58 protein-coding genes and 1 tRNA gene (2 of these 59 running past the window's edge) are annotated in these 55,650 nt (G+C 71.4%); 35 read left to right on the top strand and 24 right to left on the bottom strand.

All coding sequences use genetic code 11. The features are described 5' to 3' along the window. Nucleotides 1-177: the 3' portion of a metallopeptidase family protein gene (locus tag HALOF300_RS04820; RefSeq protein WP_156739973.1), read on the top strand. Its footprint begins 174 nt before the window's first position; only the last 177 of its 351 coding nucleotides appear in the window; its start codon lies off the left edge, out of view; it ends in the stop codon at nt 175-177. A 132-nt stretch (nt 178-309) separates the two neighbouring features. On the opposite strand, the gene galE is transcribed toward HALOF300_RS04820, so the two are convergent. Further along, complete coding sequence (galE, locus tag HALOF300_RS04825; protein ID WP_156739803.1) at nt 310-1,275, bottom strand: UDP-glucose 4-epimerase GalE; 966 nt, start codon at nt 1,273-1,275, stop codon at nt 310-312. Then, complete coding sequence (gene surE, locus HALOF300_RS04830; protein ID WP_156739805.1) at nt 1,272-2,051, bottom strand: 5'/3'-nucleotidase SurE; 780 nt, start codon at nt 2,049-2,051, stop codon at nt 1,272-1,274. Before surE ends, galE begins: the two co-directional genes overlap by 4 nt. Before the next feature lie 233 nt (nt 2,052-2,284). Between surE and HALOF300_RS04835 the strand changes: the two genes are divergently transcribed. From HALOF300_RS04835 to nagB, 6 genes are all read left to right on the top strand, one after another. Continuing rightward, entirely contained in the window at nt 2,285-2,944 is a 660-nt protein-coding gene (locus HALOF300_RS04835; RefSeq protein WP_156739807.1) for a DUF937 domain-containing protein, read from the top strand. A gap of 59 nt (nt 2,945-3,003) precedes the next feature. Beyond that, nucleotides 3,004-3,405 carry a peptide-methionine (R)-S-oxide reductase MsrB gene (msrB, locus tag HALOF300_RS04840; protein WP_156739808.1) on the top strand — a complete coding sequence of 134 codons (402 nt, stop codon included), beginning with the start codon at nt 3,004-3,006 and terminating at the stop codon, nt 3,403-3,405. Further along, on the top strand, nt 3,402-4,166 hold the full coding sequence (locus HALOF300_RS04845) for an endonuclease/exonuclease/phosphatase family protein (protein WP_156739810.1): 765 nt from the start codon (nt 3,402-3,404) through the stop codon (nt 4,164-4,166). Before msrB ends, HALOF300_RS04845 begins: the two co-directional genes overlap by 4 nt. Nucleotides 4,167-4,257: 91 nt before the next feature. Further along, entirely contained in the window at nt 4,258-5,136 is an 879-nt protein-coding gene (locus HALOF300_RS04850; RefSeq protein WP_156739812.1) for an EamA family transporter, read from the top strand. Between the two features lie 106 nt (nt 5,137-5,242). Beyond that, the gene (locus HALOF300_RS04855) at nt 5,243-5,527 is read left to right on the top strand and encodes a GlsB/YeaQ/YmgE family stress response membrane protein (RefSeq protein WP_156739813.1); all 285 of its coding nucleotides are present in this window, start codon (nt 5,243-5,245) and stop codon (nt 5,525-5,527) included. A 138-nt stretch (nt 5,528-5,665) separates the two neighbouring features. After that, nucleotides 5,666-6,451 carry a glucosamine-6-phosphate deaminase gene (gene nagB, locus HALOF300_RS04860; protein WP_156739815.1) on the top strand — a complete coding sequence of 262 codons (786 nt, stop codon included), beginning with the start codon at nt 5,666-5,668 and terminating at the stop codon, nt 6,449-6,451. A 46-nt stretch (nt 6,452-6,497) separates the two neighbouring features. On the opposite strand, the gene HALOF300_RS04865 is transcribed toward nagB, so the two are convergent. Continuing rightward, on the bottom strand, nt 6,498-7,265 hold the full coding sequence (locus HALOF300_RS04865; RefSeq protein ID WP_156739817.1) for a phytanoyl-CoA dioxygenase family protein: 768 nt from the start codon (nt 7,263-7,265) through the stop codon (nt 6,498-6,500). A gap of 121 nt (nt 7,266-7,386) precedes the next feature. Between HALOF300_RS04865 and HALOF300_RS04870 the strand changes: the two genes are divergently transcribed. The 3 genes from HALOF300_RS04870 to HALOF300_RS04880 are packed head-to-tail and all read left to right on the top strand — an operon-like array spanning nt 7,387 to nt 10,886. After that, nucleotides 7,387-8,187 (top strand): helix-turn-helix transcriptional regulator, encoded by an 801-nt coding sequence (locus HALOF300_RS04870; protein WP_197522313.1) that lies wholly within the window; start codon nt 7,387-7,389, stop codon nt 8,185-8,187. A 21-nt stretch (nt 8,188-8,208) separates the two neighbouring features. Further along, nucleotides 8,209-8,715, top strand: a complete 507-nt coding sequence (locus HALOF300_RS04875; RefSeq protein WP_156739821.1) for a hypothetical protein — start codon at nt 8,209-8,211, stop codon at nt 8,713-8,715. 47 nt (nt 8,716-8,762) lie between these two features. Next, nucleotides 8,763-10,886, top strand: a complete 2,124-nt coding sequence (locus HALOF300_RS04880; RefSeq protein WP_156739823.1) for an alpha-galactosidase — start codon at nt 8,763-8,765, stop codon at nt 10,884-10,886. 30 nt (nt 10,887-10,916) lie between these two features. Here the strand turns inward: HALOF300_RS04880 and HALOF300_RS04885 are convergent, their stop codons facing one another. Together HALOF300_RS04885 and HALOF300_RS04890 are read right to left on the bottom strand one after the other, a co-directional pair. Further along, a complete protein-coding gene (locus HALOF300_RS04885) occupies nt 10,917-11,615 on the bottom strand; it encodes a VOC family protein (protein WP_156739825.1) in 699 nt (232 codons plus the stop codon). An 88-nt stretch (nt 11,616-11,703) separates the two neighbouring features. Beyond that, nucleotides 11,704-12,933, bottom strand: coding sequence for a GTP-binding protein (locus tag HALOF300_RS04890; RefSeq protein WP_156739827.1), 1,230 nt, complete (start codon nt 12,931-12,933; stop codon nt 11,704-11,706). Nucleotides 12,934-13,321: 388 nt separating this feature from the next. Here HALOF300_RS04890 and HALOF300_RS04895 point away from each other — a divergent pair, with 388 nt between their 5' ends. Further along, nucleotides 13,322-15,118, top strand: coding sequence for a heparinase II/III domain-containing protein (locus tag HALOF300_RS04895; RefSeq protein WP_231955020.1), 1,797 nt, complete (start codon nt 13,322-13,324; stop codon nt 15,116-15,118). A gap of 38 nt (nt 15,119-15,156) precedes the next feature. Here the strand turns inward: HALOF300_RS04895 and HALOF300_RS04900 are convergent, their stop codons facing one another. From HALOF300_RS04900 to HALOF300_RS04940, 9 genes are all read right to left on the bottom strand, one after another. After that, nucleotides 15,157-16,656, bottom strand: coding sequence for a glycoside hydrolase family 3 N-terminal domain-containing protein (locus tag HALOF300_RS04900; RefSeq protein ID WP_156739830.1), 1,500 nt, complete (start codon nt 16,654-16,656; stop codon nt 15,157-15,159). Next, nucleotides 16,653-17,180: a hypothetical protein gene (locus HALOF300_RS04905; RefSeq protein WP_231955021.1), complete on the bottom strand. Its 528-nt coding sequence runs from the start codon at nt 17,178-17,180 to the stop codon at nt 16,653-16,655. The genes HALOF300_RS04900 and HALOF300_RS04905 overlap by 4 nt, the downstream gene beginning before the upstream one ends. 36 nt (nt 17,181-17,216) lie before the next feature. Continuing rightward, on the bottom strand, nt 17,217-18,056 hold the full coding sequence (locus HALOF300_RS04910; RefSeq protein ID WP_156739831.1) for a siderophore-interacting protein: 840 nt from the start codon (nt 18,054-18,056) through the stop codon (nt 17,217-17,219). A 93-nt stretch (nt 18,057-18,149) separates the two neighbouring features. Beyond that, nucleotides 18,150-19,145, bottom strand: a complete 996-nt coding sequence (gene gap, locus HALOF300_RS04915; RefSeq protein ID WP_156739832.1) for a type I glyceraldehyde-3-phosphate dehydrogenase — start codon at nt 19,143-19,145, stop codon at nt 18,150-18,152. 22 nt (nt 19,146-19,167) lie between these two features. Beyond that, a complete protein-coding gene (locus tag HALOF300_RS04920) occupies nt 19,168-19,743 on the bottom strand; it encodes a TetR/AcrR family transcriptional regulator (RefSeq protein WP_156739833.1) in 576 nt (191 codons plus the stop codon). A 147-nt stretch (nt 19,744-19,890) separates the two neighbouring features. Further along, nucleotides 19,891-19,966 (bottom strand) — tRNA-Lys (locus tag HALOF300_RS04925). A 62-nt stretch (nt 19,967-20,028) separates the two neighbouring features. Then, nucleotides 20,029-20,544, bottom strand: coding sequence for a TM2 domain-containing protein (locus tag HALOF300_RS04930; protein ID WP_156739834.1), 516 nt, complete (start codon nt 20,542-20,544; stop codon nt 20,029-20,031). 117 nt (nt 20,545-20,661) lie between these two features. Further along, nucleotides 20,662-21,495 carry a transglutaminase-like domain-containing protein gene (locus HALOF300_RS04935; RefSeq protein WP_156739835.1) on the bottom strand — a complete coding sequence of 278 codons (834 nt, stop codon included), beginning with the start codon at nt 21,493-21,495 and terminating at the stop codon, nt 20,662-20,664. 42 nt (nt 21,496-21,537) lie between these two features. Continuing rightward, entirely contained in the window at nt 21,538-22,878 is a 1,341-nt protein-coding gene (locus tag HALOF300_RS04940) for a D-arabinono-1,4-lactone oxidase (protein ID WP_156739836.1), read from the bottom strand. Nucleotides 22,879-22,924: 46 nt separating this feature from the next. Between HALOF300_RS04940 and HALOF300_RS04945 the strand changes: the two genes are divergently transcribed. The 9 genes from HALOF300_RS04945 to pstB all read left to right on the top strand — a co-directional run bounded on the left by HALOF300_RS04945 (nt 22,925) and on the right by pstB (nt 33,453). After that, entirely contained in the window at nt 22,925-24,130 is a 1,206-nt protein-coding gene (locus HALOF300_RS04945; RefSeq protein ID WP_156739837.1) for an alanine racemase, read from the top strand. Nucleotides 24,131-24,226: 96 nt separating this feature from the next. Further along, complete coding sequence (locus HALOF300_RS04950) at nt 24,227-24,859, top strand: hypothetical protein (RefSeq protein ID WP_408636742.1); 633 nt, start codon at nt 24,227-24,229, stop codon at nt 24,857-24,859. Further along, nucleotides 24,859-25,863: a mycothiol synthase gene (gene mshD / locus HALOF300_RS04955; RefSeq protein WP_156739838.1), complete on the top strand. Its 1,005-nt coding sequence runs from the start codon at nt 24,859-24,861 to the stop codon at nt 25,861-25,863. Before HALOF300_RS04950 ends, mshD begins: the two co-directional genes overlap by 1 nt. Nucleotides 25,864-25,889: 26 nt before the next feature. Further along, nucleotides 25,890-28,097 (top strand): RNA degradosome polyphosphate kinase, encoded by a 2,208-nt coding sequence (locus HALOF300_RS04960; protein WP_156739839.1) that lies wholly within the window; start codon nt 25,890-25,892, stop codon nt 28,095-28,097. A gap of 3 nt (nt 28,098-28,100) precedes the next feature. Next, nucleotides 28,101-29,081 (top strand): NUDIX hydrolase, encoded by a 981-nt coding sequence (locus HALOF300_RS04965; protein ID WP_197522315.1) that lies wholly within the window; start codon nt 28,101-28,103, stop codon nt 29,079-29,081. A gap of 228 nt (nt 29,082-29,309) precedes the next feature. Then, the gene (gene pstS, locus HALOF300_RS04970) at nt 29,310-30,452 is read left to right on the top strand and encodes a phosphate ABC transporter substrate-binding protein PstS (RefSeq protein WP_156739840.1); all 1,143 of its coding nucleotides are present in this window, start codon (nt 29,310-29,312) and stop codon (nt 30,450-30,452) included. A gap of 104 nt (nt 30,453-30,556) precedes the next feature. Further along, complete coding sequence (pstC, locus tag HALOF300_RS04975) at nt 30,557-31,564, top strand: phosphate ABC transporter permease subunit PstC (RefSeq protein ID WP_197522316.1); 1,008 nt, start codon at nt 30,557-30,559, stop codon at nt 31,562-31,564. Beyond that, entirely contained in the window at nt 31,564-32,613 is a 1,050-nt protein-coding gene (gene pstA / locus HALOF300_RS04980; RefSeq protein ID WP_156739841.1) for a phosphate ABC transporter permease PstA, read from the top strand. The genes pstC and pstA overlap by 1 nt, the downstream gene beginning before the upstream one ends. A gap of 60 nt (nt 32,614-32,673) precedes the next feature. Then, nucleotides 32,674-33,453, top strand: a complete 780-nt coding sequence (gene pstB, locus HALOF300_RS04985) for a phosphate ABC transporter ATP-binding protein PstB (RefSeq protein WP_156739842.1) — start codon at nt 32,674-32,676, stop codon at nt 33,451-33,453. A gap of 10 nt (nt 33,454-33,463) precedes the next feature. Here pstB and HALOF300_RS04990 read toward each other — a convergent pair whose 3' ends face one another. The 5 genes from HALOF300_RS04990 to HALOF300_RS05010 all read right to left on the bottom strand — a co-directional run bounded on the left by HALOF300_RS04990 (nt 33,464) and on the right by HALOF300_RS05010 (nt 37,388). Beyond that, the gene (locus HALOF300_RS04990) at nt 33,464-34,084 is read right to left on the bottom strand and encodes a septum formation family protein (RefSeq protein WP_156739843.1); all 621 of its coding nucleotides are present in this window, start codon (nt 34,082-34,084) and stop codon (nt 33,464-33,466) included. A gap of 141 nt (nt 34,085-34,225) precedes the next feature. Next, nucleotides 34,226-34,669, bottom strand: a complete 444-nt coding sequence (locus HALOF300_RS04995; protein WP_156739844.1) for a septum formation family protein — start codon at nt 34,667-34,669, stop codon at nt 34,226-34,228. 123 nt (nt 34,670-34,792) lie between these two features. Continuing rightward, nucleotides 34,793-35,785 carry an inorganic phosphate transporter gene (locus HALOF300_RS05000; RefSeq protein WP_156739845.1) on the bottom strand — a complete coding sequence of 331 codons (993 nt, stop codon included), beginning with the start codon at nt 35,783-35,785 and terminating at the stop codon, nt 34,793-34,795. Between the two features lie 4 nt (nt 35,786-35,789). Further along, the gene (locus tag HALOF300_RS05005; protein WP_331716207.1) at nt 35,790-36,437 is read right to left on the bottom strand and encodes a DUF47 domain-containing protein; all 648 of its coding nucleotides are present in this window, start codon (nt 36,435-36,437) and stop codon (nt 35,790-35,792) included. A 183-nt stretch (nt 36,438-36,620) separates the two neighbouring features. Further along, nucleotides 36,621-37,388 carry a winged helix-turn-helix transcriptional regulator gene (locus HALOF300_RS05010; RefSeq protein WP_156739846.1) on the bottom strand — a complete coding sequence of 256 codons (768 nt, stop codon included), beginning with the start codon at nt 37,386-37,388 and terminating at the stop codon, nt 36,621-36,623. Between the two features lie 106 nt (nt 37,389-37,494). Here HALOF300_RS05010 and HALOF300_RS05015 point away from each other — a divergent pair, with 106 nt between their 5' ends. From HALOF300_RS05015 to HALOF300_RS05065, 11 genes are all read left to right on the top strand, one after another. After that, on the top strand, nt 37,495-38,220 hold the full coding sequence (locus HALOF300_RS05015; protein ID WP_231955023.1) for a hypothetical protein: 726 nt from the start codon (nt 37,495-37,497) through the stop codon (nt 38,218-38,220). Between the two features lie 49 nt (nt 38,221-38,269). Further along, on the top strand, nt 38,270-38,899 hold the full coding sequence (locus HALOF300_RS05020) for an FABP family protein (RefSeq protein WP_156739848.1): 630 nt from the start codon (nt 38,270-38,272) through the stop codon (nt 38,897-38,899). A gap of 79 nt (nt 38,900-38,978) precedes the next feature. Then, the gene (ygfZ, locus tag HALOF300_RS05025) at nt 38,979-40,079 is read left to right on the top strand and encodes a CAF17-like 4Fe-4S cluster assembly/insertion protein YgfZ (protein WP_408636762.1); all 1,101 of its coding nucleotides are present in this window, start codon (nt 38,979-38,981) and stop codon (nt 40,077-40,079) included. Between the two features lie 102 nt (nt 40,080-40,181). Next, nucleotides 40,182-41,324, top strand: coding sequence for an FUSC family protein (locus HALOF300_RS05030; RefSeq protein ID WP_197522317.1), 1,143 nt, complete (start codon nt 40,182-40,184; stop codon nt 41,322-41,324). A 25-nt stretch (nt 41,325-41,349) separates the two neighbouring features. Then, nucleotides 41,350-41,688, top strand: a complete 339-nt coding sequence (locus HALOF300_RS05035) for a DUF2516 family protein (protein WP_156739851.1) — start codon at nt 41,350-41,352, stop codon at nt 41,686-41,688. Beyond that, nucleotides 41,682-42,674, top strand: coding sequence for an asparaginase (locus tag HALOF300_RS05040; RefSeq protein WP_231955025.1), 993 nt, complete (start codon nt 41,682-41,684; stop codon nt 42,672-42,674). Before HALOF300_RS05035 ends, HALOF300_RS05040 begins: the two co-directional genes overlap by 7 nt. Nucleotides 42,675-42,678: 4 nt before the next feature. Beyond that, nucleotides 42,679-43,104 (top strand): D-aminoacyl-tRNA deacylase, encoded by a 426-nt coding sequence (gene dtd, locus HALOF300_RS05045; RefSeq protein ID WP_156739852.1) that lies wholly within the window; start codon nt 42,679-42,681, stop codon nt 43,102-43,104. 145 nt (nt 43,105-43,249) lie between these two features. Continuing rightward, nucleotides 43,250-43,846: a GNAT family N-acetyltransferase gene (locus HALOF300_RS05050; protein WP_231955026.1), complete on the top strand. Its 597-nt coding sequence runs from the start codon at nt 43,250-43,252 to the stop codon at nt 43,844-43,846. Next, nucleotides 43,789-44,298, top strand: a complete 510-nt coding sequence (locus tag HALOF300_RS05055) for an O-acetyl-ADP-ribose deacetylase (RefSeq protein WP_156739853.1) — start codon at nt 43,789-43,791, stop codon at nt 44,296-44,298. Before HALOF300_RS05050 ends, HALOF300_RS05055 begins: the two co-directional genes overlap by 58 nt. Nucleotides 44,299-44,484: 186 nt before the next feature. Then, nucleotides 44,485-47,010, top strand: coding sequence for an ATP-dependent Clp protease ATP-binding subunit (locus HALOF300_RS05060; RefSeq protein ID WP_154795882.1), 2,526 nt, complete (start codon nt 44,485-44,487; stop codon nt 47,008-47,010). Nucleotides 47,011-47,178: 168 nt separating this feature from the next. After that, complete coding sequence (locus tag HALOF300_RS05065) at nt 47,179-47,682, top strand: hypothetical protein (RefSeq protein ID WP_156739854.1); 504 nt, start codon at nt 47,179-47,181, stop codon at nt 47,680-47,682. Nucleotides 47,683-47,887: 205 nt separating this feature from the next. On the opposite strand, the gene HALOF300_RS05070 is transcribed toward HALOF300_RS05065, so the two are convergent. Genes HALOF300_RS05070 through HALOF300_RS05080 form a run of 3 tightly spaced genes read right to left on the bottom strand, consistent with a single transcriptional unit; the run spans nt 47,888 to nt 50,131 of the window. Beyond that, nucleotides 47,888-48,997 carry an FAD-dependent monooxygenase gene (locus tag HALOF300_RS05070; protein WP_156739855.1) on the bottom strand — a complete coding sequence of 370 codons (1,110 nt, stop codon included), beginning with the start codon at nt 48,995-48,997 and terminating at the stop codon, nt 47,888-47,890. After that, on the bottom strand, nt 48,994-49,875 hold the full coding sequence (locus tag HALOF300_RS05075; protein ID WP_156739856.1) for a class I SAM-dependent methyltransferase: 882 nt from the start codon (nt 49,873-49,875) through the stop codon (nt 48,994-48,996). The genes HALOF300_RS05070 and HALOF300_RS05075 overlap by 4 nt, the downstream gene beginning before the upstream one ends. Before the next feature lies 1 nt (nt 49,876). Continuing rightward, nucleotides 49,877-50,131 carry a DUF4242 domain-containing protein gene (locus HALOF300_RS05080; RefSeq protein ID WP_156739857.1) on the bottom strand — a complete coding sequence of 85 codons (255 nt, stop codon included), beginning with the start codon at nt 50,129-50,131 and terminating at the stop codon, nt 49,877-49,879. Nucleotides 50,132-50,383: 252 nt separating this feature from the next. Here HALOF300_RS05080 and HALOF300_RS05085 point away from each other — a divergent pair, with 252 nt between their 5' ends. Further along, entirely contained in the window at nt 50,384-52,006 is a 1,623-nt protein-coding gene (locus tag HALOF300_RS05085) for a LuxR family transcriptional regulator (protein WP_231955066.1), read from the top strand. 34 nt (nt 52,007-52,040) lie between these two features. On the opposite strand, the gene HALOF300_RS05090 is transcribed toward HALOF300_RS05085, so the two are convergent. Further along, a complete protein-coding gene (locus tag HALOF300_RS05090; RefSeq protein ID WP_231955027.1) occupies nt 52,041-52,631 on the bottom strand; it encodes an SGNH/GDSL hydrolase family protein in 591 nt (196 codons plus the stop codon). 125 nt (nt 52,632-52,756) lie between these two features. On the opposite strand from HALOF300_RS05090, the gene HALOF300_RS05095 reads away from it, so the two are divergent. Together HALOF300_RS05095 and HALOF300_RS05100 are read left to right on the top strand one after the other, a co-directional pair. After that, nucleotides 52,757-53,515 (top strand): SDR family NAD(P)-dependent oxidoreductase, encoded by a 759-nt coding sequence (locus tag HALOF300_RS05095; protein ID WP_156739859.1) that lies wholly within the window; start codon nt 52,757-52,759, stop codon nt 53,513-53,515. Further along, nucleotides 53,512-54,504, top strand: a complete 993-nt coding sequence (locus HALOF300_RS05100; RefSeq protein WP_156739860.1) for an aldo/keto reductase — start codon at nt 53,512-53,514, stop codon at nt 54,502-54,504. The genes HALOF300_RS05095 and HALOF300_RS05100 overlap by 4 nt, the downstream gene beginning before the upstream one ends. 45 nt (nt 54,505-54,549) lie before the next feature. Here the strand turns inward: HALOF300_RS05100 and HALOF300_RS05105 are convergent, their stop codons facing one another. Further along, nucleotides 54,550-54,993 (bottom strand): hypothetical protein, encoded by a 444-nt coding sequence (locus HALOF300_RS05105; RefSeq protein WP_156739861.1) that lies wholly within the window; start codon nt 54,991-54,993, stop codon nt 54,550-54,552. Nucleotides 54,994-55,193: 200 nt separating this feature from the next. Between HALOF300_RS05105 and HALOF300_RS05110 the strand changes: the two genes are divergently transcribed. Continuing rightward, a protein-coding gene (locus HALOF300_RS05110; protein WP_156739862.1) for a DEAD/DEAH box helicase crosses the window boundary here: on the top strand, nt 55,194-55,650 show its beginning. Its footprint extends 1,223 nt past the window's final position; only the first 457 of its 1,680 coding nucleotides appear in the window; it begins with the start codon at nt 55,194-55,196; the stop codon falls past the right edge of the window.

Here is a 55,650-nt window from a genome sequence, read left to right on the forward strand (position 1 = left end):
GAGTGGTGGGCGGCCGGCTCACTGCCGGACCGGATCACGATCTTCCGCAACCCGACCCTGCGCTTCTGCGAGTCCACGGACGAGGTGGCCGAGGAGGTCGCCGTCACCGTGATCCACGAGATCGCGCACCACTTCGGGATCGACGACGACCGGCTCCACGAGCTCGGCTGGGCCTGACGCTGCGGGCCGGGCCGCCGAACGCGAGGTTGTTGGCTCCGCAACGCGCTCGGCAGCCAACAACCTCGCGCTCGACGGCGGAACTCGCCCTGGCAGACGAGGCGGCGGTCGGGTGGATGGGTGGACGGCTCCTCAGGCCTGCGCGGCCTGCCGGGCCTCCCACGCCGTGGCCACCATCTGCTCCAGCGAGTAGCTCATCCGCCAGTCGAGGTCCCGCGCGGCCGCCTCGCCGGACGCGACGATCCGCGCCGGGTCACCGGGCCGACGCGCGGCGACGGTCGGCTCGAACGGGATCTTCGTGACCGCCGCCATCGTGTCCATGATCTGCCGGACCGAGACGCCGTCGCCACTGCCGAGGTTGTACACGGGCAGCAGTTCGCGTCCCTGCGCGAGCGCCTTGGCGGCGCTGACGTGGGCGTCCGCGAGGTCCGCGACGTGGACATAGTCGCGCACGCAGGTGCCGTCCGGGGTCGGGTAGTCGATGCCGTTGATCCGCGGCGTCCTGCCCTGCGCGAGGGCCTCGAGCACCAGCGGGAACAGGTTGTGCGGGGAGGTGTCCCGCAGTTCCATCGCGCCGGAGCCGACCACGTTGAAGTACCGCAGCGAGGTGTGCCGCAGTTCGCTGGCACGGCCCTGGTCGGCGAGCAGCCACTCGCCGATGAGCTTGGACTCCCCGTACGGGGACTCCGGGTGCGTGGGGGTCGCCTCGGTGACCAGGTCCACGTGCGGGGTGCCGTAGGTGGCCGCCGAGGAGGAGAACACGATCGCCTCGACCCCGGCGCGCTGCATCGCCTCCAGCACAGACACGGTCCCCGTCACGTTCTGCGTGTACGTGTGCAGCGGCCGCTCCACCGAGACCCCCGCGTACTTGAACCCGGCCACGTGCACCACGCCGATGCAGTTGTGCTCGTCGAGGGTCCGGGCGACCACGTCGGTGTGGAGGATGGACGAGCGGACGAACGGGACGCCGTCGGGCACGAACTCCTCATGCCCGCTGGACAGGTCGTCCAGCACCACGACGCCGATCCGTGCGTCCCGGAACGCCTGCACCACGTGTGCGCCGATGTAGCCGGCCCCTCCGGTCACCAACCAGGTCATCGCCGGACCTCCTCACTCTCGGTGTCGAAACCGGGTAGCACCACGGCGCCGTCGTCGTGGGAGTGTGAACGCAGCAGCGACATCGTGGCCCACCCGCGCGCGAGGTAGCCCGCGTCGGTGTCGTCCTCGAAGTGGACGTCGTGGGAGGCGAACGGGCGGAACAGGAGTTTGTCGATCTGCTGGTTCACGACGTCGGTGTCGACGTCGAAGGTGGCCAGCCGCGCCGCCCGCAGGCCGCGCAGCTCGGCCGGTGGCACGTCCGGGATGTTCACGTTCAGGACCCGGGTGTCCTGGGTCTGGCTGGTGAACCACTCGAAGGCCCGCGTCAGCACCAGGTATGCGGTGTCCCAGTGCTTCGGGTGCTCGGCCGCGATCGAGCTGGCCAGCGCCGGGATGCCCTGGGCGGAGGCGGACAGGGCCGCGCCGACCGTGCCGGAGTGGATCACCGCGGGCCCGACGTTCGGGCCGAGATTGATACCGGACAGCAGCAGGTCGGGCCGCTGGCCGAAGGCGCCGAGGCCCGCCGCGTAGGCGATCAGGGCGGGGCTGGCGTGCACCGCGATCGACTCGATGCCCTCCCGCAGGCCGTCCGGGCGACCGGGCGAGGTCTTCACGACGCCGTTCTCGGCCTCACCGCTCAGCGCCGCGCTGTAGCCGGAGTACTGGCGGTTGGGTGCGGCGACGATCACATCGTGACCGGCGTCCGCGGCGACATGCGCCAGGGTCACCAACCCGGGTGAGTCGATGCCGTCGTCGTTCGTGATCAGGACCCGCATCGCGGTGGAACTCCCTTGAGAGGTGGCTGGTGGCCGGCCCGCGCGTGACGCGGGTTCTGCTCCCATTCTGCCCCGCTCGCTGCGATCGTGGGGCGGGCGTCCCCGTGCCCGACGGCGGTGGTCGCCTCGGGCGGGCCGTTGGCGCCTCGCGAGGGGTGTCATGCAGGGCGGGGCTCGCTACGCTCGCCGGTGGGACGCCGTCGGCGCCCACACTCGATGATGAGAGGCCCGTGATGTCGACCACCGAAGAGATCCTCGACGCCGTCCCGATGGACCAGATCGCCGCCCGGCTCGGCGTGGATCGCGCCACCGCCGAGCGCGCCACCCGTGCGGCGCTGCCCACCCTGCTCGCCGGCATGAACGCGAACGCCGCGGACCCGGACGGCGCCCGGTCCCTCGTCGGAGCCATCTCCAAGCACGATCCTGCACTTGTGGAAGGCGGCGTCGACCTCGACCAGGTGGACACCGACGACGGCGCGAAGATCGTCCGCAACGTGTTCGGACAGAACACCGACGCCGTCGTCAACACGCTCTCCAAGGCGGATTCCGGCGCGGCGGGATCCGGTGGCGGACTGGGCGACCTGTTGCCGAAGCTGCTGCCGATCCTGGCTCCGATCGTGTTGTCGTTCCTCGCGAAGAAGTTCGGGCAGGGTGGCGGAGCGGGTGCCGACGCGGAGTCGGGCGGCGGGGGCATCGGCGACCTCCTCGGCGGGCTGCTCGGCGGCGGGGCCGGTGGCGCGACCGGGTCCGGATCGGGGGGCGGCGGCGGCCTCGGCGACCTCCTCGGTGGCCTGCTCGGCGGTGGTTCCGGCTCGGGCGGGTCCGGCTCACGCGAATCCGGCGGCGGCCTCGGGGACCTGCTCGGTGGCCTGCTCGGCGGCGGGAAGCGCTGACCCGGCCCCAACCCCGCCACCCATTGGGTTCGGGGGCGATCCCGAGAGACAATGGCCGCATGTACAAGGTCACGAAGTCTGAGGACGAATGGCGTAACGAGCTCAGCCCGCAGGAGTACCAGGTGCTGCGGCAGGCCGGGACCGAGCGCCCCGGTACCGGCGAGCTCCTGAACGAGGAGCGGGTGGGCGTCTACCACTGCCGCGCCTGCGGGGCCGAGCTGTTCCGCAGCGAGACCAAGTTCGAGGCACACTGCGGCTGGCCGAGCTTCTACCAGCCGAAGGAGTCGGACGCGGTCGAGCTGATCGAGGACCGCACGCTGGGCATGGTCCGCACCGAGGTGCGCTGCGCCAACTGCGGCTCGCACCTGGGTCACGTCTTCGACGACGCCCCGCAGACCCCGACCGGGGACCGGTTCTGCATGAACTCGGTGTCGATGACGTTCGAGCCCACGCAGGGATGACCCGGCTGCGGGTCCTCTCCTTCAACATCCAGAGAGGCCTGGCATCCGCGGGCGGGGCCACCGACGAGCGCGCGCTCTCCGACGCGTTCGCCGGCATGAGCGCGGACGTGGTGGCACTGCAGGAGGTGGACCGCGACCAGCCCCGGTCGCGCCACCTCGACCAGGCGCACGTGATCGCCGATGCCCTGGGGCTCCAGCACGTGCGGTTCGCCGCCGTGCTCGGCGGCGACGTCCGCCTCGGCAAGCACGCCACCACGCGCCTCGGGGACCACCCCGGCGCCGGGTACGGGCTGGCCATCCTGTCCCGGTACCCGATCACGGCCTGGTTCGCGCGTCCGCTGCCCCGGGTCCGGATCCCGCTCCCGGGCTGGAAGGGCTCGGCGCCGTTCACCTGGCGCGACGAGCCCCGGGGCGCCCTGGCGGCCGTCCTTGCCACCCCGGACGGGCCGGTCGGGTTCTGCAGCACGCACCTGTCCCAGGCCGGCCCGATGGCGGCTCTGCAACTGCCCCGTCTGCTCCGGTCGGTCGACACCCTCCCCGGGGCGCGGATCGTCTGCGGCGACCTCAACCTGAACCACGCCACGGTGGCGCGACTCGCGCGCCGTTACGGCACTGCCCGGGCGGACACGTTCCCGGCCGATCATCCCCGCCGCCAGATCGACCACGCCCTGGTCCGCGGCGCCCGGATCGTCTCGGCGTCGGCCACCCGGCTGCCGGTCTCCGACCACCGGGCCCTCGAGGTGACGATCGACCTGGCCTGACGCTCGCCGGGGGTGGGCCGTCCCGGGCCTCGGACCGCCGGCCGCGGCCGGCCGAGTCCGCTGGCATCATGAACCGGGTGAGCGGGCAGCGATGAGACAACTGGTCGACCGGACCCCGGCACCACTGCTCTTCCTGGTCGGCGGCTTCTCGCAGTACGTCGGCGCCGCCCTCGCGGTGGGCCTGTACCCGACCATGCCCCCGCACGCCGTCGCCTGGCTACGCGCGGTGTTCGCCGCCGTCGTCCTTCTGCTCGTGGTGCGCCCCTGGCGCGCCGACTGGAACCGCCGCACGCTCGCCCAGACCGGCGTCTTCGGACTCGTCCTGCTCGGCATGAACATGCTGTTCTACGTGGCGATCGAGCACCTGCCGCTCGGCGCCGCCGTCGCCGTCGAGTTCACCGGCCCCGTGGCCGTGGCCGCGTGGGGCGGCCGGACGGCGCGGGCCCGGATCGCGATCGGGCTGGCCCTGTTCGGTGTGCTCTCGATCAGCCTGGTCGGCCTGGACTGGTCGGTGACCGGGTCGACGGCGGACCTCCTCCTCGGTCTCGGCGCCGCGCTTGCCGCCGGGGTGCTCTGGGCGGCCTACATGGTCATCGGCGGCCGGATCGTGCGGGCGCGGGACGGTCTGTCATCCCTCGCGGTGGGCCTGGCGATCGCCGCGGTCGCGTTCGCCCCGTTCTCCGCACCGTTCGCCGGCGCCGCCGTCCGACCGGAGATCCTCCTGACCGCGGCCGCCGTGGGGGTGCTCTCCAGCGTGGTGCCGTACGTGCTGGACCAGGTCACCCTCAAGCGGCTCGGCACGGCCACGTTCGCGCTCATGAACGCCCTGCTCCCGGTCTCGGCCACCATCATCGGCGTGATCGCGCTGGCCCAGCTGCCCACGGCCGGCGAGGTGATCGGCGTCCTCGCGGTCAGCGCCGCGGTATGGATCTCGGGAAGCGGGAGACGACCCGCGGTGGAGCCCGGCTGAAACGGCCGCCGAATCCGCCCAACAGGCGGGACGGGGTCGCCTGTGCCACGCTTTCGACTGCAGCCACCGCTGCGAATGTCTGTTCGAGAAGGATCGGGGTTCATCCATGGGTGAAGTCATCGGTGTCATCATCTTCGGCGCTGTCATCGGCGTCATCGCACGCCTCGTCCGGCCCGGGCCGCAGAAGATCGGCATGCTCTGGACGGTCATCATCGGGATCGTCGGCGCCCTGCTCGGCTACCTGATCTCCGGGTGGCTCGGGGTGCGGGACACGCCGGGCATCGACTGGATCCGCTGGGTCATCTCCATCGTCGCCGCCGTGGTCCTCCTCGGCGTCTATCTCGGCCTGACGGCGGGCAAGGGCTCGGGCGGCAACTCCGTCACGAAGTGATCGACGGCCTCGGTCCCGGTGGGATCGAGGTTCGCGGAGCGAGGGTCCGGTGGCCGGTCGGCCGCCGGACCCTCGCCTTGTGCGGGTACCACCCGGACGCAGGTGAGATCGGTGCCGCGATTCTGGGAGAGTGGGCCCATGGAGCTCATCATCGCGCCGGATTCCCGGGCCATCGCCACCATCGTCGCCGACGCGATCGCCGCACTGCTGGACCGCAAGCCCGATGCCGTGCTCGGCGTCGCCACCGGATCCTCCCCGCTCGCGATCTACGACGAGCTCGCCACCCGGTACGCCGCCGGCGCGATCTCGCTCGCCGGTGCACGTGCGTTCATGCTGGACGAGTACGTGGGACTGGCCGCGGACCACCCGCAGCGGTACCGGAACGTGATCGAGACGGAGTTCGCCGGCCGGGTGGACATCGACCCGGCCAACGTGCAGGGTCCCGACGGGCTCGCCGCGGACATCCCCGCGGCCTGCGCGGCCTACGAGCAGGCGATCGTGGACGCCGGCGGTGTGGACGTCCAGATCCTCGGTATCGGCACCGACGGGCACATCGCGTTCAACGAGCCGGGCTCCTCGCTCGCCTCGCGCACCAGGATCAAGACGCTCACCGTGCAGACCCGCCAGGACAACGCCCGGTTCTTCGACGGCGACCTCGAGCAGGTGCCCACCCACTGCCTCACCCAGGGCCTCGCCACCATCATGAGCGCCCGGCACCTCGTGCTCGTCGCCACCGGGCTGGCCAAGGCCGAGGCCGTGCACCACATGGTCGAGGGCAGCGTCAGCGCGATGTGGCCGGCCACGATCCTGCAGCACCACCCGCACGCGACCGTGCTCGTGGACGAGGCCGCCGCGTCCCGGCTGCAGCTCGCGAGCTACTACCGCCAGACGTACGAGTCAAAGCCGGCCTGGCAGGGCATCTGAACGGCCTGACCGTGGCCGGTCGAGCGCCCGCGCGACGGGCGGCAGCTCAGGCGATGACGGCCCCGTCGCGCAGGAACGGGTCGAACGAGCCCCAGGGCTCGGAGCCGTCCGCGGACATGATCACCTCCGCCGAGTACTGCGCCAGGTAGACCCTGCGCATCCGGTCGGTCAGGTTCGGCCCGCTCCGGTGGATCACCACGCTGGAGAACACGGCGATGGAGCCGGCCGGGACCACGACGGGCATCCCCGGGTCCGACCCGAAGTAGCAGACCTTGTCATTGACCCGCGGGTCCGGGATGTGCTTGATGTAGGAGCGGATCCCGGACCGTGAGTACGGCAGCAGGTACACCGAGCCGTTCTCCTCGGTGACGTCGTCGAGAGCGATCCAGCAGGTGAGGTACGGCTCGTGGTTCTCATGGACGTACCCGGAGTCCTGGTGCCACCCGAACGCGGTGTCCGGATCTCCCGCCTTGAGGACGTACTGCTCCCAGAACAGGTACGCGTCGTCACCGAGGGTCGCGCGGCAGATCTGCGCCATCGTGTCCCCGAACAGGAACTGCCTCAGTTCGGGCCGCTGCTGGTAGACCATCGCGGAGAAGTACCGCTTGCCCCGGGCATTGATGCCGATCCGATCCACCCCCTTGGCGTCCATCTCGGCGTCGAGCCGGTCGACGGCGAACTGGGCGCCCCCGCGCAGCAGTTCGAGTTCGGTGTCACTGAGGACGTTCTCCAGGATGAAGTACCCCTCGTCGCGGTACTGCGCACGCATCTGCTCGGTGACCAGGGGTGCGTGGGTGTGCTGGACGCTGCTCATCGGGACCTCACCATCGATCGGGATCTGACCCGTCCACGCTAGGCAGCGGGACACCCGGGCCGGAATGCTCGTGGTGGACCGTGCCATGTACGTTCTGGCGCGATCGCGGTTCAATCTCACCATGCACCAGCGCACCCGTCTGCTCGTTGCCGACGCGCCCGTGACCAGGATCGGCCGGCTCGTGCTGGCCGGTCAGGTCATCGATGACGAACCTGTGATGCCCGCGAACCTGCGGGTCATGGACCCTTACGTACTGTCCGCAGTGTTCGCCGGGCGCGGCGTCTACGAGGATGCCGAGGGCACGCAGCCGATCCGCCCGGGCACCGTCACGGTGGTCCGGCCCGGGGTGCCGCACCGGTACGCGACGGCGCCCGGCGAACGATGGACGGAGGTCTTCGCAGTGTTCGACGGTCCGCTGTTCGAGGCCCTCGACGCGGCCGGGGCGCTGCCCGAAGCCGGTCCGCAGCACCCGTCCCCGACACCGGCGATGGCAGCGCTGCAGACGGTGCTGCGGATGACCCCCTCGGGTCGGCTCGGGGCCGAGCACCAGCTCATGGCGCTCGCGGACTGGCTGCTCGACGCCGGCCGGTCCGAACCGGGGGCCTCGCTCACGGCGCCGGTCCAGTCCGCGGTGGAACGGCTCTCGGGTACCCTCGACGCGCCGGTCGACCTGCGCGCCCTGGCAGCCGAGGTGGGGCTGTCCTACGACGCGTTCCGACGGAGGTTCTCGGCCGAGGTGGGCCGCTCACCCCTGGCGTTCCGCAACGATCGACGCCTCGCCGCGGCCGCGACCCTGCTCCGGCACACGGACCTGACCAATGGGGCGGTCGCGCGGGCCCTCGGCTACGTCGACGAGTTCCATTTCTCCCGGCGGTTCCGGGCCCACCACGGCGTGCCACCCGGGCGGTACCGGCGCCGGTGACCGTCGTGACATATTGACCCCATGGATACCCCCACCCTTCTCGGGATCGGCGTGGTCGCGCTGATTCTCGTGATGTCCGTCGTCGGCACCATCCTCAAACGCAAGGCCATCGCGAAGGGCAATGAGATCGGCGCCAGGCGCTCCGCGGACCGGCAGTCCGGCAAGGCGGGCACGCTCGGCGAGACCGTGGTCATCAACGCGCCCGTCGACGTCGTCGCCGGCCTCGTGGCTCCGATCCTCACCGGCACCTGGGTGACGCAGAAGTCACCGACAGAGTGGACCCAGAAGATGTACCACGACGATGACATCACCTTCCGGATCGCGCCGGTCGCGGACGGCTCCGAGGTGTACGTGGCCGAGACCATCGAGTTCATGGGCACCGTCAACGGTGCCAAGCAGTGGCGCAGGTTCCGGGAGCGGATCGCCACGGCCGCCGCCGAGAACGGGCTGGGCAGCAGGGCCGGGCAGCGCCACCTGGTTCGCTCGCACGCCGTGCAGAACGACGACCACGTGTGGATCGCCCGGTAACGGGTCCGGTCCGCCCAGCCGATCCAGAACCCTGCCGGAGGTCAACCTTGTCCGAGCCCGTGCTCCATCACCTGCGCGCCGGCGGGGTCTCCCTCGTGCTGCGCACCATCAGCGACCGGCTGCCGGAGGTACTGCACTGGGGCGCCGACCTCGGCGACGTGCCGGGCGCCGCACTGGCTGACCTGGACCTCGCCTCGCGCCCCCAGCAGGTCACCGACCAGACGAACGACCCGGTCCAGGTGAGCCTGCTGCCGGAGTTGTCCGCGGGCTGGCTCGGCACGCCCGGGCTGAGCGGCCACTTCGCCGGCGCCCGCTCGAGCCACCGGTTCACCGTCACGGGCGCGCGCTTCGACGCCGCCCGCGCCGAGCTCGAGGCGAGCGACGCGAGCGGACTCGGCCTCGCCGTCGTCGTCGAGCTCACCCCCCAGGGCCTGGTGCGCCAGCGCGCCACGGTCACCAACCACGCGGTCGGTCCTTACACCCTGGACGCGGCCCACCTGACCCTGCCGGTGCCGGCACGGGCCACCGAGGTCCTCGACCTCACCGGCCACCACCTGCGCGAACGCTCCCCGCAGCGCGCCCCCTGGCAGGTCGGCGTGCGCAGCCATGACAGCCGGCGCGGGAGGACCGGCCTGTCCTCGACCACGCTGATGATCGCTGGGGAAGCCGGGTTCTCCTTCGGCGGCGGCGAGGTGTGGGGCGTGCACACGGCGTGGAGCGGCAACCACCGCATGTACGCCGAGCACCACAACGACGGGCGCAAGCTGCTCGGCGGCGGCGAGCTCCTCCTGCCCGGCGAGATCGTGCTCGCCCAGGGCGACGACTACACCACCCCGTGGCTCTACTACTCCTACGGCGTTGGCCTGGACGAGCTGTCCGCCCGGTTCCACCAGTGGCTGCGCGCACGGCCGGGCCGAGCCACCCGGCCTCGTCCGGTCACGCTGAACACCTGGGAGGCCGTCTACTTCGACCAGAGGCTCGAGAAGCTGACGGAGCTCGCGGACGTGGGCGCCGCCGTCGGGGTCGAGCGGTTCGTGCTCGACGACGGCTGGTTCGGCTCGCGCCGCGACGACACCTCGGGGCTGGGGGACTGGGAGGTCTCCGCCGACGTGTGGCCGGACGGGCTCGGGCCGCTCATCGAGCGCGTGCGCGGCGCCGGCATGGAGTTCGGACTGTGGGTGGAGCCGGAGATGATCAACGTCGACTCCGACCTGGCCCGCGCGCACCCGGACTGGATCCTCGCGCCGGTGGGCCGGCTGCCGATGGAGTTCCGCAGCCAGCAGGTGCTGAACCTGACCATCCCGGAGGCGTTCGCGCACATCCGTGGCCGGCTGATCGCGCTCCTGGACACCTATGACATCGCCTACCTGAAGTGGGACCACAACCGCGACCTCATCGAGGCGTGCGACCCGGTCACCGGAAAGTCGCTCGTGCACGCCCAGACCGCGGCGTTCTACCGGCTCGTGGACGACCTCAAGTCCGCGCACCCGGAGGTCGAGATCGAGAGCTGTGCCTCCGGCGGCGGGCGGGTGGACCTTGAGGTACTGGAGCGCACCGACCGGGTCTGGGCCTCGGACTGCATCGACCCGCTCGAACGCCAGCACATCCAGCGCTGGACCGGGCTGTTGCTGCCGCCTGAGCTCGTCGGTGCGCACGTCGCCTCGCCCACCTCGCACAGCACCGGACGCACCCACGACCTGTCCTTCCGCGCCGTGACCGCCATGTTCGGGCACTTCGGACTCGAGTGGGACCTGACGGCCGCCTCGGAGGTGGACCGGGCCGAGGTGGCCGAGTGGATCGCCGCGCACAAGGGCTACCGCGAGCTCCTGCACACTGGCCGCACGGTCCGCGTGGATGAGCCGGATCCGAGCCGGTTCGTGCACGGCATCGTCGCGCCGGACCGGCGGCGCGGCCTGTTCGCCGGGGTCATGCTGGCGACGTCGGTGCACCAGCCGACGCCGCCCGTCACGCTGGCCGGGCTGGACGAGGAGCTCACCTACGAGGTCACGCTGGTCGGCGTCGGGACGGGCGACGGCGGGGGCTGGGGTCGGCCGTTGCCGTGGGCCGAGCGCGGGGTGCGGTTGTCCGGGCGGATGCTGCACCGGGTGGGCCTGGTGCTGCCGCGGCTGAACCCCGAGCACGCGGTGCTGCTGGAGGTGCGGGCGAGCTGACGGAGCCCGCCAGCCGGGTCTGACGGCTGGTCAGTCCTGCGAGAGGCTGAACACGATGCCGTCGGGATCGGCCAGCGCCACAGAGCCGTCGTCGCCGCCGATCCTGCGTGCACCCAGGGAGACCAACCGGTCGACCTCTGTGGTCGGGTCGCCCTCGGCGACGAGATCGAAGCGATGGCGGTCGTGCGAGGGCCCCGCGATCGGGGGCGTGCCGCCCCAGGCGAGCTTCGTGCCGCCGTGCGGGGACTGGACGGCGGTCTCCTGGTCCCGGTCCCAGACCAGTGGCCAGCCCAGTGCCTGCGCCCAGAACAGGCCGACGTCGCGGGTCCCGGTGCAGGCGACCTCGCCGAGGAAACCGCAGCCGGCCAGGAACTTGTTGCCGGCCTCGATCACACAGAACTCGTTGCCGTCGGTATCGGCGAGCACGATGTGACCCTCCTCCGGCCGCTGGCCGATGTCGATGTGGGCGGCGCCGCGTTCGAGGGCCGCCGTGACGATCTCCTGCTGGTCCGCGGGAGTCGCGCTGGTCAGGTGGAGATGGACCCGGTTCGGACCGGCCTTCTCGGCCGCGGTGTGCGAGAACCGCAGACCGACCTGGGTCTCGGAGCCGGGCAGCAGCGGGCCGCGCGCGTCGTCGATGACGGCCCGTCCCAGCATGCCGGCCCAGAACTCCGCCGCCACGGCCGGGTCATGGGCATCGAAGGTCACGGCCAGCAGACGCAGGGGCATGTCAAGGACGGTAGGCCCGGACGCGGCGCCCGCGCACCCCAATTGTCTGCGGGTGCCGACGCGTGTGGCGCCGGCGAGCCCGCCCGGCTCAGGCCATCCCGGAAGAGGACCGGGCACCGAGGAACGGCTCAAGGTCGTCCTCCCGGTCGAGCCAGGGGGCGAGGCCCTCGGCCTGCTCGGCCGGGGTGAGCAGCGACTCCTCGAACGCCTGCGCCACCGCGGCCCGGTGCGGTCCGGCGCCGACCACCAGGAACCGGGTGTGCGGCGAGTGGTGGTTCCACCGCGAGGCGATCCCGACGCTCAGCTGCCGCCCGGCGCCCAGCACGCCGCACACGGAGTCGGGTCGGTTCGGCACCCAGAACCGGCCGCGGACCACTCGCGGGCCGTTGATGAGGGCGTCGATGTGGGTGAGCAGGCGGCTCGGATGCACGGCAGCCGGGGAGCGCAGGTCGAGGGTCCACACGCCCGACGGCGCTGCCTCGCCCGGGTGGGCACGGGCACCCTCCGCGTCGGCCCCGGGAGCGTCAGCGAGCATGCCCGGTCCGGGTGTCATGCTCAGCGGGTGCGCGCGGCGTTCGGTGGCCATCGTGGAGTGCGGGTGGCCGAGCACGCCGCTCAGCCACGGTTCGTGCGCATCGTCCCAGCGGGTGCTCTCGGGGGCACGGAGCGCCTCGAGCAGGTCCGAGCCGAGGTGGGCCCCGTGGGTGGCGTGGGAGGCCGGGCTGACACCGACCCGCTCGGGCACGGTGGTCTGCGCCGGCGTGGTGAGCAGCACCGCGTCCGCGACCGGCAGCTGGCCGAGCAGCACCTCGCCGATGGCCCGGTGATCGCCATGGGTCAGCATCAGGCCACGGTCGGCGAGGTCCTCCTCGCCGAGAAGATCCGTGGCGAGCGTGTCCGGGTTCACCAGGCTGATGGTGGCGCCGAGGCGCACCGCGCGAAGGTCACCGTCGGACCCGAGGTGCTGGGCGAGGCCCCGCACCGCCGGCAGCAGCTCGGCCGCGGCGGGCAGCGCGAGGATCATGCCGGCGTACGAACCGGTTTGCGCCAGCCGGGCCAGCACGGGTACGGCGTCCTCGCGGACCGCGCAGGCCGGGCAGACGTGGTCGAGGTCCACGAACGTGTCCCCGAGGGCGGCGCCCGCGTGCAGGATCCGACGCCGGAGCCGGTGACCCTCGAGGTCGTGGACCACCGCGACCACGTCCGGGCGGTCCACGAGGGCGCTGCCGAGCGCGATCTCCCGGTCGATCGGGTCGACGCTCGCCAGCACCGCGACGGGCAGGCGCGGTGGTCCCTGGGTCTCGGAACGCTCAGTCATAGGTGCTAAGGATAGCCTTACCTGAACGGCGGTGAACACCCCGCCCCCAAGACGAGGTGGGCTCGGCCATCACGTTTAGACGGCGGTCCGACGTGTCGTCACGCCACGGTTTGATCGAGCTCGTTGACGCGACGTTGCGTCACCGCTTACGGTGGACGCACCGATACGTCCGCACTGCTCGTCAGAGGCGACAACCAGCAGCGGGCACCGACGCCGCACGGAAGGACACCGTGACCTCGATCTCCGTTCAGCGCACCGTCTTGCTGCGCTCGTCCTGGGACACTGTCAACGTTGGCGCTGCGCACTCATCCACGGCCACAGGTCCGACGAGCGGGTGTGGCCGATGAGGTCGTCACGCGCTGGATTCAAGCCGGTCGTGCCGGAGAGCGTGATCGAGCTGGTCCGTAGCGACCATCCGCGGCTGATCGCCGACGACGACCGGTTGGCCCAGATCCACGCATGGGTCGAGGCGGGCGGGGGTGCTGCTGCCCTGCAGGGAAGGCTGCTGGCCGGCGCCGATGCTCTCCTGGACGAGCCGACGACGGTCTACGAGTTCACCAACGGGCGGTCTCTGCTGTGGCCGGCGCGTCAGGTCAAGACTCGCGTATGGATGCTCGCACTGAGCTACCGGCTGACTGAGGACCGCGCGTACGCCGAGCGTGCCGCCATCGAGCTCGACGCTGCTGCCGCGTTCCCGGACTGGAACCCGGAGAGTTTCCTGGCGGTGGCGGAGCTGTTGAACGGCTTCGCGATCGGCTACGACTGGCTCCATGCCTACCTCGATGACGAACGGCGATCGAGCATCGCGGCCGCGATGTTCGACAAGGGTCTGCGACCTGCGCTGGAGGCCTACGAGAACGGTGCCGGTTGGACAACGGAGACGAACAACTGGCAGATCGTGTGTGTGGGCGGGATCGCGATGGCGAGCCTGGCCCTGGCCGACGTCGATCCGGGACTCACCGAGAGGCTCTTGCAGCTGGGCATGAGGCACGTCGGGCCGGCGATCGACGAGTATGCCCCCTCGGGCGGATTCCCGGAAGGGATCGTCTACTGGAAGTACGCGACCAAGTACCTTGTCCAGTACATCGCGAGCCTGGTGTCGGCCACGGGCCACGACTTCGGCATGTCGGATGCACCCGGCCTTGCTGAGACCGGGGCGTTCGCGCTTCACATGGCGGGTCCGACCGGCCTCAGCTTCAACGTTGCTGATGCGTCGCCTGCCCAAGGAGGTCTGCCGGAGATGTACTGGTTGGCCGAGCGGTACGAGCACCCTGAGTACGCGTGGTGGGCGGACGAGGGGCTGGCGTCGGCCGATCCAGCCGCGGCGATGGTCTGGTACGGACTCTCGGACCGAGCGACACCGGCACAGGCAGGGCTGGCGACCGACGTCGTGTACGAACATGTCGGTATCGCGCTCTCCAGGTCGGCTTGGGGCGGCTCGACCGGCCTGTTCACCGGCTTCAGACCCGGTGACAACGCCAGCAGCCACGGCGACCTGGATATGGGAACCTTCGTGCTCGATGCCGGGGGCGTCCGCTGGGCGGAGGATCTGGGTGCAGAGTCCTACAGCCTGCCGGGCTACTTCGGCAGCCAGCGCGGGACCTACTACCGCAAGCGCGCGGAGGGGCACAACACGCTCGTCATCGGCTCCGGCAGCGGACCTGATCAGGCTCCGGCGGGGAGGGGCAAGGTGATCGCGCACGGCTCATCAGGAGGTGCGGGCTGGACCGTGGCGGACCTGAGCGAGGCCTATGCGGATCGCGGTGTCGATGCCTGGCAGCGCGGGGTCGCGATGATCGATGACCGCACCCGTGTGGTCGTGCAGGATGAGGTGCAGGCCTCGCAGCCTGCGGATGCCTGGTGGTTCATGCACACCTCGGCCACTGTGGAGATCGCACCGGATGGCCGGTCGGCGGTGCTGACGCTTGATGGGCGGACCGTGTTGGCGCGTATCGCGGACGCTCCTGCAGGGGCGGTGTTCTCGGTGATGGACGCGGCGCCGCTGCCGACGTCTCCCAACCCGGATGGCCAGGCGGCAAACGAGCAGTCGAAGCTGACGATTCGCGTGAGTGACGGTTCGGCCTTCACGTTGTCGGTGGTGTTCGACCCAGTCGTCGACGGCGTGGCGCTGCCACCGCTGCCGCAGATCGTGCGCTTGGCTGGGTGGGCATCAAGGGGCCTGTGATCAGGTCTGCGCGCGCTCTCGGCAGCACCAGAGCGCGCCTACTGCGGCCCGCAGAGCAGTGCCGCGACCGCCCGGCCGCTCGCGGCACTCGACCCGTACGTGGTGACCACCCGTGCCGGTGTGGGCGCGAGTTCCGCCGGCCAGCCCAGGCGCACCACCACCGCGTCCGGGCGTGCGGCCAGGACCGCCGTTAGCAGGTCCAGCTCGACGTCGTGCAGGTGTGGCTGGTCCAGGACGAGGACGAGTTGGGCGTCCCGGGCCGTGTCGAGGACGTCGGCGAGGGCCGTCCCGGCGGCGGTGATCGCGGTGATCGGCCGGCGCTGCGCCAGTGCGGCTGCCACGGGATCGGGGACGACGCCCGCGGCCTCGTTCCGACCCGCGCGGCCGTCCACGACCACCACGGTCGATCGGGGCTGCAGGGCGACGTCGCCGTGTACCTCGCAGGCGCCGCGGGCCACGTCGACGGCGGCCCGGTCGGTGATCGGGGCGGTGTCGCGGGCTCCGTTCGCTGACCGCTGCTGGGAGACCCAGGACCGCAGTGCCGCGATCCGGGCCGCCGCCGCCTCGAGGACCTCGGGGTCGAGGTCGCCCGAGCGCAACGCCTCGACGATGGCGTGCTGGGTCTCGGCGTACGTGCGCTCGTCGGGGTGCGGGTCCGCCGCCGTGACCGGGTAGACGCCGGCGTTGCCGAGGCAGAGCAGGTCCACGCCGGCCCGCAGTGCGGCAACGGCGCCACCGCCGATCCCGAGGGTCGCCGAGATTGCGCGCATGTCCAGCGCATCCGAGACGATCACGCCGTCGAACCCGAGGCCGCGCAGCAGCGCGGTCGCCCGAGGATTGACCGTGGCCGGTTCCGGGCCGAGGTGATCGACCACCAGGTGCGCGGTGAGCACGGCGCGGACGCCGGCGTCGATCGCGGCGCGGAACGGCGCGAGGTGGATCTCCTCGAGCCCCGCCACGGTCGCGGAGGAGCGGGCGCCGCCCAGGTGGGAGTCGGTCGCGGTGTCCCCGTGCCCGGGGAAGTGCTTGGCGCAGGCAGCGGTGCCGGTGTCCTGCAGCCCGCGCACGTAGGCGGCCGTGTGCCGGGCCACCAGGTCCGGCTCGGCGCCGAACGAGCGCACCCCGATCACCGGGTTCGCCGGGTTGCTGTTCACGTCGGCGACCGGTGCGAGGTCCACCCCGATGCCCCGCTGCGCCAGTTCGGTCCCGATCCGGGCGGCGACGGCGGCGGTCGCGGTGACGTCGTCGTGGCGGCCGAGCACGGCGTGACCGGGCACGGGGGACCCGGTGCGCGCGTGCAGCCGGGTGACCGACCCACCTTCCTCGTCGATGCCCACCACGGCATCCGGACCACCGAGCTCGGCGACCAGTCGCGCCGCCTGGTGCGGGTCGCCGTCGTCGATGTTCGTGGCGAACAGCACCGCGCCGGGAGCTCCCGCATCCCGGGCGCGCAACAACCAGGCCGGCGCCGTGGTGCCGGCGAAGCCGGGCCAGAGGACGGCGTGCGCGAGCCGGTCCAGGGCGCGATCGCGGCTCACGCCGTCAGGCCCGTCACTGGTGCGCGCCGGACCCGGCGCACGAGAGCCGTCACGGACCGCGCAAGCGCCGGCCCCATGGGGCGGGGCGGCACGTCGAGGTACCCGCCGTCGGCGAGGCCGGCGTTGCGTTCGAAGAAGCACCGCGCCGCGCGGTCCCCGGTGCGCAGCCAGGACCAGACCATCGACAGCAGGTACAGCGGGATGAACGGCAGACCGAGGCAGGCCATCCACTGCCGGCTGTGCCGCTCCTCGTGCTTGAGGAGGGTGGGGTTCCTGGCCGTCAGCTTGCCGATGTCGTGACGGCTGATCACGACGTCGCCGACGGTGAACGCGCCGCCGGTCGGGAAGTGCCATCGGTAGTGCTCGGCCAGGTACAGCAGCTGCGGGCCGCGGCGGATCTTCGCCCCGCCGGCCCTGGCCACGCCGAGTCCGAGTGCGGTGGAGAGATTGGCCCAGTTGGCGACGTGCCGCGTCCGCGGGTACCGGCTCAGGCGGTCCGGCGGCGTGGGATCGAGGTGACTCATGTGGGCTGACGCTAGCCGGTACGAGGCGGGCGGTGGCTAGATCTGTCCGATCGGCTCGCGCTTCTCGGCCTGGAACGTGTCCTCCTTGCGACCGTGGGCCCAGTATGCCGAGAGTGAGAGTTGTGAGCGGTCGAGGCCGCGCTCGTCGGTCAGGTACGGGCGCAGTGACTTCATGGCGCCGCGCTCACCATGGGCGAAGACCTGCATGCGGCCCTCCCGCCATTCGAGGGCGCGCACCGCGTCGGCCAACAGGGTGGTGGTACCGGCCTCGCGGCCATCCCGGTGCAACCACTCGATCCGGATGCCGTCGGGAGCCGTGAGCTCGAGCCGGTCGGCGTGCCCGTCCACCTCGAGCAATGCCACGCCGCGGGCGTCGGAGGGCATCGCTTCGAGCGCGGCGGCGATCGCAGGCAGGGCGGAGTCATCGCCGGCGAGCAGGTGCCAGTCCGCATCCGGGTCCGGGGCGTAGCCGCCGCCGATACCGCCGAGCACCACCGGGTCACCGGGTCGGGCGGCATCCGCCCACGGACCGGCTAGCCCCGCATCGCCGTGCACCACGAAGTCGATCCAGATGTGACCGTTCGCCAGGTCGAAGCGACGGATCGTGTAGGTGCGCATCGAGGGCAGCAGGGAGGGCGGCAGCTCCCCACGCAGCGCGGCGAGGTCGTAGGGCGGCGTGAGGTCTGTCTCCGGGTGCGCGAACACCATCTTCGTGTACGCATCCGTGGAACCGTTGTCCGCGACGTCGGCGATCCCGGGTCCGCCGGCGACGATGCGGACCATGTGCGGGGTCAGTTGGATGCGCTCGAGCACCTGCAGCACGATCTGGGGTCGCTGGACCCGCTGGGCGCGCTGAGGGCGTTCGGACACGGTCATGTGATGCCTTCCACGTCAGGGTGAGGATGCAGGAGCCGCTCAGTTGCCAGCGGCGCTCCCATAAGGCAACCCTAACCTGGGTTGGCGCGGCCCCTACCCGCTGATGCGCTCGGACAGCTCCACGAGCCGGTTCGAGAACCCCCATTCGTTGTCGTACCAGGCGAAGATCTTGACCTGATCGCCGACTACCTGGGTCAGCGGCGCGTCGAAGATCGCCGAATGGGGGTTGCCGACGATGTCGGCCGAGACGATGGGTGCCTCCGAGTAGGCGAGGTACGGCGACAGTCCGGGGGTCGCAGCGGCCGTGTGGAAGGCCGAGTTGACCTCCTCGACGGACGCCGGCCGGGTGAGCTTGACCGTGAGGTCCGTGATGGAACCGACGGGCACCGGAACGCGCAGCGCCAGGCCGGTCAGTCTTCCGTCGAGTTCGGGGATGATCCGCCCGATCGTGCTGGCAGCACCAGACGACGTCGGAATCGTGGACAGTCCGGCGGCGCGGGCGCGCCGCAGGTCGCCGTGCGGGGCATCGTGCAGGCGCTGGTCGCTGGTGTAGGCGTGGATCGTCGTCATGAGCCCGGACTCGATGCCGAACGCCTCATGTAGCACCTTCACCATCGGGGCAAGGCAGTTGGTGGTGCAGGAGCCGTTCGAGAACACGTCCTGCGCCATGTCGATCGCCTCGTCGTTGACGCCGAGCACGACCGCAGGCACATCCCCGGACGCCGGCGCGGAGATGATGACCTTTCGTGCTCCTGCCGCTAGGTGGGCACGAGCGCTGGCCGAGTCCGCGAACCGGCCGGTGGACTCGATGACGACGTCGACGCGCTCCTCGCCCCACGGGATGTTGGCCGGCTCGCGTTCCGCGGTGACGCGGATGCGCGCACCGTCGACGACGATGGCATCGTCGTCGACCTGTACGCCGTCGAGATGCCCGGCCAGCGAGTCCCACTCCAGGAGCGAGGCGAAGGTCGCGGCGTCGGCGATGTCGTTGATCGCGACGACCTCGACGTCGGCCCCGCTCTGCAGGGCGGCGCGCAGGTAGCTGCGCCCGATGCGGCCGAATCCGTTGATTCCGATCCGAACAGTCATGGGGTTCTCCTTCTGGGTTTGTTCAGTCGTCGGTGCCGGCAGCGTGCGCGGCATCGAGCAGGGACACTGCCCCGCGGATCGCGGCGTCCATGGGTCCCTGCTCGCCCTTCGCCCGGGCGAGCACGTAGCCGCCCTGGATGACGGCGGCAAGCGTTCGGGCGAGGTCGGCCGGGACGATGCTTGCCGGCAGTTCGCCGGCCGCGATCGCGGCGGCGATCGTCTGCTCCCACCGTCCGAGCATCGTGTCGAAGGCGTTCGCGACGATCGCGATCAGCTCCGCATCCACCACCACCTGCGGGTCCTGGGTCATCCGGCCCACCCGGCACCCGAGCGTTCCGGCGCGGGGGACCGACAGGTAGCGCTTCATCCGCTCGAGCGGCGAGGCGCCTCCCTCGAGCAGTGAGGACTCGCCGGTCATCTCGCCGATGACCGCAGACAGCGCCTCGACCGCCAGCTCGTGCTTGCCGCTGAAGTGGTGGTACATGCTGCCTTGGCCGACCCCGGCGCGCGCCATCACCTCGCGCGGGCTCGTGGCCGCGTAGCCGCGCTCCCATAGGAGCTCCGCCATCGCTGTCGTCAGGTCGTCGCGCGTGCTCATGGGCCGACTGTAACAACTAGTATGTACAGAGTGCAAACACGAAGAGGCGGCGACGCGGTCAGCGAGCATCGAGAGGGGGCGCAACTCGAGGTGATGTCGCGCGGTTCGAAGAGCGGGCCACTGGTGCGGTCGAGGAACAGAACGTGGTGGTGGGCCCCGTGGGGCTCGAACCCACAACCTACGGATTAAAAGTCCGCAGCTCTACCGATTGAGCTAGAGGCCCGCGAGCGGCACGGCGGCTCGTACTCGCCGGGGAAGTCTACTCGGCGGCCCGCCGTGCTCGGGCTACCAGGGCTGCGGGTAGCCGGTGGCCCGGTAGTTCTGCTCTCGGATGATGCCGGGGATCATGAACGCGTCGATGATCCACCACACGAACCAGGCGAAGAGCATCACCCAGCCGATCAGGATGACCGCGGTGGCCCAACCGACGACGTAGAGCGCGACCTGGCCGATGCCTGGCCCGACGCGGTTCAGGTAGAAGTTGTGCACGCCCAGCCAGCCGAGGAAGAACCAGAGCAGGTACGCGGCGGTGGTGTCCTTCTGCGGCGGAGCGACCGGACCGTACGCACCATAGGCCCCGGGCGGTGGCCCGTACGCCCCTGGCGCCGGGCCATACGCGCCGGGCGCCTGGCCGTAGGCACCGGGCTCCCCGTAGGAGCTCTGCCCGTAGGCGTGCGGGACGACCCCCTGGCCGTACGCCTCTCCGCCCGGCACCGCGGGTCCGCTGCCGGCCCACGACTGCGGACCGCTCGCCTGGTAGGGATCCTGCGGCGGCTGGCCGTACTGGTTGTTGTATGACATCTGCCGGTCCCCTCGCTGGTCGCCCGCCGGCCCACGCCGGGTGCCCACCAACTCTAGGCCCGGGCCCGGGCGTCCTGGTCCTCATCACGGGGGCATAACTGCCCGTCCGAGCGGGCGTCAGGGCAGCCGGACCGCCGCTGATGGCTGGTCCACGGGCAGGTCGCCCGCCACCGTGGCCATCACCCGCTGGGGTCCCATCCGCAGGCCGCCGCCGTAGCTGGACAGGAACGCGGTGTCGGCGGCGTCGCGGCCGGTGGCGATCCGCACCAGGGACTCGCGCGGCGCCAGCCCGGTGGCGTCCACCACGTGCCAGTGGCCCTCGACCCAGGCCTCGGCCACGGCGTGGAAGTCCATCGGGCTCAGCCCGGGCGCGTACACCGCGGTCAGCCTGGCCGGGGTGTCCATCGCACGCAGCAGTGCCACCACCAGGTGCGCGTAGTCACGGCACACGCCCTGCCCGTGCAGCATCGTGGACACTGCGCCGTCGGTCACCCGGCTCGACCCGGGCACGTAGAACAGGCGCTCGCGGACCCACGCAGCGACGGCGTCGAGCAGTGCGAGACCGCTCAGGCCACGGAACTCACGCCGCGCCGTCGGCAGCAGTTCGTCGGACTCGGCGTACCTGCTCGGGCGCAGGTAGGTGAGCAGGTCGGACGTGCTCGGCGCCGGCGCGAGGGCGAGCGCCGACGCGGGGGCGCCGTCGATCGTGGCGCGGTACCGGATCCGCACCTCGGCACCTCGGACGGTGGCGGCGTCGAACTCGACGAGGTGCATCACCCCGTGATGTGGCGCCCCGATCTCCACGACCTCGACCGGGTCGCCGTCCTTGGTGACGGTCAGCTCGTCGGTGATCTCGAGCCCCGGCGCGCGCGCGACGGCGATCAGCAGGGCCACCTGGGTGGCGCCCTCGCCGGTGCTGAAGTCGAGTTCGGCGCTCACGGACCGGCGCATGGGCGGGCACCTCTCACGGTCGGCGAGGCGGACCCGGCGATGCTACCTCGCAGCGGGCCCGAACACCGTGTCGGTGTAGCAGTTCGCGAACAGCCCTCGGGGGTCGACGGCGTCCCGTACCGCGAGGAAGTCGGCGAACCTCGGGTAGAGGTCGGCCAGGGCGGCCGCGTTGCGGCGGTGCATCTTGCCCCAGTGCGGCCGGCCGTCGTGGGCGATCATGATGTCCTCGACCGCCCGGAAGTACCGCTCGTGCGCGAGGGTGTGGAACTGGTGCACCGCGATGTACCCGGTCGGCCGCCCGTGCGCCGTGGAGAGCCATACGTCGTCCGCGGCCGCGAACCGCACCTCCACCGGGAACGGCACGTTCTCCCCGGTCCCGCGCACCCAGGCGTCCACCTCCCGCAGGGCGGGCACGACGGCCCCGACGGGCAGCGCGTACTCCATCTCCTTGAACACCACCCGGCGCGGCGACGTGAACACGGCCGCCGACGATGCCGTGTAGGTCCGGGCCGTCAGCAGCCGCGAGGCCACCCGGTTCACGGTCGGGGTGAGCACCGGCAGCCTCGCGGTGAGCGCGTTGGTTGCGTTGAAGATGCCGTTGGAGAGCACCTCGTCGTCGAGGACGCGGCGCCAGGTTGGCAACGGTGACCCGCCGTCACCCGGCCGGACCCGGTTGTTAGCCTTCGTCAGCGCGATCTCCGTGTACGGGAACCAGTAGAACTCGAAGTGCTCGTTCGTGGCGACCGGCCCGTCCGCCTCGGCCAGCGACTCCAGCACCTGTCCGAGCGGCATCGGCGCCTCCACCGCGCGCAGCCCGAACGCGGGCACGCACCGCATCGTGATCGCGGTGAGCAGCCCCACCGCACCGAGCCCGAGCCGAGCCGCCTCGAACAGCTCCGGGCGCTGCGCAACGCTCGCCGAGACCACGTCGCCGTCGGGCGTGATCAGCCGCACCGCGCGCACCTGGGCCGCGAACCCGGTGAAGGCGGCGCCGGTGCCGTGGGTTCCGGTGGAGATCGCCCCGGCCAGCGACTGGGCGTCGATGTCGCCCATGTTCTCCAGGGCCAGGCCACGCCGCGCGAGTTCCGCGCACAGCGCCGACAGCCGGATGCCCGCGCCGACGCGGACCTCGCGGGCACCGTCGGCCTCCGCGAATCCCACCCACTCCACCCGGTCGAGGTGGTCGAGGCTGATCATGGTGCCGTCGGTGACGACGGCCGGGGTGAACGAGTGCCCGGCCCCGACGGCCCGGACCCGGCCGCCGGTCTCGGCGGCTGCACGGACCAGCGCCGCGGCCTCGTCCTCTGAGGCCGGGCGGGCGAACCGGCTGGGCTCGGCCGACGCGGTCCCGGCCCAGTTCCGCCACGTCGCAGATGCGCTCATCCGGCCATCATGGCGCGGACTTGCCCGCACACGTGACAATGGGGGCATGAGTCGATCAGGGGCCGTCGGCCGGCCCGCGCCCTGGCGTGACGCGACCCGCTCCCTCAGTGCACCGCTCGCCGTCGTGGACCTGGACACCTTCGACATCAACGCGCGGGACCTGATTGCCCGCGCCGGCGGCACCCCGGTGCGGCTGGCGACCAAGTCGGTCCGGGTGCGGCAGCTGGTGCACCGGGCCCTGGACGTGCATGGCTTCTCCGGCGTGATGGCCTACTCGCTCGCCGAGGCGCTCTGGCTCGCCGAGGACGGAATCTCCGACGTGCTCGTCGGGTACCCGAGCGTGGACACCGCGTCACTGGTGGCGCTCGCATCGAACCCGGCGGCCCGGGAGGCCATCACGCTGATGGTCGACGACGTCGCCCAGATCGCGCTGATCGAGCGGGCCCTGATCCGAGCCGGGTCCCCGGGCGGTCCGGCCGTGCAGGTCTGCATCGACGTGGACGCCTCGCTACGGATCGCCCCGCTCGGGCTGCATCTGGGGGTGCGGCGTTCGCCGCTGCGCAGCCCGGCCGACGCCGTCGCGCTGGCAAGGGCGGTCGAGCGCACCGGACGAGTCCGGGTCCGAGGAGTGATGTTCTACGACGCGCAGGTCGCGGGTCTTGGCGAGGCCGGGCTGCGCGGTGTGGGGGTCCGGATCCTCAAGCGGGCCTCGCTGCGCGAGCTCGCCGGCCGTCGCCCCGCCGTGGTGGCCGCCCTCGAGGAGCATCTGGGCAGGGAGCTGCTGGTCAACGCCGGTGGCAGCGGGTCCGTGCACGAAGTCGCAGCGGACCCGACCGTGACCGAGGTGACCGCCGGATCCGGCCTGTTCTGTCCCACCCTGTTCGACGACTACTCCGGCTTCACCGCCCGCCCGGCCGCCTACTTCGGGCTGGACGTGGTCCGGCGTCCGGCAGCCCGGATCGCGACCGCGTTCGGCGGCGGGTACGCGGCGTCCGGCCCGCCCGGCACGGACCGGCTGCCGCGCGCCGTCGATGGTTCGTTGCTGCTGCGCTCCGAGGGTGCGGGCGAGGTGCAGACCCCGCTGCGTTACCGGCGTGGGCACCGCGTGCCCGCCATCGGCTCCCGGGTCTGGTTCCGGCACGCGAAGGCCGGGGAGCTGCTGGAGAGGTTCGACGCCGTGCACCTGGTCCGGGGCGAACGTGTGCGCGAGACGGTACCCACGTATCGTGGTGAGGGCCGAAATTTCGGATGAGTGCCGATCCGCGCCACCTGGAATGCCCGGTGGCGTCGCGGCGTTGTCGAGGCGTCCGGGTCGCCCGGCCCACGATCGCCGACCTCGAGGAGCATGTTGAGCACGCACCGTTTCCGCCGCCCTGCGATGTTGAGCCCGCAGGAGGCAGAGCAGATCGCCGGTGACATCGACCCGGCGGTGCGGTCAGAACTCGCCCACACGACGGCCGGCGCACTCGTGCTCGGCGGTCGCCGTGGCGCCGAGGACCCTGACCTGGTGCGGCGCCTGATCACCCTCGTGGACACCGAGGGTCTGGACACGGTCGCATCGATGTGGTCCCAGAGCCCGGCGGACACCTTGCCCGGGGCGCTCTGGCGCCTCTACCTGCTGCGTGAGTGGACCCGGCGGGACCCGCACACCATCGCCGAGCGCTACCACCTGGGCCTGCACCGCGCGGAGGTCGCCGGGGTCGTCGCCGGTGTCGCGTTGCCGCCCGGCCCGGACCAGATCCGCGAGCTCGCCGACGCCGTGCTCTCCGGTGTGTTCCGGGGCGACCTGGACGTGACCCTGGACCGCGCCGCCGCGTTCCTGCGGGTGCTCGCCACCGGCTCGGCCATGGACGCGGACTGGGTCGAGCTCGACGACCGGGATCGGGCCACCCGGCTCACCCGCAGCGCCGGCGCGCTGCTGGACACCGCCACCGACCTGGAGAACGCCGCGGCCCTGTGGCGGGCCGGGCGGCTGGACTGATGGCGATCGAGGTCGCGCAGGCGCTGACCGCCGCGGACGTCGCCGCCGTGCGGGACCTGGCCGCCCGGGTCGCCGCTGCCGACGGCGAGGCCGCGTTCGACGAGCAGTCGCTGCTGAACCTGGACGGCGGCCGACCGGTGCGGCACCTGATCGTGCGGGGTGGGACTGAACGGCCCGACGGCGGAGCGCGCGCCGGGCCCGACGGCGGTGGGCCGGCCGTGTCCGACGGTGCGGCGATGTCGATGCCCGACGACGGCGGGTCGGTCCCGATCGTCGGGTACGCCCAGGTGGCCGATGGGTCGGGCGAGGTCGCCGTGGACCCGCCGGCGCGACGCCGGGGGATCGGCGGAGCACTCCTGGACGCCGTACTGGAGGGGCAGGGCGGGCCGGACGGGCCGGGCGGCACTGACGACGTGCGCGTCTGGGCGCACGGCGACCTCGCCCCCGCGCGGGCCCTCGCGGCGAGCCGCGGGCTCAGCGTGGTCCGTGACCTCTGGGTGATGACCGCCCCCGCACCCACGAAGGTGCCGTCGCAGACCGAACCGACCTCCGCCGTCGACGGCGTTCGGGTGCGGACGTTCGACCCCGGCCGCGACGAGCAGGCCTGGCTGACCGTGAACGGCCGCGCGTTCGCGGACCATCCCGAGCAGGGCCGGATGTCGCGCGCCGACCTCGAGGCACGGATGGCCCAGCCGTGGTTCGACCGACGACTGCTCTGGCTCGCCGAGGACGTGAACAGCGGCCGAACACTCGGTTCCATGTGGGTGAAGATCTCCGATCGGGTCGGGGAGATCTACGTTCTCGGCGTGGACCCGGACGCGCAGGGTCGCGGCATCGGCGGGCTGCTCACCGCGCATGCGATGGCGGCGTTCGCGGCCCGGGATCTCACCGGGCTCGAGCTGTATGTGGAGGGGGAGAACGCCCCCGCGATCGCCGTGTACGAGCGCGCCGGATTCCACCGGGCCCGTGCCCACGTCCAGTACGCACGCACCGGTTCACACTGAACGCCGGGAGGTGCCACGATGGGCTCATGAGCGAGCAGGTGGACAGTCTGGACGGCGTCAACTCGATCACCCTCGACGTCGACGCGTTCAACGACGCGGAGCCGCACGAGCTGCCCGAGGACCGGTTCGCCGACCGGGAGCTGAGTTGGCTCGCATTCAACGAGCGGGTGCTCGAGCTCGCCGAGGACGAGGGACTGCCCCTGCTCGAACGGGTCCAGTTCCTGTCGATCTTCGCGTCCAACCTGGATGAGTTCTTCATGGTCCGGGTGGCCGGCCTGAAGCGTCGCATCGCCACCGGCATGGCGGTGCCGGGCGCGTCCGGGCTGCTGCCGCGCCAGGTGCTCGACGCCATCTCGGTCAAGGCCCACGAGTTGACCGCTCGGCACGCGGCGGTGTTCACGGACCTGGTGCAGCCCGCGCTCGCGGCCGAGGGCATCACCCTGGTGCATTTCGATGATCTCCACGAGACGGAGAAGGAGCGGCTGCACAAGTACTACCGGAAGATGATCTTCCCGGTGCTCACCCCACTCGCCGTGGACCCGGCGCACCCGTTCCCGTACATCTCCGGGCTCTCCCTCAACCTGGCCGTGATCGTGCGCAACCCGAGCACCGGCAAGGAGCACTTCGCGCGGGTGAAGGTGCCGCCGCTGCTGCCCCGGTTCATCGCCGTCGACGCGACCGGCCGGCCGGTGCGCCCCGAGGACGCCACCGACACCACCGAGATCGCCTCCTTCGTGCCGATCGAGGACGTCATCGCGTCATTCCTGTACTACCTGTTCCCGGGCATGGAGGTCGTGGAGCACCACATCTTCCGGGTCACTCGCAACGAGGACCTCGAGGTCGAGGAGGACGACGCCGAGAACCTCCTGAAGGCACTCGAGAAGGAACTCCTGCGGCGCCGGTTCGGGCCCCCGGTGCGGCTCGAGCTCGCGGCCGGCTTCACCGACCGGCTCCGGGAGATGCTGATCCGGGAGCTGGACATCGGGGATGCGGACGTGTACGAGCTGCCGCCCCCGCTGGACCTGACCGGCCTCGGCGTGCTCACCGACGTCGACCGGCCGGAGCTGAAGTACCCCCGGTTCGTGGCGGCCACCGCCCGTGGCCTGGCCGAGGTGGAGAGCGCGAACCCGACCGACTTCTTCGCCGCGATCCGCAACCACGACATCCTGCTGCACCACCCGTACGACTCGTTCTCCACGAGCGTCCAGCAGTTCCTCGCCCAGGCAGCCGCGGACCCGAACGTTCTCGCCATCAAGCAGACCCTGTACCGGACCTCCGGGGACTCCCCGATCATCGACGCACTCATCGATGCTGCCGAGGCGGGCAAGCAGGTGCTCGCCATCGTGGAGATCAAGGCGCGCTTCGACGAGCAGGCGAACATCACCTGGGCCCGCAAGCTCGAGCAGGCCGGGGTGCACGTCGTGTACGGCATCGTCGGCCTGAAGACCCACTGCAAGCTCTCCCTGGTGGTGCGTCAGGAGGCGGACGGCCTGCGCCGTTACTGCCACGTCGGCACCGGGAACTACAACCCGAAGACGGCCCGGCTGTACGAGGACCACGGCCTGCTCACGTGCAACTCCGAGGTGGGCCAGGACCTCACCCGGCTGTTCAACCAGCTCTCCGGGTACGCGCCGAAGTCCCGGTTCCACCGGCTCCTGGTCGCACCGCGCTCCATCCGGAACGGGCTCGTGGAACGGATCGACCGGGAGATCCAGAACAAACGGGCCGGTCGCGAGGCGTGGGTCAAGTTCAAGATGAACTCGGTCGTGGACGAGGTGACGATCGACGCCCTCTACCGCGCATCCCAGGCCGGGGTTCCGGTGGACGTCATCGTCCGTGGGATCTGCGCGATCAAGCCCGGGATCCCAGGGCTCAGCGAGAACATCCGGGTGCGCTCGATCCTCGGGCGGTTCCTGGAACACTCCCGGATCTACGCGTTCGCGGGCGACGGCGACCCGGAGGTCTTCATAGGCAGCGCCGACCTCATGCACCGCAACCTGGACCGGCGCGTCGAGGTGCTGATCCGGGTGATCGATCCCGACCACATCGCCGAACTCGTCGGTCTGATCGACCGATCGGCAGCGGACACCACGGCGGCCTGGCACCTCGCCCCGGAGGGCGATGGTCGGCACGTGTGGACCAGGCACTACCTCGACGACGACGGGAACCGGCTGCTGGACCTGCAGGAGTCCCTCATGGCGGCCCATCGGCGCCGCGCCAGCGTGGATCGCTGAGTCGTGGGCAACTCGTCCGGGCCGGTGGTGCAGGCCGCCGGGGCGTTGATCTGGCGCGTGGTGGGGCGGCGCCTCGAGGTGCTGCTGATCCACCGGCCGCGGTACGACGACTGGTCCTGGCCGAAGGGCAAGCTGGACGGCGACGGAGAGTCGCTGCCGATGTGCGCCGTGCGGGAGGTCAAGGAGGAGACAGGCATCTCGGTGCGCCTCGGGGTCCCGCTGCCGTCGGTGAAGTACAAGCTCACGGACGGCCGCGTGAAGGTATGCACGTACTGGGCGGCGAGACCGGTCTCCGACGAGTGCCCCGCGATCGCGCCGCGCGGCAAGATCAAGGACGCGTCCAAGCACGAGGTGGACGAGTCCCGCTGGGTCGAGGCCAGGGCGGCCCGCAGACTCCTCACCCGGTCCGATGACGTCGAGCCCCTCGGGGCCATGCTCGACCTCTGGGAGGACGGGCTGCTGGACACCTGGACTGTGATCGTGGCCCGGCACGGCCGGGCCAGGAGCCGGTCCTCCTGGAAGGGCGGCGAGGAGTCTCGGCCGCTCACCCCGGTCGGCGCGAAGCAGGCGACGGCGATCGTGCCGATCCTCGCAGCCTACGGGGTCGAGGAGGTCATCTCATCGCCGTGGGAACGGTGCGTGGCCACCGTGCGGCCGTACCTGGACGCGAGCGGCCTGGACCTGATGACGGCGCCACAACTCACCGAGGCCGCGGCGAAGCAGGACAAGTCCGGCGCGCGCTCGTTCATGGGCTCGCTGCTCGGCACGCGGCACCGGCCCACGGTGGTCTCCACCCATCGTCCGGTGCTGCCGATCATCCTCACCAGCATCTCGGCTCGCAGCCCCTACCGGCTCTCGAAGGCCATCCCGGACCGGGACCCGTACCTGCGTACCGGCGAGCTCCTGGTGATCCATATGGCGCGGCGGTCCTCGGGGAAGGCACGCCTGGTCGCCCTGGAGCGCCAACGGGGTCTCGAGGCCTGAGCAGTAATCCAAGGTTCAACTGTTCCTCAACGGCGGCCCAAGGTCGCGCCCCGTGCCATTGACTCGTGTCGAAGGTCACGCCCATTGTTGTGGCTCGTTCACCTGCTGTTCACCTGAATCAGGAGACGCATACACCCACGCTCCCTACCGTCAAGCGTGGCTGCGGCACGCCATGGGATATCACCGGGTGCGCAGTCCCGACCCAGCCAACAGAAACGGGATTCGAACGTGAAGCTTGCACCTAGCCGCCGCCTGGCGGGCATCACCGCGATCAGCGCCCTCGCGCTCACCCTCGCCGCCTGTGGTGGCGGCGACGGCGACGACACGTCCACCGACGGCGACACCGGTGGCGACAACGGTGGCGGCGCCACCAGCGATCTGTCCGGCTCCATCGCCGGTTCCGGCGCCAGCTCCCAGGAGAACGCGGTCGGCGGCTGGATCGCCGGCTTCACCGAGGCGAACCCAGGCGTCACGGTCAGCTACGACCCCACGGGTTCGGGCACCGGCCGCGAGCAGTTCCTCAACGGCACCGTGCTGTTCGCCGGCTCGGACGCCGCGATGGACGACGAGGAGCTGGCCGCGGGCGTGGACCGCTGCTTCGGCGGCGAGGTCATCGAGCTGCCCCTGTACATCAGCCCGATCGCCGTCATCTACAACCTCCCCGGTGTGGATGCCGCGAACATCAACATGACTCCGGCCACCATCGCCGGGATTTTCGCCGGTGAGATCACGAACTGGAACGACCCGGCCATCGCCGAGTCGAACCCGGACGTCGAGCTGCCCGACCTGGCCATCGTGCCGGTGAACCGCTCCGACGAGTCCGGCACCACCGAGAACTTCACCGAGTACCTCGTGGCGACCGCCCCCGACGTGTGGACCCACGAGGCGTCCGGCACCTGGCCGATCGAGGGCACCCAGTCCGGCGCCCAGACCTCCGGCATGATCGACACGGTCAGTGGCGCCGAGGGCACGATCGGGTACGCCGACGCCTCGCGTGCGGGTGACCTCGGCACGGTCGCGGTGGGCGTGGGCGACGAGTTCGTGCCGTTCTCCCCGGAGGCCGCGGCCGCCATCATCGACGCCTCACCGGCGGCCGAGGGTGCAACCGACCTTCGCCTGACGATCGACCTCGCTCGCGACACCACCGAAGCCGGTACCTACCCGATCGTGCTGGTCTCCTACTCGATCGCGTGCTCGGTGTACGAGACCGAGGAGGACGCCGCGAACGTGGCGGCCTACCTCACCTACGTGGCGAGCCCCGAGGGCCAGGACCGCGCCGCCCAGCCGGACGTCGCGGGTTCTGCCCCGATCTCGGACGACCTGCGCGAGCAGGTCACCGCGGCCCTCGAGCAGATCACGGTCGCTGGCTGATCCAGCCCACCAGGTCAGGCGGGTCGGTGCCTCAGTACGCTGAGCACCGACTCGCCTGACGCACGTCGTAACCTCCCATCCCCCCAAAACGCCCCGGAGGACCAGTGGCAGTCGCCGATTCACCCCCCTCGGAACCCGAAGCGCGTCCGAAGGTGCGGGTCGGCCGGACCCCAGGACGGCTCGGCAACCGTGTGTTCCAGGGGATCTCCACCGCCAGTGGGATCTTCATCCTGATCATCCTGGCGGCGGTCGCGATCTTCCTGCTCGTCCGTGCGTGGCCGGCCCTCACCGCGGCCTCCTCGGAGTTCGAGGACATCGGATTCATGCTCGGCCGGGACCTGTGGTCCTGGGTCTGGCCGCTGCTGTTCGGCACGGCGATCTCCTCGGTCATCGCGCTCGTCGTCGCAGTGCCGCTCAGTATCGGTATCGGCCTGTTCATCTCGCACTACGCCCCGCGCCGGCTCGCCCAGGGCCTCGGCTACCTGATCGACCTCCTCGCCGCGATCCCGTCCGTGATCTTCGGCCTCTGGGGCATCCAGTGGCTGCAGCCGCTGGTCAGCCCGCTGTTCACGTGGCTCAGCACGAACGGCGTGACCCGCTGGCTCGAGGACAACGTCGGTCCCACGATCTTCACCGGATACCAGGCTCCCGCGCGGAACATCCTCACCGCCGGACTCGTGCTCGCGATCATGATCCTGCCGATCATCACGGCGACGGTCCGCGAGGTGTTCCTGCAGACCCCCAGGTTGCACGAGGAGGCCTCGCTGGCTCTCGGTGCGACCCGGTGGGAGATGATCCGCCAGGCGGTGCTGCCGTTCGGGCGCTCCGGTCTGATCTCGGCGACGATGCTCGGGCTCGGGCGGGCGCTCGGTGAGACGATGGCCGTGCTGATGGTCCTCTCGCCCGGGTACCTGATCAACTTCTACCTGCTCCAACCCGGGCAGCACCAGTCGATCGCGGCGAACATCGCCAGCCACTTCCCGGAGGCCAGCGGCCTCGGGGTCGACGCCCTGATCGCGTCCGGGCTGATCCTGTTCGTCATGACCTTCGGCGTGAACCTCATCGCCCGCTGGATCATCTCGCGTCGCGCCGAGTTCTCGGGAGCCAACTGATGACTGTCACCACGCCCCCGGTCCCGGTCCGGACCACCCGCAAGCTCCCGAGGTGGGCACCGATCCCGGTGCTCGCCGTCTCGTTGCTGCTCGCCCTGGGGATCCAATTCCTCGGTGAAGGACCCACCATCGCCGGCGTCTTCTTCATCGGCGCGATCCTGTTCGCGATCGTGATGACGGTGACCTCGCGCGTGGTCGAGGGGGAGCGTTGGGCCAAGGACCGGCTCGCCACCACCCTCGTCACGTTCGCGTTCATCATCGCGCTCATCCCGCTGGTGTCCCTGCTCTGGATCGTCGTCGGGGACGGGCTGACGAGGTTCAGCTGGGACTTCCTCACCACGGACATGACCGGGATCTTCGGTCAGATGGTCGAGGGTGGTGCGTTCCACGCGATCATCGGGACCATCTACGTCACCGGCATCGCCTCGATCATCGCGATCCCGCTCGGCATCTTCACGGCCATCTACCTGGTCGAGTACGGGCGCGGCCCGCTCTCCCGCGGGATCACCGTGTTGGTGGACGTGATGACTGGCATCCCGTCCATCGTGGCCGGCCTGTTCGCGTTCACGCTGTTCCTGGTCGTCTTCGGTCCGGCGTACAAGGCCGCCGTGATCGGTGGTGTGGCCCTGGCCGTGCTGATGACCCCGGTCGTGGTGCGCAGCGTCGAGGAGATGCTGCGGCTGGTCCCGAACGAGCTGCGTGAGGCGTCCTACGCGCTCGGCGTCCCGAAGTGGCTGACCATCGTCAAGGTGGTGCTGCGCACCGCCATCGCCGGTATCACCACCGGCGTCATGATCGCCATCGCACGTGTGATCGGTGAGACCGCCCCCCTGCTGCTCACCGTCGGCATCGCCACCAGCGTGAACTGGGACGCCTTCGACGGCCGGATCGCCACGCTCCCGGTGTTCGTCTACCGCCAGTACGCCCAGGGCGGCGCCTCGGCCGACCGGGCCTGGGCCGGTGCCCTCACCCTGATCCTGATCGTGATGCTGCTGAACCTCATCGCACGCCTGGTCAGCAGGTACTTCTCCCCGAAGGGAGCCCGGTGACCTCCCTGACCCCGGTTCCCGCCAATCATCCTGCATCCCCCCGCTCCGGAAGGACCGCTTGTGTCTAAGCGCATCGATGTCAACGACCTGAACGTCTACTACGGCGACTTCCTCGCCGTCGAGGGCGTGGACATGGTGATCGAGGCGCGCAGCGTCACCGCCCTCATCGGTCCCTCGGGCTGCGGCAAGTCCACGTTCCTGCGCACCCTGAACCGGATGCACGAGGTCATCCCGAAGGCCTACGTGACCGGCAAGGCCGTCATGGACGGCCAGGACCTGTACGGGCCCGGCGTGGACCCGGTGGAGGTGCGCCGCCAGGTCGGCATGGTGTTCCAGCGCCCGAACCCGTTCCCGACGATGTCGATCGCGGACAACGTGCTCGCCGGCGTCCGGCTCAACAACCGGCGGATCAGCAAGGGCGCGGCCGCGGAGCTCGTCGAGCGGTCCCTGACCGGGGCGAACCTCTGGAACGAGGTCAAGGACCGCCTGCACCTGCCCGGCTCGTCACTGTCCGGCGGGCAGCAGCAGCGGCTGTGCATCGCCCGGGCGATCGCCGTGGAGCCCCAGGTGCTCCTCATGGACGAGCCGTGCTCGGCCCTCGACCCGATCTCGACGCTGGCCATCGAGGACCTGATCTCGGAGCTGAAGAACGACTACACGATCGTGATCGTGACCCACAACATGCAGCAGGCGGCCCGGGTCTCGGACCGCACCGGGTTCTTCAACATCGCCGGCACCGGCAAGCCCGGGCACCTCATCGAGATGGACGACACCACCACGATGTTCTCGACCCCGTCCGAGAAGTCCACCGAGGACTACATCTCCGGCCGCTTCGGCTGACCCCTTGGGGCTAGATGCCGGCGCCCTCGAACGAGGTCGTCGTCGGCTCGGGGGCCACTGCCACGCAGTAGGCGGTGCGGGCACCGGTGGCCCAGGTGTCGGCACTGGGGGTGATCGGTGCCACCGACAGCGACGAGTCCGCGGCCGGGATGCCGACGAAGCCCTCGAACAGGGTGGTGCACTCCGCCAGCGCCGCCGTCTGGATCTCGGTGTCGCCCGGGTAGGCGTCGTTTGTCATCTCGTAGATCGCGACGATCTGGACCTCGTGCTCGGTCGCGCAGTCGATCGTCGGCAGGCCGGACAGGCCGTCGCCCTCGGTGATGACCGCGAACAGATCGCTCGCGCGCATGCAGTCGCCCACGCCGGCGACAGGCACGCCCGCGTCGTCGGTGGCAGTCGTGGTGTCCGGCGCGGGGGTCGACGGCGGCGCGGCCGGGTCGGTGCCGCTCGGGTCGTCCGTGCTGCTCGGGTCGTCGGTGGTGCTGGGGTCCTCTGTGCCGCCGCCCTGGGTGAACGTCTGCGGGCTCTCCTCGTCCCCGGGATCACCGGAGCACGCACCCAGGACCGGCGCGACCAGCACGGCGGCGGCGATCGCCAGCACGACGCGACAGCGACGGACGGCAGCGGTCATCGGATCGACTCCTCGGTTCGGGTGCGCGATGCGGCACCAACGTACCTGACCGGCGCCGGCCGACCTGCCACATCCGACGGCGAAGGGCCGCACCCTCGGTGACGAGGAGTGCGGCCCTTCGCGATGGAGCGTGGGGGCGACTCAGATGGCCGCGCCCTCCCAGCTCTCCGTGGTGGTGGTGCCGTCCAGCAGGTAGGCCACGCAGATGACCTGGCGGTCGTTGGCCTGGTCCCAGGTGTTCTCGTTCGGCGGGATGAAGTCGAGGCCGAGCGCGGACTCGTCGTAGCTGAGGCCGACGAAGTCCTCGAAGCCGGTGCGGCAGCCCTCCTCGGCGGCGGTCGCGATGGCCTCGTCGCCGGGGTAGTCGCCGTCCTGGTCGATGTCGAAGACGTGCACGAACTGGGCGTCATGCTCATCGCCGCAGTCGACGGTGGGGATCTCGGTGAGCTCGCCCTCCAGGTCGCTGACGTTCGAGCAAGCGCCCGCGTCGACGGTGGCGACCTGGCTGCCACAGGCGCTCAGGGACGCGGCGAGGCCGGCGGCGCCGACCAGGGCGAGGGTGGTGCGGACGATGCGACGGGACATGGGTTTTGGACTCCCCAGAAGTAGTGGTCGACCGGTGCGAGCCCGGTGCGCTGTGTCGTGGGCGAGTCTATGAGTCAGCGGTGTGCCACGGAAACTCGGCGAATGGGCAGAGGTGCCCGGGCCTCACACGAAGATGCTGAGGACCAGATAGAGCACCGCGGCCACGGCGGCCGAGGCCGGGATCGTCAGCAGCCAGGCCACCCCGATGTTGCGGGCCATGCCCCAGCGCACCGCGGAGGCCCGCCTCGTGGCGCCGACGCCCATGATCGCGGACGTGATGGTGTGGGTGGTCGAGATCGGCGCGTGGAAGACGAACGCCGTCGTGTACAGCACGCTCGAGGCGACCGACTCGGCGACGAAGCCGCGAGCGGGATCGAGCTCGATGATCTTGCGGCCGAGGGTCCGCATGATCCGCCACCCACCGGCGTACGTGCCGAGCGAGATCGCCCCGGCCGCGGCGAGCTTGACCCAGAGCGGGATGTCCGTGCCCTCATGCAGTCCGCCGGCGACCAGGGCGAGCACGATCACGCCCATCGTCTTCTGCGCGTCCTGCAGGCCGTGGCCGAGCGCCATCGCGGCGGCGGAGACGGTCTGGGCGACCCGGAACCGCCGCTGGGTCCGCCCCGGGGCGGCGTTCCGGAAGATCCACAGCACCGCGACCATGATCGCGTACGCGAGCGCGAACCCGACCAGCGGGGAGGCGACCATCGGGATGACGACCTTGTCCCAGATCACCGACCAGTGCACCGTGGCCATCGACGCGATGCCGGCGCCGGTGAGACCGCCGATGAGGGCGTGCGAGGACGACGACGGCAGCCCCCGCCACCAGGTGATCAGGTTCCAGGTGATCGCACCGAGCAGGCCGGAGAGCACCAGCGCCAGACCGGAGATGCCGGGCGGGGCATCCACGATGCCGCTGCCGATGGTCTCCGCGACCCCGGTCCCGAGCAGCGCGCCGACCAGGTTCATCACGGCCGCGAGAAGCAAGGCGGCCCGGGGTGTCAGGGCCCTCGTCGAGACCGAGGTCGCGATCGCGTTGGCGGCGTCGTGGAAGCCGTTGGTGAAGTCGAACGTCAACGCGATCGCGATGACCAGAAGGACGAGGGCGAGCTCCACCGCCTCAGGTTTCCTTGACGTAGATGGTCTGCACCACGCTGCCCACGCGCTCGAAGGCGTCGGAGGCCTGCTCGAGCACGTCGACGACATCCTTGAGCTTGATGAGCTCGACCACGTCCGCTGGGCTCCGTTGGAACTGCGGGCTGCCGAACAGGTGCGCCAGGAGGGCGCGGTAGGTCCGGTTCGCCTCGCTCTCCAGGCGGTTGATCTCCACCCAGTAGGGCTTCAGGTCCGTCATCGTGCGCAGGTTGGGCATTGCGGCCGCGGTCAGCTCGGCGGCCCGCTGGAGGGTCGCGACCATCGTGACGACGCCGTCGGGCAGGTCGACGATCTGGTAGCGCACGATGATGTCCCCGGCCGCCTCCATGGCGTCGATGCAGTCGTCCATAGCTGCGGCCAGGGTGTAGATGTCGTCACGGTCGAACGGCGTCACGAATGTCTGGTTCAGCCGGTTCATGATCGTGCCCTTGGCGTCGTCCGCGTCCTGCTCGATCTCCCGCAGCCGCGCCGCGTGGGCAGGCCGGTCGGGCGGTTCGGCACCGATCAGCTGGGCGAGCAGGTCGGCACCGTCGACGAGGTGCTGCGCGTTCATGGCGAAGAGGTCGAAGAACGTGACATCGCGGGGGGTCAGGCGGAAGCGCACAGCATTCACTCCGGGGGAAGGCAATGTCAGCGAACTCAGGCTAGAGCACTGAAGGTACGCCGGTGAACACCAGGCGAACGCCGAGAGTTCTGCAGATGACGCCGGGCCGCCCAGCGCCTGACGGCGCGAAGGCCGCTCGTAGCGGCTGATGTTGGAGCCCGGGGCTAGCGCGACCCGGCGTCGGAACAGATTCTAACCGTCGACGGCGGTGGTCGGCTCGGTGGGCGACGTCACAGCCGGTGCCGTGGTCGCGTCGGCGCCCGCGGGGCCCTCGCCACCGGGGCGACGCTCGCGGGGGAGGTCGAACCGGTATCCGACGTTGCGGACGGTCCCGATCATCGCGTCGTGCTCGGGGCCCAGCTTGGCGCGCAGGCGTCGGACGTGCACGTCCACGGTCCGGGTGCCGCCGTAGTAGTCGTAGCCCCACACCTCCTGGAGCAGCTGGGCGCGGGTGAACACCCGCCCCGGGTGCTGGCTCAGGTATTTCAGGAGCTCGAACTCCTTGTAGGTCAGGTCCAGCGGCTCGCCCCTCAGCCGCGCCGTGTAGCCACCGGAGTCGATGACGAGCTCACCGGCGAGGATCTCCTCCGGGTCCTCGGAACTCTGCCGGTCCGAGCGCTGGGTGACCAGCCGCAGCCGCGCGTCCACCTCAGCCGGGCCGGCATCGGCGAGGACCAGGTCGTCGATGCCCCAGTCCTTGCCCACCACGGACAGCCCACCCTCGCCGAGCACGAGCAGGACCGGCACCTCGATTCCCGTCGTGCGCAGCAGCTGGCAGGTGCTCCGGGCCCTCGCGAGATCCCGCCGACCGTCGATCAGCACCACGTCGGCGTCCGGCGCGTCGAGCAGCGACGACGGCTCGACGGGCACCACGCGGACGCGGTGATGCAACAGAGCGAGGGCGGGAAGCACCTGTGCCGAACCGCCAGGCTCTGACGTAAGCAGCAGAAGTTCTGCCACGCGTGCTCCTCCCGACCGGTTGCGTCATCGTATTGCAGGTAGCGTTCCGCCTGTACCGCGCGGTCGGATCGTGGCCGGCGGACCGACGGAGAGGTGCTCGAGGCAGATGATGAGCGGCGCGTTCCGCGCGGTGGTCGCGGCGACCGCGGCCGCAGGCATCGGCATCACCGCTTTCGGGGACCGGTACCTGCTGATCGGCACCGTCGCTGCGATCGGGGCGCTGTTCTCGCTCGGCTGGCCGGCCCTGCTCGGGTTGCCGGCGCCGCGCGGCGCCAGCGTCGTGCTCCTCGCAACCGTGGCGGCCTCGATCGGGGTGCTGTTGCTCACGGACGACCTCGCGTTCGTCGCCGTCGTGTTCGCGTTGTCCGTCGTCGGCGCGTTCGTGCACGAACTCGTGCGCCGGGACGGGCGCCCGCGCCTGGTCGAGTCGGTCTCGGGCGTCGTCGCCGGGACGGCGGTGATCACCTCCGCGACCGGGTGGATCGCGGTCGGCACCGGCCCCACGGCGGTCGGCCTGCTGCTCTGCGGGGCGGTCACGCTCGCCGTCGCCGCGACGTGTACGGCGCTGCCGTTCCCGGGCTGGATCGGCGCCGGCATCACCATCGTCGTGGCCGCCGCGGGTGGGCTCGCCGTCGGCTCGGTGACCGACGTCGGACCCGTAGCAGGGGCGTTGATAGGCCTCTCCGCGGGGGTTGTGGTCGCCGCTGCGCACCGGCTGTTCGGGCAGTTCCCCGCCTCCGGGCGGCCCTTCCCGGCGCTGGCCGCGGCGATGCTGCCGGTGGCGGTGGCCGGGCTCCCGGTCTACGTGCTGGCCCGGCTGCTGCTGGCCTGACGAGTACGATCGGCGGCAAAGCCGACCCGTCCCCAGGGAGACCACACCCATGAGTTTTGCCATTCCCGACGGCCTCGCCCCGGAGACCTACCCGCTGGCCTGGCTGCTCGGCACCTGGCGCGGTCCGGGGTTCCTCAGCTATCCGGACATCCCGGAGCGGCCGATCCTCGTCGAGGTGAGCTTCACCTCCGACGGCGGCCCGTACCTCGCGTACACGGCCACCACCTGGAACCTCGACGGTGAGCTCGACTCGCTCGAGGGCGACATCGACGTCGCCGCCCTGCGCCCCGGTCCGGTGTGGGCCACCGAGTCCGGGTTCTGGCGTGTGGTGCCCACCGTGCCGGACGACCCCAGCGCGTTGACCGACCCGCCCGCGCCCGCAGCACCCGCGGCGGAGGGCGAGACGACCGACTCGGTCGCACCGCCGCCGTCGGCCACCGAGATCGAGGTGCTGCTCGCCGAACCGAGCGGTCATGTGAGCGTCTACCTCGGCGTGGTCCAGGGCCCCCGCATCGAGCTCGCGACCGACCTGGTCGCCCGGACCGCGTCCGGCGCGGAGGTGTCCGCCGCCGCCCGGATGTATGGCCTGGTGCGCAGCGAACTCATGTGGGCCACGGACCTGGCCGCGTTCGGGCACGAGATGCAGTCCTACTCCTCCGGCCGACTCCAGCGGCAATGAGGGCCAACAGGACGACGGGCGCAACCACGCGGTCCGGAATGAAGCAGCGCCCGCCGGCCTTGTCACAGATGTGACCACCATCGCCTCGCCCCTGTTGTCCCGCCACGGCGCCGTCGCGGCCGGCGGCCCGGACTCGGGTGTCGCCGCGCACTACGGCGAACCCAACCGGGAGCAGCGCGACCTCGCCAGGGGGCTGGCCGTCGTGGACCTGTCCCACCTCGGTGTCGTGACCGTGACCGGCGTGGACCGGCTCACCTGGCTGCACACGCTCAGTTCCCAGGACGTCGCCACGCTCGTCCCAGGGGTGAGCACCGAGCTGTTGCTGCTCGACCCGAACGGTCGCGTCCAGCACGCGCCGGCCGTCGTGGACGACGGCACGACCGCCTGGCTGATCACCGAGGCAGAAGACGCCGCGGGGCTCGCCGCGTTCCTGGAGTCGATGCGGTTCATGCTCCGGGTCGAGGTCGCCATCGACACCGACACCGCCGTCCTCGGCACGTCCGCCACGGGGCCGTCGCTGCGTACCGGCGACGGCGCCGAGCCGGTGACCTGGCGCGACCCCTGGCCGGCCACGGCCCCAGGCTCGACCCGGTACGGCCCCGCCGACGCCGACCACCCCGGCTCGGAGTGGGCCGCACAGCTGTGGCTCGTGCCCCGCGCCGAGGTTCCGGCCGTGGTCCGGGCCGCCGAGAGTGCCGGTGCCCGGCTCGCCGGGGCATGGGCGTGGGAGGCGATGCGGGTGGCCTCCTGGCGACCCCGCCTGGCCAGGGAGGTCGACGAGCGCGCCATCCCGCACGAGCTGGACTGGCTGCGCACCAGCGTGCACCTGAACAAGGGCTGCTACCGGGGCCAGGAGACCGTTGCCCGCGTGTTCAACCTGGGCCGGCCGCCGCGCCGGTTGGTGATGCTGCACCTGGACGGCAGCGAGCACCTCACCCCGGAGCCGGGGGAGGTGGTGCTCGACGGCGAACGCGAGGTCGGGCGGGTCACGTCCGTCGTGCGCCACCACGAGCTGGGCCCGGTGGCCCTGGCCGTCATCAAGCGCAATGTCGCCCCGGACGTACAGCTGACGGTCGGCGGCATCGCCGCCGCCCAGGAGCTCATCGTGTCCGTCGAGGGCGCGGGCACCGACCGACCGGAGCCGGCAGCGGGACCGATGCTGCGCCGTCGGACGCTGTAGCACCCGCCTGAGCGGACCGACCCGCGGAACCGGCGCTGCGCCGTCGGAGGTCTCGCGCAGCCGATCGGTGGGAGACACCCGCCACCCGTACGCTGTCCAGGTGTGAGCAACGGACCGGCGCGCGCCGACGCACCCCGACGGCGATTCGACCTGCGCCGGGCCCGCGTCCTGCTCGTCGCCCGGGTCGGCCGCGGCGTCCGTCGGCTCCGCTCGAACGCCGTCGGGATCGTCAGCGCGTCCGTGGCTGCGGGGATCGCCTACGCCATCGCGCTGTACCTGGTCGGCCATGAGGTGCCGGTGTTCGCGGCGATCGCGGCCTGGGTGTGCCTCGGGTACGGCAACGACCGGCGCCCGCGCAAGGTGGCCGAGCTCGCGCTCGGGGTGACCCTCGGGGTGGCGTTCGGCGAGGTGTTCGCGCACCTGTTCGGCACCGGACCGGTGCAGATCGCCGTGGTGCTCGCGCTCGCGGTCTCGGTGGCCCGGCTCGTCGACGGCGCACAGATGCTCGCCATGCAGGCCGGGGTGCAGGCCGTCGTGATCGTGGGGTTCTCCACCACGCTCCTCGGCGGCGGGGTCGGGCGCTGGCTGGACGCCCTCATCGGAGGCGCGCTGGCCCTGCTCACCGCGGCCCTGCTACCGCTCGACGTGCGCAAGCGGGCGCAGTCGCTGGCCGCCAGCGGGATGGCCGAACTGGCGATCACCGCCGAGGACCTGGCCCGCGGCATCCGGCTCGCCGACCCGGAGGTCCTCAACGACGCCCTGGTCCGGGCGCGCGGGTCGCAGGGGGTGATCGACGAGTGGAACACGCTCGTGCGGGACGCCCTCGAGGCGACCAGGCTGACGCCGTCGGCGTTGCGCCACGACGACCTCCTCACCCGGCTCCAGCGGGCCAGCACCCTGTGCGACCGGGCGATGCGCAACCTCCGGGTGATCGCACGCCGGTCCTGGTCCGTCTCCGCCACCATGCAGGACAACGACCGGGTCGCCGACATCCTTGAGGTGACCGCCCGGGCGAGCCGGGACATCGGGGTCGCGTTCGGCTCGAACGCCGACCTGATCCGGCTGCGTCCGCAACTTCTCGCGGTGGCAGGCGACCTGGACCCGCAGGCGTTCACCGGGTGGCAGACCCAGACGCTGGTGGTGCTGCTGCGCTCGCTCGTGGTGGACCTGCTCGAGCTGACCGGGATGACCGGTACCCAGGCCCGGGAGGCCCTCATCGAGATCGACACCGGGCGACCCGGCTGAGGCGCCGCTCGCGTACCCTCATGCTGTGATCGCGATCATCCAGGCGTACTTGTTCCTCGGCCTGTCCGTCATCGCCTTCGGGCTCGCACTCTGGGCCCTGGTCGACGCCCTGCTGCGCCCGTCGACGGCGTTCACCTCGGCCGACAAGCGCACCAAGGGCTTCTGGGGTGGCGTGCTCGCCCTGGCCACGGTGCTCGGCTTCCTCGGCATTCCCGCGGGCGGCGGCGGCAGCTCACTGTTCCTCGTGCTCATCGCGGCGATCCCGGCAGGCATCTACCTCGCGGACGTGCGACCTGCTGTGGCCCGGTACAGCGGCCGCGGTGGCTCCGGCGGCAGCGGTGGCGGTGGGGGCGGCCGGTGGTGAAGCCACCGCCGCGGTTGGCTCGACCCGCGCCCGGGGTGCCGCTGGCATGGGTGATCCGGGGGACGCTGGTGGAGTCGGTGCACGCCGGACACCTGGTCGCCCTCGGTGCCGACGGCGTGGCCGTCCTCGAGCTGGGTGAGCCCGAGCAGGTGATCTACCCCCGCTCGGCCATCAAGCCGGTGCAGGCGTTGGCGATGTTGCGCGCCGGGCTGGAGGTCACCAATGAGCAGCTGGCGCTGGTGTGCGCCTCGCACTATGGCGAGCCGCGCCACCTCGACGTCGCGGCGACCATCCTCGCCGGTGCCGGTCTGAGCGAGGCCGACCTGCGCACACCACCGTCGCTGCCCTGGCACGAAGCGAGTGCCGCCGCGTGGATCGCGGCCGGGCGACCGCCGTCGGCGCTCGCGCACAACTGCTCCGGCAAGCACGCCGGCATGCTGGCCACCTGCCGCGCCGCTGGGTGGCCCACGGAGGGGTACCTGGATCCTGCCCACCCGCTCCAGCACGCGATCGCGGCGACCATCACCGAGCTGACCGGTGTCGAGCCCGCGCACGTGGCCGTGGACGGCTGCGGGGCGCCGCAGTTCTCGACAACCGTGCTCGGCCTGGCGCGTGCGTTCGCCCGGATCGCGGCCGCCGAGACCGGTCCCGAGGCCCGGGTGCGGGCCGCGATGACCGCGCACCCGTGGCTGGTCGGCGGCACCGGCCGCGACGTCACCGAGGCGATGACCTCCGAGCCCGGCCTGGTCGCCAAGGACGGCGCCGACGGCGTGTACGCCGCGGCGATGCCCGATGGGCGCGCGCTCGCGTTCAAGGTGTCCGACGGCGGCGGCCGGGCCCGCCCGGTGATCCTCGCCGCCGCACTGCACGAGTTGGGCGTCGAGGGGTTCTGGTCGTGGGGGCGGGTGCCCGTCCTCGGTGGTGGGGCACCCGCCGGCGCGATCCGCGCCGCCTTCGGCGCCGAAGCGCCGCCCGGGCTGGGCTGAGGCGATGCGGGCGGTGCTGCAGCGGGTCAGTTCCGCGTCGGTGAGCGTCGACGACGAGGTGGTGGGGCAGATCGGCCCGGGCCTGCTCGCCCTCGTCGGGGTCACGGTGGCGGACACCGTGGCCGACGCGCGGCGGGTGGCCCGCAAGATCGCCGAGCTGCGGATCCTCGAGGGGGAGACGTCCGTGGCGGACAACCCGGCCGCCGGCGTGCTCGTGGTCAGCCAGTTCACCCTGTACGGGGACACCCGCAAGGGCCGGCGTCCATCCTGGTCCGCGGCCGCCCCGGGCCCGGTCGCGGAGCCGTTGGTGGAGGCGGTGGTCGCGGACCTGCGCGAGCGGGGGATCACGACGGCGACCGGCGAGTTCGGCGCGATGATGTCGGTCTCGCTGGTGAACGAAGGGCCGTTCACGTTGCTCGTGGAGAGCTGAGGGGCTGACCGTCGGTCGGCTGGCGGGACGGCTGGGCCGGGAGAGAGGTGGCGCGTCGTGCCGGGCGGGCACGACATCGGGCACTGACGGATCCTCCGATCCTCGGCGAAATCCCCGAGAAACGTCGTCACGACACCATGGTGCGGTGATCGTCGCCACCGACTCCCCGTCCCGCGCCGACGTGCGGGCTCTGCTCGCCGAGCACCTCACGGACATGTTCGCCACATCCCCCGCGGACTCCGTGCACGCGCTCGACCACGAGGCGCTCGCGGCCGACGGGGTCGCATTCCTCTCCGCGCGGGCGCCCGACGGCACGCTGCTGGGCTGTGGGGCGCTCGTCGAGCTCGAAGCGTCGTCGCCCCGTGACGAGGGCGGGACCCGTGCCGGGCACGGAGAGCTGAAGTCGATGCGCACCGCCCCCGCTGCCCGTGGGCGCGGCGTCGCGTCCGCGGTTCTGCGCCGGTTGCTCGGGACCGCCCGCGAGCGTGGCTACGGCCGCGTCAGCCTGGAGACCGGGTCGCAGGAGTTCTTCGCGCCCGCCCGGAGCCTGTACACCCGTCACGGCTTCGCACAGTGCGGTCCGTTCGGGTCCTACCTCGAGGACCCGAACAGCGTGTTCATGACGCTGGAACTCGCGGCACACCAGGAGCCCGGCGCGGCGCCCGGACGTGCCACAGTGGGCTCATGCGCATCGAAGCCATCGCGGGCGACATCACCACCCAGTCCGTCGACGCCATCGTGAACGCGGCGAACTCCTCGCTGCAGGGTGGTGGCGGGGTCGACGGCGCCATCCACCGGGCGGCCGGGCCGACGCTGCTGGCCGAATGTGAGCGACTGCGGGCGACCACGCTCCGGGACGGGCTGCCCGTCGGCCAGGCGGTCGCGACCGGGGCCGGGAACCTGCCAGCCCGGTGGGTCATCCACACCGTGGGGCCGAACCGGCACCGGGGTCAGACGGACCCGGCGCTGCTCGCGTCCGCGTTCTCCTCGAGCCTCGACGTGGCGAGCCGGCTCGGGGCCGCATCGGTGGCGTTCCCGGCGATCAGCGGTGGTGTCTACGGCTGGGACATGGCGCAGGTCGCGGAGATCGCGGTGAGCACCGTCCGGGCGGCGAGCGCACCAGGCGTCGAGACGGTCCGGTTCGTCCTGTTCGGAGCTGACGCGCTCGCACAGTTCGAGGCTCGGCTCGCCTGAGGCGACCACAGCCCGCGGTGCACAGGCCGCCGACGGCGACCACCCGCCGTCGGGCGTTGCACGATCGTGACCGGCATGCTCTCTGCCGCTGGCGAACAGGGGCATCATCGCCGGACCGGCGCCGTTAGCATCGATGACACACACCGCCATGACCGGTGTCGGTCCCGGCCCGTGAGGAGTACGCAGATGTTCGAGAGATTTACAGACAGAGCCCGCCGAGTGGTCGTCCTTGCCCAAGAAGAGGCCAGGATGCTCAATCACAACTACATCGGCACCGAGCACATCCTGCTCGGCCTCATCCACGAGGGTGAGGGCGTGGCCGCGAAGGCGCTGGAGTCGCTGAACATCTCCCTGGAAGCCGTGCGCCAGCAGGTGCAGGAGATCATCGGCGAGGGTCAGCAGGCGCCGTCCGGGCACATCCCGTTCACCCCCCGTGCGAAGAAGGTCCTCGAGCTGTCTCTGCGTGAGGCGCTCCAGCTGGGCCACAACTACATCGGCACCGAGCACATCCTGCTCGGCCTCATCCGCGAGGGCGAGGGTGTCGCCGCCCAGGTGCTGACCAAGCTCGGCGCCGACCTGAACCGGGTCCGCCAGCAGGTCATCCAGCTCCTGTCCGGCTACCAGGGCAAGGAGCCGGTCTCTGCCGGCGGCCCCACCGAGGGCACCCCCTCGGGCTCGGCCGTGCTGGACCAGTTCGGCCGCAACCTGACCCAGGCCGCCCGCGAGAACAAGCTGGACCCGGTCATCGGGCGCGGCAAGGAGATCGAGCGGGTCATGCAGGTGCTCTCCCGGCGCACCAAGAACAACCCGGTGCTGATCGGCGAGCCCGGCGTCGGCAAGACCGCCGTGGTGGAGGGCCTGGCCCAGGACATCGTGCGCGGCGACGTGCCCGAGACCCTGAAGGACAAGCAGCTCTACACCCTCGACCTCGGCGCCCTGGTGGCCGGATCGCGCTACCGCGGTGACTTCGAGGAACGCCTGAAGAAGGTGCTCAAGGAGATCCGCACCCGCGGTGACATCATCCTGTTCATCGACGAGATCCACACGCTCGTCGGCGCAGGTGCCGCCGAGGGGGCGATCGACGCGGCCAGCATCCTGAAGCCGATGCTCGCCCGTGGGGAGCTCCAGACGATCGGGGCGACCACCCTCGAGGAGTACCGCAAGCACATCGAGAAGGACGCCGCGCTCGAGCGCCGGTTCCAGCCGATCCAGGTGGCCGAGCCCACGCTCGCGCACGCCATCGAGATCCTCAAGGGCCTGCGCGACCGGTACGAGGCGCACCACCGGGTGACGATCACGGACGGTGCCCTCGTGGCCGCCGCCACGCTCGCCGACCGGTACGTCAACGACCGGTTCCTGCCGGACAAGGCGATCGACCTGATCGACGAGGCCGGCGCCCGGCTGCGGATCCGCCGGATGACCGCGCCGCCGGAGCTGCGTGAGCTGGACGAGCAGATCGCCGAGACCCGTCGCTCCAAGGAGTCCGCGATCGACGATCAGGACTTCGAGCGTGCCGCCCGGCTGCGGGACGAGGAGAAGAACCTCTCGAACACCCGCGTCGAGCGCGAGAAGGCCTGGAAGTCGGGGGACATGGACAACGTCGCCGAGGTCGATGAGGAACTCATCGCCGAGGTGCTCGCGGTGTCCACCGGGATCCCGGTGTTCAAGCTCACCGAGGAGGAGTCCTCGCGGCTGCTGCGTATGGAGGACGAGCTGCACAAGCGGATCGTCGGCCAGGACGCGGCCATCAAGGCGCTCTCCCAGGCGATCCGGCGCACCCGTGCGGGTCTGAAGGACCCGAAGCGGCCCGGTGGCTCGTTCATCTTCGCCGGCCCCACCGGCGTCGGGAAGACCGAGCTCGCGAAGGCGCTCGCGGAGTTCCTGTTCGGCGACGAGGACGCCCTCATCCAGCTGGACATGAGTGAGTTCTCCGAGAAGCACACTGTGTCCCGGCTGTTCGGGTCCCCGCCCGGATACGTCGGCTACGAGGAGGGTGGTCAGCTCACCGAGAAGGTGCGCCGCAAGCCGTTCTCCGTGGTGCTCTTCGACGAGGTGGAGAAGGCCCACGCGGACATCTTCAACTCGCTGCTGCAGATCCTCGAGGACGGTCGCCTGACCGACTCCCAGGGCCGGGTGGTGGACTTCAAGAACACCGTGATCATCATGACCACGAACCTCGGCACCCGGGACATCGCCAAGGGCCTGCTCACCGGCTTCCAGGCCGGTGGGGACCTGTCCACGAACTACGACCGGATGAAGGTCAAGGTCAACGACGAGCTGAAGCAGCACTTCCGCCCGGAGTTCCTGAACCGTGTCGACGACGTGATCGTGTTCCCGCAGCTGTCCCAGGACGAGATCTTCCAGATCGTCGACCTGATGATGGCCCGGCTGTCCACCCGCCTCGCGGACAAGGACATGACGATCGAGCTCACTCCGGCGGCGAAGGAACTGCTCGCCGAGCGCGGGTACGACCCGGTCCTCGGTGCCCGGCCGCTGCGCCGCGCGATCCAGCGCGAGATCGAGGACCAGCTCTCCGAGAAGATCCTCTACGGCGAGATCGCCGCGGGGCAGAACATCATCGTCGACGCCGTCGGCGAGGGGCTGCTCGGGGAGTTCACCTTCCGCGGTGAGGCCAAGGCGACCGAGGAGAAGGAACCGCTCGCGGTCGGGGCCGGTGCCATGCCGGAACTGCCCGCCGCGTCCGCGGACTGATCGAGACCGCGGACTGATCGCCGTTCACCAAGGGCCGGCCACCATCACGGTGGCCGGCCCTTCGTGTGGGCACGGGCCGTTGCTCTGGTCGATGGCGGGCCTGCCCGCGTAGGCTCGGTGGCCAGGCGCGGCGCGGCCCTCGTGCGGCGTGTGAACGGGAGGCGGATCGTGGCAAAGGCAACGCTCGGGAACCTGACGTCCAAGGAGTACGAACTCGTCCTGGAGACGGAGAAGAAGAACCTGGACACCCTCGACGAGGACGGGCTCGACGCGCTCCTGACGAGGGTCCGGCGCACCCGCACGAAGTACGTGAAGCTGCACCGTACGGAGGTCGCCGAGCAGGTACCGGTCAAGGGTGCCCGGGGCGCCGCGAGCCGGGCGCCCCGGCGCAGCGGGGACAAGGCGGAGATCTTCGAGGAGTCGCTGGCCCGGGTCAGCGCCGCGCTGGCGAAGGCGGCTCGGGCCAGTGCCGCCGAACTCAAGGCCGAGCGGCTCGCCGCCGCCGCGGGCACCCCCGCCGAGGCCCCGGCCGCGACAGCCTCCGCGCCCGCGAAGGCCTCCCGCGCGAAGGCCAGCACCAAGGTCGGCTCACGGGCACCGGCCCAGAAGAAGACGGCCGCGAGCAGCAAGGCGCAGGGCGCACGCAGGCAGGCCAAGAGCGACGCGCGCTGACGGGCGTCGAGGCAGTCGGCTCGCGGCGGCTGCCTCGATGTGTTCGTGACCTTCTCGACGCGCCGGACCTCCGCTGACCTGGGCGTTGCGTCACTGACCCGCGGGACGGGTCAGTGACGTAGGAAGTCGGCGAAGCAGGCTGTCGGTGGCGGATGGTTCGGGGCGCACTGACGGTGGCGCCCCCTGCGAACACCGCAGGTGGCCATCATGGTTTCAGGGCCGCGCGGAGCGGACCGTACGCCTTCCGGTAGGCCCGTGGCCCCAGCACCGGCGCGACGGCGTCGCGCACGACGCCCGGGAGCGCGGCGAGTCCGGACATCCTGTCCGTGGCGGCGCGAACGTGCTCCACCCTCGGTCGGCGGATCCGCTCGAAGACGGCGCCGACATCGGCCCAGTCCCGCTGCGGGGTGAGGGACAGCAGTTCACCCAGGACGAGCGCGTCCTCGAGGGCCATGGCCACCCCCTGTGCCCACACCGGACCGGTGGCGTGGGCGGCGTCCCCGACGAGTACGAGGCGTCCACGATGCCAGTGCTCCAGGCGCACCTCGTCGACGTCGGAGTGGAAGAGTTCCGCCCCGGTGGAGGCCACGGCCGCGCCCACCACGTCCGGGAACGGCGCCGCCGCCTGCGTGAGCCACGACGGGTCGGGCTCTGTGTGCCCGCCGCGGGTGCGGGCGGCGTACCCGTAGACCTGGCCCGGCGCCACGGGGATCAGCAGGAACGTGACGTCGCGAGCGGACCACGCGGTCCAGCAGTGCACGCCCGGGTTGTCGGTGATGAAGCGCCAACTCGAACTGGACATCGACTGCGACCGCAGTCTGTCCGGGGCGATCGCTGCCCGCATCGCGGACCTCACGCCGTCGGCGCCGATCACGAGGTCGAACAGGAGTGGCCGCGGCACTGCCTCCACGTCGACTTCGACGCCCGACGCCGTCGGTCGGGCCGAGACGGCACGTGCCTGTCGGACGGAGACCGCCGACGGCGGCGCCAGGGCTTCCAGCAGGTCGCCGTGTCGCAGACAGACGGGTTGCCCGACGCCTCGCCAGAAGCGTTCGTCGTCCATCGCGAAGAGGAGACGACCCCTGCCGTTGCGGTACTCACGGCGCAGCACGGGTACCCCGCCGGCCAGCATTTCGGCGGGGACCCCCAGCGCGCCCAGGGCGCGCACCGCGTTGCCGGGCAGGTTGACGCCCATACCCCGGCCGCCGCTCGCGCGTCGCTCCACGAGCGTGCAGTCCACGCCGTGCTTCGCGAGGACCCGGGCGACTGCGCGCCCGGCGATGCCACCGCCGACGACGAGGACCGACCCGGTCACGTCCCGCCGGCCTTCCGGCCCCAGCCGATGTTGAGCGGCGCGGTCAGCACGGCCACGCCGGAGGGGTCTGCGCGGTCACGGATCCGTTCGTCGAGCGATGCGCGGATCTTGGCCCGGTCGGCCGCGCCGACATCTGCCAGGAGGACCGCCGTGATCGGATTGCTGTACATCATCCAGTCCCAGACCTGCCGACCGGTTGCGGCCTCGACCCGTTCCTGCCGGGTGGTGTCGACCCGCACGTCCCGCAGGCCGGCGTCGACCAGACGCCCGTGAAGCACCGCGGGGTCGGAGACCTGGAACTCCAGTGGCGGTGGGTCTGGAAGCCCTTCAAACCCTGGTGCCACGGTCTGGAGGGCGGCCACGAACAACTGCAACGCCTCGAACTCCGCAGGCGAGCCGTAGGCCACGAGCAGCACCCGGCCGCCCGGCCTGGTCACCCGCACCATCTCGCCGAGGGCGGCGGGCTGGTCCGGCACGAGCATCACTCCGAACTGGGATCCGGTCACGTCGAAGCTGTCGTCCGCGAGGCGCAACTCATGCGCGTCCATGACCCGTGCAGACGCGTTGGCCAGCCCCTCGGATGCCGCCCTCGCCTCGAACTGCGCCACCATCGCCGGGGCCCAGTCGGTGGCCAGGACGGTGGCGCCCAGCCGGGCCGCCGCAAGCCCCAGGCCACCCGGGCCGGCGGCGACGTCCAGGAACGACTCATCGGGCCGGAGGCCGACGAGCTCCAGTGCCTCGGCGCAGATCCGCTGCTCGCCGGGCGCGACGTGTTCTGCGTAGCCCGCGGCGATCGCGTCCCAGGCCTCCAGTGGCGCATGGTCCGCGTGCCCCGTGGAGGGCAGTGCGTCCGGGGGCGTCTCCCGCTCGATCGTCATGTCAGTGACCGCCTTCGGTGACCTCGTAGATCTCCTGCGCCACCAATCCGTGCGCCTCGCGGTGCACGTCCGCGGCAACATCAGCGGAGGGCGCATCGACGAGACAGAAGATCTTGCCCGAGGCTTCGTCCACCCAGTAGCGCACGTACTCGACGCCGTGCCCGCCCTGGGTGCGCAGGTCCGCGTCATGGGCTTGGGTCGCGTCGTTGAGCGTGACGGGACCATCCAGCGTGTGGATGTCGAGGAATAGTGGCATGAGCTCGATCCTTCCGAGTTGATCGGGTGGTTTGGTTGCTTGACTCGATCGACGTTAGGACGCGGGCTCGTCGGTACGCATCGGAGGAACCTTCCATCGGTGAGCTGCCGGTGATGGGTCGCATGACCCACGCGCCTGTGCAGTTGACGCTGCATCCGACTCGGCGTCGTGGCCGGTGCCGGCCCGATTCGTCGCCCGTCGACCCCTTCACCGTCGGGAGTATCGTCCGAGGGGGAGGTGATCCCGGTGGGCATGGTCGAGGACCTGAAGCAGGCTCGCTCGCACTACGAGCAGGGCGACTGGGTTGCCGCCGTGGACCTCTGGTCCGGCACTGATCCAGCGGCCATGTGCGCCGACGACCTGCACGGCGCCGGCCTGGCCGCGTACCTGCTCGGGCGCCGGGAGGCCGCCATCGACTTCCACCAGAGCGCCTACACCCGGTACCGGGATGCCGGCGTCGCGGCGGGGGCCGTGCGCTGCAGCTTCCACCTCGCGCTGATCTTCGGCTCCGGCGGTGAGCACGCGCTCGAGAGCGGCTGGACCGCCCGCGCGCAGCGGTTGCTCGAGGACCTCGACGACGACGCCCTCGAGCACGGCTACGTAGCACTGCTGCACATGTATCGGCATCTGGGCTCGGACGATCTGCAGGCCGCATCGGCTGCGGCGACCCGCGCCACGCGGGCGGCGAGGCGGCACCGAGACCCGGACCTGCTGGCCCTCGGGCTGAGTTGTGCGGGCCGGCTCGCGATCTACGCGGGCCGCGTGGCGGAAGGGCTGGCACTCCTCGATGAGGCGATGGCCGGCGCCGCCGCGCATGAGGTGACGCCGGTGGTCTTCGGGCACGTCTACTGCACCGCGATCGAGGGCTGTCAGGAGATCGCCGAACTCGGGCGCGTCGCCGAGTGGACGTCCGCGCTGCATCGCTGGTGCCTTGCCCAACCCGGCCTCGTGGCGTTCACGGGACAGTGTTCGGTGCATCGTGGCCAGCTGATGCGCGTGCACGGCGCGTGGCGGGAGGCGTTGGCGGAGTTCGCGGACGCCATCGAGCGCTATCGCCTGGCCGACTCGTTGGCCGCGGTGGGCGTCGCGGAGTGCGAGCGGGGCGATCTGCTGCGCCAGCGAGGCGAGTTCGACGCCGCCGAGATGGCCTACCAACGATCCGGTGAGCACGGCTACGATCCGCAACCCGGGCTGGCACTGCTGTGGCTCGCGCGCGGTTCGGACGAGGCAGCGGTCGCCGCCGTCCGGCGGCTCGTGACCGAAGCAGCGGGACCGGCCGCCGAGTGCCGGCTGTTGCCGGCCGCCGTCGACGTCCTCGTGGCCGCCGGGGCGATCGACGAGGCCGGTGCCGTCGCGACCCGGCTGGAAGCGCTCGCGGCGCAGGTCGGCACCGAGACGCTGCGGGCCTTCGCGGCGCTGGCGTCCGGCACCGTTGAGCTCGCCGCCGGCGAGGCCGCCGGTGCGCTCCGCCACCTGCGCCGGTCCCGACGCCTGTGGGCGCGCGCTCGCCGACCCTACGAGGACGGCCGGGTCCGCGCCGTGACGGCCCGGGCCCTGATCGCCGTCGGTGACGCGGAGTCGGCGCGGCGGGAGTTGGACGCCGCATGCACGATCTTCCGTGAGCTGGGCGCGACGCCCGCGCTCGAGGAGGCCGAACGACTGCTGCGGCCCGCCGGATACCCGGCCGGATTGACCGGCCGGGAGGTGGAGGTGTTGCGCCTCGTCGCCGCGGGCCGGACCAACAGTCAGGTCGCCGGAGACCTGGTGTTGAGTGAGAAGACCGTCACGCGCCACCTATCGAACATCTTCGCCAAGCTGGAGGTCGGGTCGCGCACCGCCGCGGCCGCCTACGCGTTCGAGCACCACCTGGTCTGACCGGGGCGCCCGTGCTCTCGGGTGCCGGGGATGCTCAGGCGGTGCGGTAGACCTCGAGCCAGCGGTCCGCGAGGAAGCGGTGCCCGTCGGGCGAGGGGTGCACCCCGTCCGCGGCCAGGGCCTCGGCGCCGGTGCGGGAGGCGGCCTGCGCGTACGGCCCGTCGGTGGCGACGAACTCGACCCCGAACTCCTCGGCGAGGCGCCGGACCGCGGCGATCTTGGGGTCCAGGTCCTCCCGCCAGTCCCACTGGTCCGGGCGGACCGGCAGCAGGAACGGCTCCACGAGGAGGATCCGCCCGATGCCGGCCGCCTGGGCGCGGGTGAGCAGGTCGCGGTAGCCGGTCTCATAGGACTCCGCGGACGTCGGGTCGTCACTGTCGTAGCGGCGCCACGTGTCGTTGATGCCGATCATGATCGAGAGCACATCCGGGGCGTGCGCCAGGACGTCCACGTCCCAGCGTGCCTGCAGGTCCACAACCCGGTGGCCGCTGATGCCGGTGTTGATCACCCGCTCGCCCGGCAGATCCGCCGCGACCAGGGCGGCATAGCCGGAGCCCAGGCTGGCGAGGTCGTCACGGTCACGTCCGGCGTCGGTGATCGAGTCACCGGTCAGGAGAATGGTCACGATCGGGCAGCCTACCCATCGACGCCCGAGGGGTGAACACCCTGTGGTCGGTATCCGGACGAACTTCTAGGATGAGCGCGATCGCACGGCGCGGGCGCCGTGCCCATGTTTGCAGAGAGGCACCCATGTCGGACATCCAGGACCTGAAGGTCGTCATCACCGGGGGAGCGGCCGGCATCGGTGCGGCCACCGCCGCGGAGTTCCTCACGCAGGGGGCGCGGGTGGCGGTCCTGGATCTGACCGAGTCGCCGGACGAGGGTGTCGCCTCCTTCGTCTGTGACATCACCGACGAGGGCGCCACCAGGGCGGCCATCGCCGCCGCGGCCGAGGCCCTCGACGGCATCGACGCAATCGTCAACAACGCCGGCATCGGCGCCCAGGGCACCGTCGAGGACGGCGACCTGGACCTCTGGCGCAAGGTGCTCGACGTGAACGTCGTCGGCATGGCCTGCGTCACCCGGGCCGCGCTGCCCTACCTGCGCGCCTCGGACCGGGCCGCGGTCGTGAACATGTCCTCGATCGTCGCGCTCGTCGGCCTCGTGCAGCGGGCCGCGTACGCGGCGAGCAAGGGCGCGGTGCTGGCCCTGACCAAGGCGATGGCCGCCGACCACGTGGGCGAGGGCATCCGGGTCAACTGCGTGGCCCCGGGCACCGTCGGCACCGAGTGGGTCGGCCGGCTGCTCGCGAACGCCGCGGACCCGGTGGCCGAGCGCGCCGCCCTCGAGGGCCGCCAGCCCATGGGCCGGCTGGTGGCGCCGGAGGACGTGGCCAAGGCCGTCGTCTTCCTGGCCTCCCCGGCCAGCGGGTCGGTGACGGGCACCTGCCTGTCCGTGGACGGCGGTACGTCCGGGATCCAGCTTCCCCGCCCCACGCCGGCGACGTGATCGACCTTCCCCCGGTCGGCGTCGGCGGGGCCGCGTTCGGCAACCTGTACGGACCGGTGCCGGACGCCGTCGCCGAAGGGATCCTCGACGCCGCCTGGGATGCCGGGCTGCGCTACTTCGACACCGCGCCGCACTACGGACTCGGCGCGAGCGAGGAACGCCTCGGTGCCCTCCTCGCGCAGCGGCCGCGCGAGGAGTACGTGCTCTCGACCAAGGTGGGCCGGCTGCTCGAACCCAACCCCGACCACGTGCCCGGCGAACTGGACACCGAGAAGGGGTTCTGGGTGCCGACCACCCGCCGTCGGGTCGTGGACCTGACCCCGGCCGGGATCCGCGCCAGCCTCACCGCGAGCCTGGAACGCCTCGGCCTCGACCGCGTCGACGTGGCCTACCTGCACGACCCCGAGGAGTATCCGCGTGCCGACGCGCACGCCGCCGTCAGGACCCTGATCGAGCTGCGCGAGGAAGGCGTGGTCGCCGCGATCGGAGCCGGCGCGAAGGACGTCGAGGTGCTCGTCGACCTGGTGCGTGGCGCCGCCCCGTCGGCTGGGCGCGGCGGGCACGGGCTCGACCTGGTCATGGTCGCCGGCCGCTACACCCTGCTGGAGCAGCCGGCCTGGCCCGACCTGGTGCCGACCTGTGCCGGGCACGGGGTGGGGATCGTGAACGTGGGCGTGTTCAACTCGGGGCTGCTCGCGCGCCCGCAGGTGGCGCCCGACGCCCACTACGAATACGGGCCCGCGCCCGCCGCCATCATCGAGCGCGCGAACGCGATCGCCGGCGTCTGCGCCCGGTTCGGAGTGGACCTGCCGACCGCGGCCGTGCACTTCGGGAGCCGGGCCCGGGGCGTCGTCAACGCCACGTTCGGCCTCAGCTCCGCCGCCGAGGTGCATCAGCTCACGGAGCGACTGGCCACCCGCGTCGACGACGGGCTGTGGGCCGCGCTGATCGTGGACGGGCTACTGCCCGACGGCGTGATCGCGCCCTAGTTTCTGGCGTCACCCTGGCAGGTGGGGCGTCTCGGGGTGAGGCGCCTACGCGCCCACGTAGAAGAACTGCTCCGCGGGGCAGGTCTCCGGGATCTCGACGCGGTTGTCCTCACGCAAGGGTCCGGAGCCGAGCCCACCACCGAGTTCGATCTGTTCCCCGACCGTCACCGACATGCCCTGGATACGCAGGGTCTGACCGTCCCACTGCACCTCCGGCCACGGGAACACCGGCGTCACCTCCATGGGCTGCGACGGGTCGGCCTCCAGCGGCACCTCGGTGCGGACCACCAGGCAACCGCCGTCGAGGACCAGGGTCCCGACGAGCAGAGCACCGTCCCCGCCCTCGGCGTCCTCGGCGGCCCAGGTCGCCAGCGCGTCGGGTCGGTCCGCGTCCGACGGCTCGCCGGAGCCACCCGCGCACGCACTGACGGCGACCGCCAGCGCGCAGGCGAGCAACGCCGTCGTACCCGAACGAATCACCGTGATCACCGCGCCTGCCTCCTGCCCTCCATTGTGACACTTCTCACGTCATTCGTTGAATGACCGCGCCATGGGGGATGATGGACCTCAGGCGCGCATGGTTCGCGCCGGCATCGCGGTTCTTCATGCGCCGGCCACTCGGCCAGGCAGCACCAGTGTCGACCACTGCGGTGAACCCAACGAACGAGAGAAACAACTCCTTGTCATCAATGACTCCTGCCCAGACGCCGTCCTTCTCGGCTCTGGGCGTTCCGGCTGCGCTGGTCAAGTCCCTGACCGAGCGCGGCATCACCGAACCCTTCCCCATCCAGACCGCCACCCTGCGGGACACCCTCGCCGGGCGCGACGTGCTCGGCCGCGGCCGCACCGGTTCCGGCAAGACCATCGCGTTCGCGGTGCCCCTCGTGGCGCGGCTGACCGACGGCCGCCGGGCCGCCTCCCGTAAGCCCCGCGGGCTCGTGCTCGCCCCGACCCGTGAACTCGCCAGCCAGATCGGCGAGACCATCGCTCCGCTGGCGGCCGCCGCCGGCCTTCGCCACACCGTCATCTTCGGCGGCGTCGGCCAGGGCAAGCAGGTCACCGCGCTGAACGACGGCGTCGACATCCTGATCGCCTGCCCGGGCCGCCTCGAGGACCTCAAGGGTCAGGGGCACCTGAACCTGGACA

Origin of the sequence: Occultella aeris, assembly GCF_902703175.1 — a bacterium.
In the GTDB taxonomy this organism is placed as follows: domain Bacteria; phylum Actinomycetota; class Actinomycetes; order Actinomycetales; family Beutenbergiaceae; genus Occultella; species Occultella aeris.

Bases quoted from the DNA above. Each gene is read 5' to 3' on its own strand.
- galE (WP_156739803.1), bottom strand. From the start codon at position 1,275: ATGACCTGGTTGGTGACCGGAGGGGCCGGCTACATCGGCGCACACGTG.
- surE (WP_156739805.1), bottom strand. From the start codon at position 2,051: ATGCGGGTCCTGATCACGAACGACGACGGCATCGACTCACCCGGGTTG.
- HALOF300_RS04835 (WP_156739807.1), top strand. From the start codon at position 2,285: ATGTCGACCACCGAAGAGATCCTCGACGCCGTCCCGATGGACCAGATC.
- msrB (WP_156739808.1), top strand. From the start codon at position 3,004: ATGTACAAGGTCACGAAGTCTGAGGACGAATGGCGTAACGAGCTCAGC.
- HALOF300_RS04845 (WP_156739810.1), top strand. From the start codon at position 3,402: ATGACCCGGCTGCGGGTCCTCTCCTTCAACATCCAGAGAGGCCTGGCA.
- HALOF300_RS04850 (WP_156739812.1), top strand. From the start codon at position 4,258: ATGAGACAACTGGTCGACCGGACCCCGGCACCACTGCTCTTCCTGGTC.
- HALOF300_RS04855 (WP_156739813.1), top strand. From the start codon at position 5,243: ATGGGTGAAGTCATCGGTGTCATCATCTTCGGCGCTGTCATCGGCGTC.
- nagB (WP_156739815.1), top strand. From the start codon at position 5,666: ATGGAGCTCATCATCGCGCCGGATTCCCGGGCCATCGCCACCATCGTC.
- HALOF300_RS04865 (WP_156739817.1), bottom strand. From the start codon at position 7,265: ATGAGCAGCGTCCAGCACACCCACGCACCCCTGGTCACCGAGCAGATG.
- HALOF300_RS04870 (WP_197522313.1), top strand. From the start codon at position 7,387: ATGCACCAGCGCACCCGTCTGCTCGTTGCCGACGCGCCCGTGACCAGG.
- HALOF300_RS04875 (WP_156739821.1), top strand. From the start codon at position 8,209: ATGGATACCCCCACCCTTCTCGGGATCGGCGTGGTCGCGCTGATTCTC.
- HALOF300_RS04885 (WP_156739825.1), bottom strand. From the start codon at position 11,615: ATGCCCCTGCGTCTGCTGGCCGTGACCTTCGATGCCCATGACCCGGCC.
- HALOF300_RS04890 (WP_156739827.1), bottom strand. From the start codon at position 12,933: ATGACTGAGCGTTCCGAGACCCAGGGACCACCGCGCCTGCCCGTCGCG.
- HALOF300_RS04905 (WP_231955021.1), bottom strand. From the start codon at position 17,180: ATGAGTCACCTCGATCCCACGCCGCCGGACCGCCTGAGCCGGTACCCG.
- HALOF300_RS04910 (WP_156739831.1), bottom strand. From the start codon at position 18,056: ATGACCGTGTCCGAACGCCCTCAGCGCGCCCAGCGGGTCCAGCGACCC.
- gap (WP_156739832.1), bottom strand. From the start codon at position 19,145: ATGACTGTTCGGATCGGAATCAACGGATTCGGCCGCATCGGGCGCAGC.
- HALOF300_RS04920 (WP_156739833.1), bottom strand. From the start codon at position 19,743: ATGAGCACGCGCGACGACCTGACGACAGCGATGGCGGAGCTCCTATGG.
- HALOF300_RS04930 (WP_156739834.1), bottom strand. From the start codon at position 20,544: ATGTCATACAACAACCAGTACGGCCAGCCGCCGCAGGATCCCTACCAG.
- HALOF300_RS04935 (WP_156739835.1), bottom strand. From the start codon at position 21,495: ATGCGCCGGTCCGTGAGCGCCGAACTCGACTTCAGCACCGGCGAGGGC.
- HALOF300_RS04940 (WP_156739836.1), bottom strand. From the start codon at position 22,878: ATGAGCGCATCTGCGACGTGGCGGAACTGGGCCGGGACCGCGTCGGCC.
- HALOF300_RS04945 (WP_156739837.1), top strand. From the start codon at position 22,925: ATGAGTCGATCAGGGGCCGTCGGCCGGCCCGCGCCCTGGCGTGACGCG.
- mshD (WP_156739838.1), top strand. From the start codon at position 24,859: ATGGCGATCGAGGTCGCGCAGGCGCTGACCGCCGCGGACGTCGCCGCC.
- HALOF300_RS04960 (WP_156739839.1), top strand. From the start codon at position 25,890: ATGAGCGAGCAGGTGGACAGTCTGGACGGCGTCAACTCGATCACCCTC.
- pstA (WP_156739841.1), top strand. From the start codon at position 31,564: ATGACTGTCACCACGCCCCCGGTCCCGGTCCGGACCACCCGCAAGCTC.
- HALOF300_RS04990 (WP_156739843.1), bottom strand. From the start codon at position 34,084: ATGACCGCTGCCGTCCGTCGCTGTCGCGTCGTGCTGGCGATCGCCGCC.
- HALOF300_RS04995 (WP_156739844.1), bottom strand. From the start codon at position 34,669: ATGTCCCGTCGCATCGTCCGCACCACCCTCGCCCTGGTCGGCGCCGCC.
- HALOF300_RS05015 (WP_231955023.1), top strand. From the start codon at position 37,495: ATGATGAGCGGCGCGTTCCGCGCGGTGGTCGCGGCGACCGCGGCCGCA.
- HALOF300_RS05020 (WP_156739848.1), top strand. From the start codon at position 38,270: ATGAGTTTTGCCATTCCCGACGGCCTCGCCCCGGAGACCTACCCGCTG.
- dtd (WP_156739852.1), top strand. From the start codon at position 42,679: ATGCGGGCGGTGCTGCAGCGGGTCAGTTCCGCGTCGGTGAGCGTCGAC.
- HALOF300_RS05055 (WP_156739853.1), top strand. From the start codon at position 43,789: ATGCGCATCGAAGCCATCGCGGGCGACATCACCACCCAGTCCGTCGAC.
- HALOF300_RS05060 (WP_154795882.1), top strand. From the start codon at position 44,485: ATGTTCGAGAGATTTACAGACAGAGCCCGCCGAGTGGTCGTCCTTGCC.
- HALOF300_RS05075 (WP_156739856.1), bottom strand. From the start codon at position 49,875: ATGACGATCGAGCGGGAGACGCCCCCGGACGCACTGCCCTCCACGGGG.
- HALOF300_RS05080 (WP_156739857.1), bottom strand. From the start codon at position 50,131: ATGCCACTATTCCTCGACATCCACACGCTGGATGGTCCCGTCACGCTC.
- HALOF300_RS05085 (WP_231955066.1), top strand. From the start codon at position 50,384: ATGGTCGAGGACCTGAAGCAGGCTCGCTCGCACTACGAGCAGGGCGAC.
- HALOF300_RS05095 (WP_156739859.1), top strand. From the start codon at position 52,757: ATGTCGGACATCCAGGACCTGAAGGTCGTCATCACCGGGGGAGCGGCC.